The sequence below is a fragment of the Phycicoccus mangrovi genome (assembly GCF_018729305.1).
In the GTDB taxonomy this organism is placed as follows: Bacteria; Actinomycetota; Actinomycetes; order Actinomycetales; family Dermatophilaceae; genus Phycicoccus; species Phycicoccus jejuensis.
In genome coordinates, this window is the sequence record NZ_JAHHWP010000021.1 from 1 (window position 1) to 55,164 (window position 55,164).

A 55,164-nucleotide genomic window follows, 5' to 3' on the forward strand; every position below is an offset into this window, starting at 1 on the left:
AACCCCCGCCGACGGCACTCCACCCTCGGCTACCTGTCCCCGCACGAGTACGAAGCCCTTCACACCGCCGCCATCACCGCGGCATGATCACCACACCGAAACTGTCCGGGAAACCGGGTCAGGCTCCACACCGCCGCCATCACCGCGGCATGATCACCACACCGAAACTGTCCGGGAAACCGGGTCAGGCTCCGACCCACAGTGGGCGGAGTGGGGCCGGCCCACAGTGGGCGGAGTGGGGCCGACCCACAGTGGGCGGAGTGGGGCCGCCCCACAGTGGGCGGTGTGCAGCGGGTTGGCTCACCAGGCACCGACGAATCCCTGACGCAGCAGTTCGCGACCCTGCGCCCCACGGACCGGGACTGTTACGGCAGCTTCACCCAGGTGCCCTCGGAGACGACCTCGACGGCGTCGCCCACGACCGTGATGGCCGTCTGGTCGTCGATGACGTAGGCAGGGCCGTCGATCGCGGCGGCCCACTGCTCGGCGTCGGCCATCGTGTTCGTCGGGAAGACGTCGAGGTGCGGGAAGAGCGAGAAGTCGACGAGCCCCAGCGTCCGGTCGTCGGGGGCGTCCGCCCACGCCACGAACTCTGAGCCGATGCGCGGGGTCAGCACCATGCTGCCGGCGCTCACACCGACCCAGACCGTGTCCGTCAGCGAGGGCAGCAGGTCGGCGAGCCCGGACGTGCGCATCCAGTGGGCCAGGTACGTCGCGTCGCCGCCGTCGACGAGCAGGACGTCCGCCTCCCGCACCCACGGCACCCAGCGGTCCTCCCCGATGCTCGGCAGCGCGGTCAGCTCGAGGACGCCCACCGAGGCCCAGCCCAGCGCGGTGAGACCCACCCCGTGGCGCTCGCCCGCGACGAACCCCCCGACCGAGGCGGGCCCGCACATCGGGTGACCCCACTGCGCCGTGGGGACGGCCAGCGCGGTGCACTCGTCGATCGGCTTGCCCAGCAGCCCGACCAGCGCGTCGCGGATGCTCTGGTTCGTGACGCCTCCGGAGGTGAGGAGCAGCTTCACGGGGTCTCCCGTCGGGTGGTCGGTCGGGGTGGGTCGGTGTGCAGACCGGTACCGGTCGCCGGACTCATCGGCGTCGGCGCGGGCTGCGTCACATGCGCTCCTTGACGCCCCGGCGGACCAGCCACCAGTTCATCGGGTACGCCGTGGCGAAGCCGGCGAGCATCGCCAGCTGCATCGCGCACCAGAAGACCGGCGAGGACGCCTCGGGCCGCGCGCCGAGCAGCGGCTGGAAGACCCCGAACACGAGCAGCGCCATCATCCCGTACATGCCCACCTGCCACGCGGTGAGCGAGAGCGCGTCGGCCTTGAGCGCGGCGAGCAGCCCGCGGCCGGGGGAGAGGTCGCGCATCGGCACGATCGCGAAGTACTGGAACGCGATCCCGATGGCGAAGGCAGCGACGAAGTCGAGCCCCCAGACGGCGAACATCCGGTCGGGGAGGAGGCCGGGGTACCCGAACGGGACGAGCACGGACGGCACGAGGAACGCGGTCGTCTCCGCGACCACGTCGCCCAGGGTGCAGCCGGCGCCGCAGTGCAGCGCCCCCTTGCCGACGGAGACCGCCATCGTCGGGTCGTCGTCGACCCCGGCACGCCCGTGGCGGAGGTAGAACCAGAGCGCGGCGACGCTGCCGAACAGCGCCGTCACCGGCCAGACCACCGCCATCACGCCCATGCGGGGCGGCCGGCGGACGACGTCGACGGCGATCCACACGCCGCAGGCCAGCGCCAGGACGAGGGAGGCGAGGGAGACGGCGGTCAGCCAGGTGGGCACGGGGCTCCTCGAGGTGCGTACGGTGGGACGGCGACCCAACCGTGATACCCCCGCCACCGGGCGTCGGAACGGTTGCGTGACATCCCGAGCGCGTTCGTCACGCAACCGCAAAGAAGCCGTCCGGTCGCTCGCAGCATCCCGCTGCCACTGTGGAGCAGTCAGACCGACCCGCCCACACGGAGCGGGTCCGAGCGAGACAGGGAGTTGACATGACCACCGGTTCCATCGTCCTCGAGACCAGCGACACCATCGACGAGCGCACGTCGCACGCCCTCGCCGCTGCCCAGCTCAAGGGGGAGTCGCGCGCCAAGGGACGTCGGCCGCGCCAGGTGGTCGAGTCCATCGCCCGCGAGATCCGGGGGATCGGGCTGCATCCGAACCTCACCGAGCTCTCGCGGCGCTACCAGGCGGGCGCTCCGCGCCTGCCTGGCTGGATCTCCGACGCGCCGGCCACCCGGGAGGCCTGAGGGAGCGCGCGGGATCCGGGCAGGGGACGGCCCGGGGTCGGACGGTGGAGGCTCAGCCGCTCGGCCCCGGGCCGTCAGCGTGTCGTCGCGGAGGTGACCGAGCGGTAGTCCTCGGCCGTCAGGGGGCGGTCGACGAGCGCGCCGCCGGGGACCGGTGCGGCGAGGGGCTGCCCACCGGAGGTCAGCGTCACCTCGTCCACGCCGGGCACCGAGGTCACCGTCAGCACGAGCTGGCCCACCGCCAGGGTGAGCCGGCCGGCGCCCGGCGGCAGGTCCTGTGCACGGATGTCGACCACCGCCCTGCGCCCGGACAGCGCGACGAGGGAGACGGGCACGTCGGGTCCCAGGGCGGAGGAGCGGCCGGCTGCCCGGTCGTCCTCGGTCGGGCCCGCGGCCAGGTGGGCCAGCGTGTGCCGCACGGTGTCCGCGGTGGACGAACCCGGCGGCACCGGTGCGGTCGGGACCAGGGCGTCGCCCCGCACGAGGAAGGCGCGCCCCCCGCCACGGCCCTCGGACGTGGGCGACGGCTCCGGCGCCTGGGAGGGCGCGAGCAGGTCGTAGGGCACGCTCTCGAGGGTGGTCGCCGGCGAGCTGCGCGGCGCGCCGCACCCGGCCAGCAGGACGGCAGCGGTGAGGAGGAGCGCCGCGCGACGCCGGCCCGTCATGCCCCGGCCCCCGACGACGGCGCGAGCGGGAGGCCGAGCACGAAGGTGGCGCCGCCGCCCGGCGTCTCCTCGCAGCGGACCCAGCCCTCGTGCGCCCGGGCGATCTCCGCGACGAGGCTGAGCCCGAGCCCCGAGCCGGGTGCCGACCCCCGCGACCCGACGCGCGCGAAGCGCTCGAACACCCGCTCGCGCTCCGACGGCGGCACGCCGGGCCCCCTGTCGACGACGCGCACGAGGACCGAGGTGTCCTCGCGGCGCAGCTCCAGCCGCTCGGCGCCGCCGCCGTGCAGGTCGGCGTTGTCGAGGAGGTTGACGACGGCGCGGTGGAGCTGGGCCTTGCTGCCGAGGACCGTGCCGAGCCCTGCGGCGGCGTCCACCGGCACGTCGGCCCGGGCGGTCTCCGCGAGGGTGTGGCGCACCAGCTCCTCGAGGTCGACCGGCTCGGGTTGCCGCTCGAGCACCCCCGCGTCGAGCCGTCCCAGCTCTAGCAGGTGCTCGAGGGAGCGGTGCAGCCGGCGCACCTCGCGGCGGACGAGCTGCGTGGCGGCCCGCCGGCGCTCGGCGTCCCCCTCGGGCGCGGCGTCGAGGACGTCGATGCTCGTCACGAGCGTCGTGACCGGAGAACGGAGCTCGTGCGCGACGTCGGCGGCGAACCGGGCGTCGCGCTGCATGCGCTCGTCGAGCGCCTCGACCATCGTGTTGAACGACCCGACGATGACGGCGAGGTCCGGGTCCGACGTGCGGGGCAGGCGCGTCGTCATCCGACCGGCGGCGATGGCGGCCGCGGCGGACGCCACGTCGCGCAGCGGGGCGACCACACGGCGGGACGCGGCGCCACCGAGCAGCGCCCCGACCGCCGCCGTCAAGAGGGCGAAGGACCCGAGGACGACGGCGAGCGTGCGCAGGGTCGACTCGAGCTCGGTCGTGGGGGAGAGCTCGTAGAACTGCACGCCGACGGCCGGGACGGGGACCCCGACCGCCACGGCGGGCTCTCCGCGCACCACGGTCCAGGCGCGGGCGGCCGTGCCGTCGGCGACGAGCCCGCGCACGCGGTCCGGCACGTCGTCGGCGCCGCTGTCGAGCGAGGAGGTGAACCACTGCCCGCCGCGGTTGACGACGACGACGGCCCCCGGGGGTGGCGAGGTCTCGTCGAGCACGTCGCTCACCGAGGCCCCCGCGGTCAGCAGGCCCTCGCGCACGAGCGAGGCGTCGACGAAGGCCTGCCGGGCGGCCGTCGCCTCCCGCTGGCCGACGAGGTAGTGCCGGGCCGTCAGGTAGGTGCCGGCGGCGAGCAGCGCGGACACCGTGAGGGCGAGCAGGGCGAAGGACGCCGCGGAGGTGGCGCGGATGCCGAGGACGGGCAGCGCCGGCCTCACCGAGGGTCCAGCCGGTACCCCAGCCCGCGCACCGTGACGAGGAGGGTCGGCTCCGAGGGGTCGGCCTCGATCTTCGTGCGCAGGCGCCGGACGTGGACGTCGACGATCCGCTCGTCGCCGAAGTAGCCGCGGTCCCAGACCCGGTCGAGGAGGACCTGCCGGCTGAGGACGCGCCCGGCGGACTCGGCGAGCTCGCGCAGCAGGTGGTACTCCGTCACCGTCACGTGGACCTCGTCGTCACCGCGACGGACGCGGCCCGCGAGGGTGTCGAGGACGAGCGGTCCGTGGGCGGCGTCGAGGACCACGACACCGCCGGACGGGGAGGCGGGGGCCGGCGTCGCCATCGGGGGCCGTCGCCGCAGGGCCCGCAGCCGCGCCCCGACCTCCTTGATCTCGAAGGGCTTGGTCACGTAGTCGTCGGCGCCGGCCTCGAGGGCCGCGACGATGTCGTGCGTGTCGGCCTTGGCACTGATGACGATGATCGGCACGTCCGAGCGCCGGCGGATCTCGCGGACGAAGCCGAAGCCGTCCATCCCGCCGAGCATGAGGTCGACGAGGAAGACGTCGACGTCGGCGAGCGAGGGCTCCTGGAGGGCGTCCTCGGCGCTGGCGTGGGCGACGACGGTGTAGCCCTCGTCCTCGAGGGCCATCGACAGCGACGTGCGGATGCCGTCGTCGTCGTCGAGCACCAGGAGCCTCACGGACATCCCGGCAGTCTGCCAGCCCGCGGCGCCCGGACCGCCTCGTGCGCGCGCTCGGCGGCCGGTCGTCACACGACTGCAAAGAAGCGGGCCGCTCCGTCGTCATCCCGCGCTGGGAGCCTCGCGGGATGACCACGACGAGCGCCGAGACGCTGACCGTCCACCTCGACGGATCGCCGGCGGGGGGTGACCTGCGGCGGGTGCGCGCCGCGCTCGCCCGGGGGCTGCGGACGGGCAGGCCGGTCCGGGTCGACCTCTCGGGCGTCGGGCGGCTCACCTCCGAGACGGTCGCGACCATCCTCTGGGCGCGCCGCAGCTGCGCCGGGCGCAACGTCACCTTCTCGGTCGTCGGGGACCACGGGCCGACCCGCCGCGTGCTGCGCGGTTGCGGGGTCGTCGAGGACGCGGACGCGTGCTGAGCCACGTCGTCGGACCGGCGCTCGTGCACCGGCACGCGGCCTGCGGCTGGACCGTCACGACGGTCGAGTACCCGGGCGGGGTGGCCGAGATCCGGCCCCGCACCCGGCTGACGCAGGTCGTCGTCAGCGACCGGACGGAGGGCGGCGCCGGTCTGGCCGGCGGGTGCTACGCCGCGGCTGCCTGCACGCACGACGGCGAGCTCGTCGTCGCCGTGCGGGCCGCGCCGCCGGCGATCGTCGTCACGCCCGGCGGCTGCCGCACGACGCCGGCGGACGGGCGGCCCCAGGACAGCCGGTTCCCCGGCGCCGGGGAGCGCCTCATCCTCCTGTCGGCCGACGCGCTCGAGGCCGCTCCGGACCTGCTGGCCGAGGGCGTGCGGTCCGGTGGCGGTGGGCTCGCGTCGGAGGACCCCGAGGCGCTGCTCCTCGCGCTCGTCGGGGCCGGAGGGCGCGGCGCCGGGGCCGTCATCGACACGACGGCCGATGCCCTCGACCGCTGACCCGCCTGCGGCTCAGAGGAGCTCGACGCGGTCGGCCTGCGGCCCGCGGTCGCTCTGCCGCACCTGGAAGCGCACGCGGTCGCCCTGGTACAGAGCCTCGGCACCGCGGATGACGGAGACGTGGACGAAGAGGTCGGGGCCTCCCGCGTCCGGGGCGATGAAGCCGAAGCCGCGCTCGTCGTCGTACCGGGCGACGACGCCCGTGCCGCCGCGCGCCGGCGGGGCCGAGGACTCCCTGCGGTCGGACCGTCCGCGGTCGGACCCTCCGCGGTCGTAGCGCCCCCGAGCGGACGGTGCGGGCGCGCTCCGGCGAGCCGGGCGGCCGGCGAGGCGCACGTCGCGGGCCTGCGGCCCCTTCTCGCCCATGACGACGTCGTAGGTGACGCGGTCGCCCTCCTCGAGCTCCTGGAGGCCGTCGGCCAGCTCACGGACGTGGACGAACGCGTCCGGCCCACCGTCCTCCGGCGTGATGAACCCGAACCCCTTGTCCCAGTCGTACCAGGACACCGTGCCGTCGGCCCCGTCCGACGCCGGGCCGGACCCGGCGGCCTGCGCGGCGAGGGGGAGGAGGTGGTCGGCCTGCGGACCCTTCGGCCCGTCGACGACGAGGAAGGCCACGCGCTGCCCCTCGGAGACGACGCCGCCGCCGACGACGGCGGAGGCATGGAGAAAGACCTCGGCGTCGCCCTCGTCCGGGGTGACGAAGCCGTAGCCCTTGGTGGGCTCGTACCACGCGACCGTGCCGAGCACGCCGAGCGTCGACTCGTCGCGCTCGGCGACGACGCGCACGCGCCGGGCGATCGGGCCTCGGTCGCCCTCCCCGACCTCGAGCTCGACCACCTGGCCCTCCCGCAGCACCCGCGTCCCGTCACCCCCGACGACGTCGGACGCGTGGACGTAGAGGTCCTCGGCGTCCTCGCCCAGGGCGATGAAGCCGAAGCCCCGGTCGGCGTCGAACCAGCGGACGGTTCCTTCGGTCACGATGACTCCTCGGCGAAGCGTGGTCGGTGCGCACCCATTGTCGCCGACGCGCGGGGTGCGCACGTCCGCCGGCCCCGCCGGACCCGGCCGGTCAGCCGACCGCAGCGCCCCCGTCCGCCGCGGGGGCGTCCGGCACGGCGAGGGTGCCGCGCTCCTCACGGGCCCGGGCCGCGGCCATGACGGTCGCGGGGTCGGCGCCGAAGGTGTCCACGCCGGCGGCGTAGGTCAGCAGGAGGCGGTCGAGGTCGGCCATCGGGGCGGTGAGCTTGAGCTCGAGGGAGTCGGGGAGCGTGCCGGCGAGGCGGGCCAGCACCCGGGTGTCCGGCCGCGTCCCTCCCGCCTCGAGGGAGTCCAGCCCGACGTGCGAGACGACGGCGACGACGTCGTCGACCCGGTCCTCCGTGAGCCCGACGAGGTGGAGCCGCAGGTCCGCCGTGGCGGCACGGGTGAGGTCACGCAGCGTCTCGAGCCGGGACACGACGGTCCGCAGGTGCCGACGGTCGAGGTCGTCGAGCGAGGCGGTCACCCGCACCTGGTCGGCGCCGTCGGCGACGGCGTCCTCGGCCTGCGCGAGGAGCAGCTGGAAAGAGCACCAGTCGCGCAGCGGCTCCGTGGACTCCAGGTGGGCGGTGACCCGCTGGGCCTCCGGGAGGAAGGACCGTACCGCCGCGACCCGCTCGGGCACGCAGGTTACGCCGCGCAGGCCGTACGCGGCGGCCCTGCGCGAGCTGCGCTCCACGTCGAGGAGCGAGCACCAGTCGGGTGAGGTGTCCTCCTCGAGCAGCGCCGCCACCGCGCCCGCCGTGAGCGGGCGTCCGTGGCGGTCGTGTCGGGTCGCCGGGAGGGTGTGACCGGGCATCATGACGCTCCTCAGGCCGGGACGACGGCGCGACGGGCACGGACCTCGCGCAGCGTGTCGATGGTGTGGGCGACCGCCTCGGCGGCCTCGGCGTCGGAGGCGCCGAGGACCTCGGCCGCGGTGTCCTCGGCGGTCGGCAGGACGACGAGGACGGGGACGCCCGCCAGGCGGGGCGCCGCGAGGCAGGAGCGGAGCAGCCCGCTGCGGTCGTGGGCGGCCAGCGGCGCGTCCACGACGACGAGGTGGAAGTCGTGGTGGTCGACGACGGCCGACACCCTCGCGGCCCGGGTGACGGTGCGACACAGCAGGCCCCGGTCGGTGTAGCGCTGGCGCAGCTCCTCGGCGCGGTCGGCGGTGTCGGCGAGGACGAGGGCCCGGCGCGACCCGGCGAGGAGGTCGGCCACCGAGGGCTCCTCCGGCTCGGTCGCGCGGCCGGGCCCCTCGGGGGAGCGGACACCGTCCGGGCCGGCGACGAGCACGAGGGGGACGTCCGCCAGGTGGCGGTCGGCCTGCATCCGCTCGACGAGGTCCCAGCGGGGCTCGCCCGGGACGCGGTCGCCGGCCACGACGGCGGTGGGACGGCGGGCGGCCGCCGCGGCGGCGACGGTCGCGGGGCCGGAGCGGCTCACGACGTCCGCGGGAGCGGCGCCGAGCAGGCCCGCGACCCGGTCGGCGGCGGCGCCGTCGGTGTCGACGACGACGACGCCGGCCGTCGACGGCGGTGCGTCGTCGGAGGCCGGCACGGGCAGCGGCAGCTCGAGCGTGAGGGTGGTCCCGGCGTCCGGCCGCGAGGTGGCCGCGACCCGGCCCCCGTGGGCCTCGACGATCGCCCGGCTGATGCTCAGGCCGAGGTTGGCCCCGTCGCCGCCGCGGCCGGATGCCGGGCCCGACGTGCCCGTCGAGCGGTCGAAGAGGGTCGCGAGCGCGGCGGTGGACACGAGCGGCCCGAGGTCGGTGACGGCGACGACCACCGTCGCGTCCCGCACCTCGGCGGTCACGCGCACGGAGCCGTCGACCGGGCTGTGCCGCACGGCGCTCCCGAGGACGTTGACGAGCGCCTGGACGAGCCGGTCGGCGTCGGCCATGAGGTGCGTGGGTCCGGCCGAGGTCACCCGGACCCGGACGTTGCGGCTGTCGGCCTGTGGCTCGACCTCGTCGACGGCGGCGCGGACCACCTCGTCGAGGTCGACGGGGACGAGGTCGAGGGTGAGGCCGTCGGAGCCGGTGCGGGCGCGCTCGAGGTCGAGGACGCCGTTGACGGTCCGGACGAGGCGCTCGGTGCCGCTGAGGGCGACGCTGGCCATCCGGTGGACCGCCGGGCTCGCCGGTCCGGCGGCGCCCCCGGTGATGAGCCCGAGCGCGCCACGGATGGAGGTGAGCGGCGTCCGCATCTCGTGGCTGACGACCGAGAGGAACTGGGCCCGCAGCAGCTCGGCGTGCCGCTCCTCGGTCACGTCCTGGAGCGTGCCGCGCAGGACCCCGCCCGGCGCGTCGACGCGTGCGCGCACGCGCACCTCGAGGAGGTCGCCGCGCGGCGCGGAGACCCGGCAGGTGAAGTCGACCGGTTCACCGGTCTCGGTGCTGCGGCGCAGCTCGGGCACGGCGAGGCGGTCGCGGTCGTCCGGGTGCACCGCCTTCATCACCTGCTGCGTCGTGAGAGGGCCTGTGGTGGAACGGATCCCGAGGATCCGTCGGAACTCGGCGCTGACGGTGACGTCACCGGACGTCGGGTCCCAGGACCACGAACCGACGTGCGAGAGCGACTGCGCGGCCTCCATCTCGACGGCGGCGGCGCGGGCGGCGACGGCGGCGGACCGGAGGCGTCCCGCCTCACGGTCGACGTCGCGCAGCAGCGACCGGCAGGCCAGGAGCGCGACCACGGCCCCGGCGGCCGAGGCGACGACGGCGACGAGGGCGAGCACGACCCACCCGCCCGAGCCGGTGTCGACGGCCCCGAGCAGGGCGAGGACGGCCCCGAGGGAGAGGACGGACGCCGCGAGGGCGACGCCGAGCGAGCGGGTCAGGCGTCGACGGCCCCGGGCCGCCCACGCCTGCGGTGGGTGCCCGAGCTCGTCCGGCGACGTCGTGGAGGGTGCGGTGCTCATGCGCGGACCAGCACCTCGCGGAGGCGGTCGGGCAGCGTCATCGGGTCGAAGGGCTTCTCGAGGACCGCGAGGACGGAGGTGCCGTCGATGCCGTCCCGCACGGCCTCGCCCTTGGCCGTGAGCACGACGACGGGGAGCGCCGAGGCACCGGGCAGGCCGTTGATGGCCCGCGCCGTCTCGGCGCCGTCCATCCCCGGCATCATCATGTCGAGCAGCACCAGGTCGGGCAGCCGGTGGCGGCAGGCCTCGACGGCGTGGGTCCCGTCGACGGCCGTCTCGACGGTGAACCCTCCGACGGCGCGCAGGCTCAGCGACGCGACCTCGAGGACCAGCTCGTCGTCGTCGACGACCAGCACGTGCCAGGGGGAGTCCGTTCCCTCTGAGATGTTCATGGCGGCAGTGTGAAGGACCGGTCAAGGCCGTGTCTGCGGAAACTCTGGGGGACAGCCGTTCGGCCAGTGTCTGCGTACGCGAGGCATCAGGAGGCGGGGGCGCGACCTACGCTGCCGCCTGACCGGCGAGGTGGTCGTCCGGTGTCAGGAGGGGCCTCGATGCCAACGGAGACGGCGGTCCGCGCGCCGGCGGTCGACCGCGTCCCCGCGCGGCGGGTCATGACCTACCGGTCGGTCCCGGGCGCCCGTGGGCAGTTCGTGTCGGTGGGCGGTGGCGTCCGCGAGATGTTCGGGCTCGACCGCGACGAGCTGCTCGCCGACGTCGACTTCTGGGAGTCGCGCCTTCACCCGGCGGACCGCGACGCGGCGCTGCTGCGGGAGGAGTCGGGGCTCGAGCTCGGGGTCCTCGTCTCGGAGTACCGCTTCGTGCGCCACGACGGCCGGCTCGTGTGGGTCCTCGACGAGGCGACCGTCGTCGAGGACCCCGTCCACGGCCCCGTGTTCGACGGCGTCTTCGTCGACGTGACCTCGTTGCGGCGCTCTGAGCTCAAGGTGGCGGCGCACGGCCGGCTGGTCGATCTCACCAGCGCCGGGAGCACCCTGGGGGAGGCCCTCGAGCCGCTCGTGCACACCGCGATGGAGCTGTGCGCGGCCGAGCGCTGCGAGGTCTCCTTCCCCGACGGGCTGCACGTCTCGGTCACGGCGGCGGCCTTCGACGCGGGGGCGGCGGCGCCGGAGGACGTGCACCGGACCGGGTCGCGCGGAGAGTCGGTGCGGCTCGTGGCGATGCCCTCGCCCGAGACCGACGACACGCTGGAGTGGCTCGAGCTGATGACCCTGCGGGCCCAGCGGATGCTCGAGGACCGCGCCCGGTCGCTCGAGTCCGCGGCCCTGCTCAGCGCCACGCTCGAGTCGACGGTCGACGGCATCCTCGTCGTCGACCGGCACGGCCGGCTCGCGGGGTGGAACGAGAAGTGGGCCACGATGTGGCGGGTCCCGCCGGCGCTGCTCGCGGCCGGCGACGACAAGGCGGTCCTCGAGGCGGTCGTGGCCCAGGTCGCCGACCCGGTGGCGTTCATGGCACGCATCGAGTACCTCTACTCCGCGACCGAGGAGACCAGCTTCGACGAGATCCTCTTCGAGGACGGCCGTGTCTTCCAGCGCTACTCGCGGCCCCAGTCCGTCGACGGGGAGGTCGTCGGGCGGGTCTGGAGCTTCCGGGACATCACCGACGGGCGCGCACTGCAGGAGGCGCTCTCGTCGCAGCAGCAGCGCTTCCGGATGCTCGTCGAGCAGGTCAAGGACCACGCGATCGTCCACCTCGACGAGGACGGCGTCGTCACGTCGTGGAACGCGGGGGCCACGGAGGTGTTCGGCTACGAGGCGGACGAGGTGGTGGGCCGGCACGTGGGCGTCCTGCACCCGGGGGAGGGGGCGGCGACCTCCGAGGAGCTCCTGCGCCGTGCCCGGGTCGAGGGGGTCTCGCGCGACGAGGGCTGGCGCGTGCGCCAGGGTGGCGACCTCGTGTGGATGAGCTCGACCGTCACCGCCCTGCGCGACGCACGGGGCGAGCTGCAGGGCTACGCCAAGGTCGCCCAGGACCTGACGGACCGGCGCGCCGCGGCCGAGGCCCTGCGCGCGCAGCGACAGGTCCTCGAGCTGCTCGGCACGGTCGCCTCGGCGGCGAACTCCGCACCCGACGTCGGGTCCGCCGTGCACCAGACCCTCCGGGCCCTGCTCGACCTCGGCGGCTGGGACCTCGCGCACGCCTGCCTCGCACCGGACGGCACACCGTCCGGCGACGCCCCGACGGACGGACGTCCCTGCGGCGCGGACCCGACGCACCTGTGGCTTGCCGTCGACGGGCTGTGCACCGAGGGCCTGCGGCGCGAGGTCGAGGCCGCCGGGGTCGTCTCGCTCCCGGTCGTCGCCGAGGCGATGCGGCGCAGCGGACCCGCCTGGGACGCCGTCGACGCCTCGGACGGCTCGGCGTCCGCGCAGGCCGTCCGTGCCCTCGGGCTGCGCACGGCCATGGCGCTGCCGATCACGGTCAGGGACCGGACCGTCGGTGTGGTGCAGGTGTTCTCGCGCGAGGAGACCGAGGTCGACGACGGCCTGCTCGACGTGATGGCGCAGGTCGGCGTGCAGCTGGGGCGGAGCGTCGAGAGGCACCACGCCGAGGCCGAGCTCGCGGCGCGGGCGGCGGACCTGCGCGACCTCAGCGACCGCCTGTCGACGGTTCTCGACTCGGTCGAGGAGGGCATCTTCGGCGTGGACGACCGGGGCGTCGTCACCTTCGTCAACCGCGCCGGTGCGGACCTGCTGGGGCTCCCGCGGGAGGCGGTGCTCGGCAGCCGCGACACCGACGTGCTGCAGCGTCCGACGGTTCCCGACGGGGCCACGTCCGACCCGCGGCTGCCGACGCGCTCCCGCCACGTCCGGCCCGACGGCACCTCCTTCGCGGCCGAGTGGATCGTCTCACCCATGCAGACCGGCCCCGGCGCGGTCGTCATCCTGCGCGACGTCGAGGCCGCCCGCGCGGTCGAGCGGATGAAGGACCAGTTCATGGCGATGGCCAGCCACGAGCTGCGCACGCCGCTCACGTCGTTGCGCGGGGCGCTCGGCCTGCTCGGTGGCGGCGCGGTCGGTGAGCTGCCGGCGCCCGCCTCCCGGCTCGTCGACGTCGCGACCGCCAGCACGGACCGCCTGGTCCGGCTCGTCGGGGACATCCTCGACACCGAGCGCCTGCGCACCGGGCGGGTCGTGCTGCGCCATCGGGACGCGGTCGTCGAGGACCTCGTCGCGTCGGCGGTCGACGACTCCTCGGCCGCGCGCGGGGCGACCGAGGTGGTCGTGCACGGCGGTGCCGAGCCGACCCCGGTGCACGTCGACCCCGACCGCGTCGTGCAGGTCGTCACCAACCTGCTCGTCAACGCCGCGAAGTTCTCCCCGGCCGGGGCACCGGTCACGGTGCGGGTCTCGCACGACGAGCGGTGGGTGCGGGTCGAGGTGCAGGACGAGGGCCCGGGCATCCCGGCGGGCATGGAGGAGCGGATCTTCGAGCCGTTCGTCCAGGCCGACGCCAGCGACACCCGCGCGCACAACGGGTCGGGCCTCGGGCTGGCCATCGCCCGCGACATCGCCCGCCTCCACGGCGGCGACCTGACGGGCCGCACGCGCGCCGAGGGCGGTGCCTGCTTCACCTTCACGCTGCCCCTGCCGGGGACGGGTCGCGCCGCCGGCTGAGGGCGACGACGAGGGTCCGCGGGGCCTTGAGCGCATCTTGAGCCGATCTTTCTGCGGACGGCGCCGACGCGGCCGATGGGAGTGCTGACGTCCACCGGCGCCCGCCGGTGGTGACCGTCCGAGGGATGGATCCCGGGGGCGGTGCTCCCGCGACGTCGGGTGCTCCGCCGTGCTCGTCGGTGACGAGGTGTGGGGTCCTGCCGCGCGCGGTCGACCGAGCACCCGACACCGACCGCCGGTGTCACCGAGCCACCAGGCACCGACGGAAGGCCCCCCATGTCCCACAGCGCTCCCGAGCCCGAGCCCCGACACCGGAGGCGTCGCGCCCTGCACCCCCTCGTCCTGCCCGCCGCCGCCGGCCTCGTCGCGGCGAGCGTCCTCTCGCTCTCGACGACCGACGCGCTCTCGGCGTTCACCGCCCAGATCACCGACAGCGTGTCGACCGCCGGGGCCGGCACGCTGCAGATGACCGAGACGCAGTCGGTCGGTGGCACGACCACCACGTGCACGAGCACGGACGGCGGCTCCGTCGCGACGAACTCGGCGACGTGCTCCACGATCAACTCCTACGGCGGTACGACCACCCTCGTCCCGGGTGAGAGCTCGACGAGCTCGGTCACGCTGTCCAACACCGGGACCCACGCCGCCACGAGCTTCACCCTCGAGCCGGGGGCCTGCAGCCAGTCCGGCGCCGTCACCGGGAGCGCGACGGACCTGTGCAACAAGCTCCTGCTGTCGGTCGACAAGACCGTCGGCGGCACGACGACCAACCTCGTCAACCAGGTCAGCCTCGACGCCTTCCGGACGGCGTACCGCACCGGTGGCACGTCCGGGCCGCTCTCCCTCGGGTCGGTCGCGGCCGGCGACTCGCGCACCTTCACCTTCACCGTGACCCTGCCCGCCGGGACCGGCAACACCTACCAGGGCCTCACCGCCACCCAGGGCCTGACATGGCTCTTCACCGCCGGGTCCTGACGAGCCACCGCCGTGCCGCTGGGCTGGTGACGGGCGCGGCGGCGGCGCTCGCGCTCGTCCTCGTCGTCGCCGTCCCCCTCCTCGGCGGGGTCCGCCTCTTCGTCGTCTCCTCGCCGTCGATGGGCACCGCCGCCCCCGTGGGGACGCTCGTCGTCACCCGTCCGGCGAGCACGACGACGGTGCAGCGGGGGGAGGTCGTGGCCTACTCACCGCTCGACGGGTCCGGCCTCACCGTCGTCCACCGGGTGGTCGCGACCGAGCCGTCCTCGACGGGCCCGACCCTCGTCACCCGGGGGGACCTCAACGGCAGCGACGACCCCCACCCGGTCACGGACGAGCGGCTCGTCGGGCGTGCCGTCGCCCTCCTGCCCGGGTGGGGCTACGCCGTCCGCGCGGTCCCGCTGCTCGGCCTGGGCGGTGTCCTCGTCGTCCTCCTCACCCGGCTCTGGCTGCGGCCCGAGGTCCGTGGCCCCGTGCGACTGGTCGCCTGGTCGCTGCTCTACGCGGTGACCGTCCTCCGCCTGCGTCCTTTCGTGGGGGTCACCGAGGTCGCGGTCAGCACCTCGCCCGACGGGTCGCGGGTCTCCTTCGTCTCGACCGGGATGCTGCCCGTCACCGTCACCGAGCAGCTGGGCCACGCGGTGTCCGGGCCGAGCCACCTCTCCTACGGCGAGCGGGGCGAGCTGGCCGTCCACGTCGCCGCCGCCGGCGACCGGCTGCGGCTGCACGTGCGCCCCGACCTGTCCTTGACCGCATGGCTCGTCCTCTGGGGGCTCTGTCTGCTCCCCGTCGTGTGGACGCTCGTCCTCGAGCACCGTCGGACCCGGCGTCCTCGGCCGTCCCGGACGCCCGGCGTGCTCGTCGCGCGGCCGGTGGCCGGATGAGCGCGCGGTGGACCCGGCGTCGGGGGGCCGTCAGCGCCGGGGCGACCGCTGTCGCTGCGGTCCTCGGCGCGCTCGCCTGGGTCGCCGTACCGCCGGCCTCGGGAGCCTTCACCTCGACCGTGGCGCACACCGCGACGGTGGCGACGAACCCGAGCTTCACCTGCCAGGCGGCGGCGACGTCCGGGCGCTCCGGTGCGGGGGCGCTCATCACGTATCCCCTGTCGGAGGCGTCCGGGATGACGGTGAACGACACCTCGGGCTCCGTCGGGTCTCCTCGCAACGGCGCCTACTCGGCCTTCGGTGTCACGTACCGCTCGGCGGGTCCCTGCGCCCGGGACGGAGGGTTCGCGATCCGGCTCGACGGGAGCAGCGGATCGCTCACCGGACCCTGGACCCTCCTCGCCTCCTCGTCCCGCTGGTCGCAGGAGGTCTGGTTCCAGGGGACGCGCCCCGGTGGCGACCTGCTCGGCTTCGCCTCGATGCTCATGGGCGACAGCGGCACCATGGTCGACCGTCGGCTGTACCTCAGCACCTCGGGGAACCTCGTCGCGGGGGTCCTCGCCGGCGGCACCACCGTGAGGACCGTCACCAGCCCGCGGACGTACACCGACGGGGTGTGGCACCACGTCGTCGTCACGCAGGCCACGGCCGCCGACGCCCAACCGGGGTTGCGGCTGTACGTCGACGGTGTGCTCGTCGCCTCGGACTCGTCCGTCACGACGAGCTCGGACCTGTGGCAGTACTGGCGGATCGGCAACGGGGGGCACGGGGTCATGGCTGCCCGCTGGCCGGGCGAGGCGTCGAGCACGGCCCTCGCGGGCAGTCTGGCCTTCGCGTCCTACTACACGTCCGCCCTCGCACCCACGGACGTGCTGCGGCACTACGCCGCCGGTCGGACCGGACCGCCGACGAGCGGCCGCTGGTCGTTCTCGAGGTCGACGGTCGGCGACAGCACCTCGTACCTGCGGCACTGGGCCTTCCGCCTCTACGTCGACCCCATCTCCATGAGCGACCCCGTCGGCACCTACGACTCGACCTGGACCCTCGAACCGGGGCTCGCGGACCCGCGGTGCGTCTCGTTCCGGTCGACGAACTACCCGGACCGCCTGATCCGGCACACGAGCGAGATGCGGATGGTCATCGAGGTGCCGGACGGGACCGCGGCCTGGAAGCAGTCGGCGACGTTCTGCCCGCACCTCGGCAACAACGGTCAAGGCACCTCGTGGTCGGCCTACGACGCCCCGACCCGGTACTGGCGCTCCTACGGCGACGAGGTGTGGCTGGCCTCGGACGGCGGCCCGAACTGGTTCGACGAGCACACGAACTGGGCCGACGAGACGAGCTGGAACACCCGCCCGCCCGTCGTGCCCTGAGACCTCGGTGCCGCCCCGCGGCGGGGCGGCACCGAGACGTCAGCGGGCGCTGCTGCTCGTGGCCTCAGCGGTAGGCACCGTGTCCGAGGGCACCGCAGCCGAGCGCGGCGTGCCGGCCGAGCGACCGCGCCGGCCGAGCCAGCGCTCCACGCGGCCCGCCAGGACGGTCAGCGCGTAGTTGACGAGCACGAACACCGCCGCCGCGACGATGTAGGCCTGCAGCGTGTTGGCGTACGCGGACCCCAGCGTCTTCGCGGCGGTGAGGAGCTCCGGGTAGAGCACGACGGTGCCGAGCGCGGTGTCCTTGAGGACGACGACGAGCTGACCGACGAGCGCGGGCAGCATCGCGCGCAGCGCCTGCGGCAGCTGGATGCTGCGCAGGGTCTGGCCGGGGGAGAGGCCGATCGAGAGGCCGGCCTCGGCCTGCCCGGCGGGCAGCGAGTGCACGCCCGAGCGCACGAGCTCGGCGATGACCGAGCCGTTGTAGAGCGTCAGCCCGACGACGACCGCCGCCATCGGCGCGTACTGGTTGGGCAGCCACGAGGCGGTCGCGAAGTAGCCGAAGAAGAGGAAGACCATCATGAGGAGGACCGGCACCGACCGGAAGAACTCCACGACGACACCGCTGACCCAGCGCACCGCGCGCACGTGCGAGAGGCGGCCCATCCCGAAGACCAGGCCGTAGACGCCCGCCAGGACGACCGACGCGGCTGCGGCCTTGATGGTCTCCCAGAACCCGGGGAGCAGGTACTCGGTCCAGACGGCGGGGTCCGTGACGAAGGGGGTCCACAGGGCCGGGTCGAGCTGGCCGGCCTCCGACATCTTGCGGTAGACGATCCACGCACCGGCGACGACGAGGAGGACCCCGACGACCGTGAGGACGCTGTGCCGCAACCGGGCCCGCGGGCCGGGGGCGTCGAAGAGGACGCTGTCGCTGCTCATCGCTTGACCGCCAGACGTCGGGAGAGGGAGGTGACCGCGAGGCCGATCGGCAGCGTGAGGATGACGAAGCCGAGGGCGAAGAGGAAGAACGTCGGCAGGCTCGCGCCCTCGTTCTCGGTGATCTGCGCGAGGAGGCCGGCGGCCTCGGCGGTGCCGAGGATGACCGCGGCCACCGTCGTGTTCTTGATGAGCGCGATGAGGGTCGAGCCGAGCGGCGCGATGGCGCCACGGAACGCCTGCGGCAGCAGCACCTCGCGCATCGACTGGCCGAAGGTCAGCCCGATGGAGCGGGCGGCCTCGGCCTGCCCGGCGGGGATGGTGTTGACGCCGCTGCGGATCGCCTCGCAGACGAAGGCCGCGTGGTAGACCGACAGCATGATGACCGCCCACCAGTAGGAGTCGCGGGCCTGGTCCTGGCTCAGCTGCAGCCCGAGGATGATGCTCATCCCGAGGATGCTGAAGACCATGAGCAGCGTCAGCGGCGTGTTGCGCAGGACGTTGACGTAGAACGCCCCGAGGGCCCGCAGGACGCGGACGGGGGAGACGCGGAAGACCGCGAGCACGGTGCCGATGACGAGCGCGCCCAGTGCGGAGAGCACGGAGAGCTGGATCGTCACCCAGAAGGCGCCGAGGATGTCGTAGTTGCCGATGATGTCGCCCATCACCTCACCTTTCGGCCGGGGCGGTGGCCCTCGGGCCCGGCACCGCCCGCCCCGAGGGGCGGGCGGTGCGCGGGTCCGGACGGGCTGCGGTCAGGAGCAGGCGTCCGGGGTGGGCGGGTTGCCCGCCGGCGGCTTGTAGCCCGCCGGGCCCAGGTTCGCGTCGACGATCTTCTGCCAGTCGCCGTCGGTGATCATCTTGGTGATGGCGTCGGTCACCTTCTGGCAGGTGGCGGTGTCGCCCTTCTTGAGGCCGATGCCGTAGTTCTCCTGCGAGAACGGCTGGCCGACGACCTTGAGCTTGCCCTTGTACTGGTCCTGCGCGGCGTAGCCGGCGAGGATCGTGTCGTCGGTGGTCAGCGCGTCGACGCCGCCGGAGACGAGCGCGGTGACGCACTCGGAGTAGGTGCCGAACTCACGGAGGTTGACACCCGCGACCTCGTCCTTGACCTTCTGCGCCGAGGTCGAGCCGGTGACGGAGCACAGCTTCTTGCCGTCGAGGCTGTCGGGGCCGGTGATCGAGGAGTCGTCGGCGCGGACGAGGAGGTCCTGGCCGGCGACGAAGTACGGCCCGGCGAACCCGACCTTCTGCTTGCGCTCGTCGGTGATCGAGTAGGTCGCGACGATCATGTCGACCTGGCCGGTGCTCAGCAGGTTCTCGCGCTGCGCGCTCGGGGCCTGCACCCACTGGATGTCGTCCTCCTCGTGGCCGAGCTGCTTGGCCACGTACTTCGCGACGTCGACGTCCATGCCGGCGTAGTCGCTGCCCTTCTTCAGGCCGAGACCGGGCTGGTCGAACTTGATGCCGATCTTGATGCCGTCGCCGCCGGAGCCCTCCCCGCCGTCGTCGGAGCCACAGGCGCTCGCCGTGAGCGCGAGGACCGCCGCTGCGGCGACGAGTCCGATCCGGGTGCTCTTCATGTCGGTGTTCCTCCTGGTGTTGGTCGACTCGTGGTCGTCGGGTGGCCCGGTCGGCCGCCCCGGTCAGTGGGTCAGGATCTTCCCGAGGAAGTCCTTGGCGCGCTCGCTGCGGGGGTTGGTGAAGAACTCCTCCGGCGTGTTCTCCTCGACAACCTGGCCGTCGGAGAGGAACACGACGCGGTTGGCGGCCTTGCGGGCGAAGCCCATCTCGTGGGTGACGACGATCATCGTCATGCCGCTCTTCGCGAGCTCGACCATGACGTCGAGGACCTCGGTGATCATCTCGGGGTCGAGCGCGGAGGTCGGCTCGTCGAAGAGCATGACCTTCGGGTCCATCGCGAGGGAGCGGGCGATCGCCACGCGCTGCTGCTGGCCACCGGACAGCTGTGCGGGGTACTTCTGCGCCTGGTGCGCGACGCCGACGCGCTCGAGCAGCTCGGTGGCGCGCTTCTCGGCGTCGGCCTTCTTCATCCCGCGGACCTTGATCGGCCCGAGCGTGACGTTCTCGAGGATCGTCTTGTGGGCGAAGAGGTTGAAGGACTGGAAGACCATCCCGACGTCGGCCCGCAACGCGGCGAGCTCCTTGCCCTCCTCGGGCAGGGCCTTGCCGTCGATGGTGATCGAGCCGGACTCGAAGGTCTCGAGGCGGTTGATCGTCCGGCAGAGGGTGGACTTCCCCGACCCGGACGGCCCGATGAGGATGACGACCTCGCCGCGGCCGACCTCGAGGGTGATGTCCTTGAGCACGTGGAGGTCACCGAAGTGCTTGTTGACGTCCTTGAGGACGACCAGGGCTTCGCTCATGCACAGGAAACCTACTGATGCCGGTGCCGTTCGTGGCAAGCCGGGGTCGTCCGATGGGGCGGATGGGGCGCATTGTGACCGTTCCGAGACCTCCCCGCACCTCCAGCGCCCGCCCGAGCCCTCAGGCGACCCACACCTTCCGGAGCGGCTCCTCGACCGTCCACACGGTGCGCTCGCCGGCGTGCAAGCGGACGGCCGTGCCGGGAGCCAGCCGGATGCGCTCGCCGTCCTCGAACTCGACTGTGCCCGAACCGGACAGGACGACGAACACCTCGTCCGTCTCGGTGTCACGAGTGGTGCCGGCGGACATCTCCCAGACCCCGACCTCGACCCCGCCGACGGCGCCGAGCGTCTGCACGGCGGCCGTCGGGTCGCCGTCGACGACCTCCTCGGCCGGAAGGGGCTCGTGGTCGAGAGGGAGCCGGGTCACGTCGTCGGCGAGGAGGCGCTGGGGCATCCCCGGATGCTGCCACGCGACGGATCGAGAAGCCAGAGCGGCATGCGACCGTCCCGATCCGGAGTCGTGGCCGCCTCGTGGCGATGGATCCCGTGGACTTCCTCTCGCCCCCGACAGCAGGGCTCGGGCATGATGCGGGGCATGGCCGTCTCCCCGGGTGCCGTGCACGCCTCCCTCGCCGACGCCGTCCCCGACGTGTTCTGGACCGACCGCCCGGCGGTGCGCCCGCCGGCCCGCGCGCCGCTGACCGGGCACGGCCACCGCGCCGACCTCGTCGTCGTCGGCGGCGGGTTCACCGGGCTGTGGGCGGCGGTCCAGGCCAAGGAGGACGACCCGTCGTGCGACGTCGTGCTGGTCGAGCGCGGGCGCTTCGGCGTCGCCGCCTCCGGGCGCAACGGCGGCTTCGTCTCGCCCTCGCTGACGCACGGCCTCGGGCAGGGGGTGGCCTGCTGGCCGGACGAGGTGCCCGCGCTCGAGCGGCTCGGGGCCGAGAACTTCGCCGGGCTCGCCGCCGCCGTCGAGAGGTACGGCATCGACTGCGACCTGCACGTCCCCGGTGAGCTGACCCTCGCCCTCGACGAGCGCCAGGTCGAGACCGTCCGCGAGGCGCACGCGCTGCACCGGGCCCACGGCGTCCCGACCGAGCTGCTCACCGCCGAGGAGGCCCGGGCCCGGGTCGACTCGCCGCGCTACCTCGCCGGGATGCACGACCCCACCGTCGGCCTCGTCGACCCGGCGCGGCTGGTGTGGGGCCTCGCCGAGGCCGCCGAGCGGCTCGGGGTCCGCCTGCACGAGGACACCGCGGTCACCGGCCTGGACGAGGACGGCGACGGCGTGCGCGTCGACACCGAGTGGGGGAGCGTGCACGGGCGCCGGGTCGTGCTCGGCACGGGTGCGTTCCGCGGCGTGCTCAAGCGGCTCGCCCTCTACACGCTGCCCGTCTACGACCACGTACTCATGACCGAGCCCCTGACGCCGGCGCAGCTCGCGTCGGTCGGCTGGGAGGGGCGCGAGGGGCTGACCGACGCCGGCAACCAGTTCCACTACTACCGGCGCACCCTCGACGACCGCGTCCTGTTCGGCGGCTACGACGCCAACTACCACTTCCCGGGGCGCATCGACCCGCGGCTGGAGCAGTCGGCGTCCCACGACCTGCTCGCGCGCCACTTCCTCGGGATCTTCCCCCAGCTCGAGGGCATCCGGTTCACGCACCGGTGGGCGGGCGTCATCGACACGACGTCACGCTTCACCCCCGTCTTCGGCACGGCGATGGGCGGCCGGCTCGCCTACGCCGTCGGGTACACCGGGCTCGGCGTGGCCTCGACGCGCTTCGGCGCGCGCGTGGCGCTCGACCTCGTCCACGGGCGCGACACCGAGGTCACCCGGCTCGGGATGGTGCGCCGCAAGCCGCTGCCGTTCCCGCCGGAGCCGGTCCGCGGTCTCGGGGTGCGCCTGACCCGCGCGAGCCTCGCCGCCGAGGACCGCACCGGGCGCCGCAACCTCTGGCTGCGGGCGATGGACGCCGTCGGCATCGGCTTCGACAGCTAGCCGGTCGGCGGGCGGTCGGCCGCGCGCTCGGCGCGCAGCTCGTCGACGGTCCGCTGCAGGCGGGTGATCTGCTCCGACAGCGTCTCGACGTCCTGGGCCGTCGCCGCGCGCGAGGCCTCCTCGATGTCCTGCACCTGCTCGATGAGCCAGCTCGCGAAGGTCGCCGTCACGACACCGATGAGCGCGATGCCGGCGAGCATCAGGCCGACCGCGACCCACCGGCCCTGCGTCGTCACCGGGTGGAGGTCGCCGTACCCGACGGTCGTCACCGTGGTCGCCGCCCACCAGAGCGCGTCGCCGAAGGTCCGGATGAGGGCCCCCGGCGCGCCGCGCTCGGCCTGGAGCTCGGCGAGGCTCGCGACGAGGATGACCATCACGGCGGCGCCCGCGACGTACACGGACACCCGGCCCCGCAGCGACCCGCCGGCCTTGCGGTTGAGGACGGCCAGCAGGGTGACGAGCCGCAGCAGCCGCAGCGGCCGGAGCAGCGGCAGCACGACGACCGCGAGGTCGAGGAGGTTGTGCCGGACGAACTCGACCTTGTGCGAGGCCAGCCGGAGCCGCACGAGGTAGTCCACGAGGAAGGCCGCCCAGGCCGTCCACGACAGGACCTCGAGGGCGGTGAGCCATCCGCCGGAGAGCGTCGGGTCGAGGATCGGCCAGGCGTAGGCCACGAGGAAGAAGAGGGCGGCCGCGGTCAGCGGCCACTCCGTCGCGCTCTCCCAGCGGGCGCGGCGCACGTCGTCGCTCATGCCGTCATGCTGGCACGCGGTCGTCGGTGGGGGCGGACGGCCGGGTCAGGCGCCGTTGGCCTGCACCGCGATGACGACGACCCAGACGACGACCGCGACCAGGATCACGCCCGCGATGACGCGCGGCCGGCGGGACGACTCACCCCCGCGGCGGGCGCGCACGACCAGAAAGCCGGCGACGACGAGCAGCAGGGCGATCTCGAGCAGGATCACGGGACCTCCGGGGACGGGTGCCGGGTCGGCCGGCGAGCGGGTGGTCGGTGCGGGGACCCGCGCACGCCGTGCCCGGCCCCCGGGGAGATGCTCTCGTGCCGCCCGGGGTCGGCGCACGTCGAGGGCCCCGGGGCCTCGTGCTGTGGGGCCTGCGGGTCACCGCGGTCCGGCCGCCACGCCGACCGCGGCCCCGACGAGCGCCACGGCCCCGGTGGTCGTGGCGACGGTGCGGCGGGACGGTGACGCGAGGGCCAACCCGAGCATCGTCGCGGCGTGGACCGCGTCGACGCCGACCGCGACGCGGCGGGTGGCGCGGGGGGCGAGGACCTGGACGGCCCCCTGGACGAGGTGGCGGACACCGAGTGCCCGGATGGCGAGCTCCTCGACGGGGTCGGGGGAGCGGCCCTCGAGCCGGCGCCACACGTCGTCACCACGCGCGAGGAGCACCCCACCCCACGCGGTGCCCGCCGCGCCGGCGAGACGCATCAGGGCGGCGCCGCCGTTCACCGCCGCCTCCCGGCGACCGCGGCGCCGGTCGCCACGAGGGCGGCGGCGGCGCCGGCCAGCAGCGGGTAGTGATGGGCGACCCACTGCTGGGGGCTGTGCGCGTGGGCGCGGTCGTCGAACGCGCCGTGGGCGCCGAAGTCGCGGCCGCCCGGGCCGTCGGCGGGCTCCCAGAGGTTGCTCGGCTGGTCGTCGGGCTTGCGCTTCCCGGTCTGCTGCGAGCCGAAGCCGGTGCGCCCGAGGTAGCGGTCGAGCAGTCCCGGGACGACCGCGTTGGCCGCCAGCGTGCCGACGGTGCTCGCGCCGACCCAGTACTCGCGGCGCCGGGGGTGGTCGGCCGCGAACACGACCGCCCGGGCGGCCACCTCCGGCTGGTAGATCGGGGGCACGGGCTGTGCCTGCTGGGGGAGGCGCGAGAGCACCCAGGAGAACTGCGGCGTGTTGACCGCCGGCATCTGCACCATGGTCACCCGCACGGCGCTGCGTTCGTGCAGCAGCTCGGTCCGCACGGACTCGTGGAACCCCTGGATGGCGTGCTTCGCGCCGCAGTACGCGCTCTGGAGGGGGATGCCCCGGTAGGCCAGGGCCGACCCCACGTGGACGATCGTGCCGCGGTCGCGCTCCTTCATCCGGCGCAGGATGCTCATCGTCGCGTAGACGTAGCCGAGGTAGCTGACCTCGGTGACCCGCCGGAACTCCTCGGGGCGTATGTCGTCGACGCGGGCGAAGACCGAGGTGAACGCGACGTTGACCCACACGTCGACCGGGCCGAGCTCGCTCTCGATGCGCTCGACGGCGGCCTCGACGGCGTCGGCGTCCGCGACGTCGGTCGGGACGACGAGCGCTCGCGCCCCGAGCGCGCGCACCTCCTCGGCGGCGGCCTCCAGCCCGCGCTCCCCACGGGCGACCAGGGCGAGCGTGTCGCCCCGTCTGGCGAACTCCCGGGCGGTGGCCCGCCCGATCCCCCCACTGGCTCCGGTGACGACGACGACTCTGGACACGTCGGTTCCTCTCGCTCGGGTGCGGCGCGGATGCGTCATCCGGGTGCTACCCCGGCCGGGCCGGGTTGACGCGTGCGGGGGCCGGCACCAGACTCGCCGGACCTGAGGCTCCGGGGGGACCACGGTCCGCGCCGAGGCATCCCGGCGCCGCCGGTGGTGGCGGCCGTGGCGTCGGACGTGGGGTGATCGCCCCACGTCTGGCGCCACCGGGAGCACCTCGACCCCGTCAGGGCAGCGCGACCGGTGCATCCGCGGGGGGTGGTGGGGCGTGTCGGGCTTGAACCGACGACCGACGGATTATGAGTCCGCTGCTCTGACCGACTGAGCTAACGCCCCGGGCCGTGGCGCGTCGGCCACGGGTGCGCCGAGCCTAGCGGCGGCCCGACGCCTCGCGGAGGCCGGTCGGCGGCCGGCCGCGAGTGCACAGGGCAGCGACGCGGCGGCGACAGGCGCGGCACAGCCCGGCCCGTGACCGTGGGAGCAGATGGTCCCCACGACGAAGGAGCACCCCATGGACCGACAGACCAGGACCCTCGCGATCGGCGGGGTCGGCATCGCCGCCGCCGTCGCGCTCGGCCTCACCGGCGCCTCGCTCGCCGGGGCGGCCGACACGTCGCCGAGCACCGCCGCGCCGTCGGCCTCCGCGTCCGCCTCGCCCGGCACCGGCACCGACGCGAACGGCGGGGGCTCGGCGAGCGGCACCCTGCCCGGCGGTGGGCAGGCCGGCGCCGACGGGATGCCCGGCGGTGGGCAGGCCGGCGCCGACGGGATGCCCGGCGGTGGGCAGGCCGGCGCCGACGGGATGCCCGGCGGTGGGCGCGGCGGGATGATGGACGAGGGCGGCACGCTGACCGCCGAGGCCGCGAGCAAGGCGGTGGCGGCGGCGCAGGGAGCCGTCGACGAAGGGACGGTCAGCGGCGTCCGGGCCCTGTCCGACGGCAGCTACGAGGTGACCGTCACCTCCGACGCCGGCCGGGTCGACGTGCTCGTCTCGGCGCAGTTCGCGGTCACCGGCACCGAGGAGCACGGCGGCCCGGGCGGGATGCCGGGCGCCGAGGGTCAGCAGCCGGGCGGCGTCGGGGGCACCGGCTCGAGCGACCCGAGCGACGCCAACGGCACGAGCAGCACGACCACCTCGGGCGCGACGACGGTCTGACGCCCAGCCTCGCCCGGCGCACCCGCACCACGAATCCGTGTGATCTCTGGTGCGGGTGCGTCGCGTGGGGCAGACTGTCCGCAGACAACCGGCACGCGTGGCGTGCCCGCAGACGCACGACACGGCACGAACCGGCCCACGGCTCGGGCGGCGACGTTGGGGAAGACGTCCACCGCACGACAAGGAGACCGGGATGTCCGCGATGCAGCGCGCCACCACGCGTGGAGTGGTCTACGTCCACTCCACGCCCAAGGCGCTGTGCCCGCACGTGATCTGGGCGATCGAGGGAGTCCTCGGCGTCCGCGTCAGCCTGGACTGGACCGCGCAGCCGGCGGCCCCCGGGATGGTCCGCGGCGAGCTCAGCTGGGCCGGCGAGGCCGGCAGCGGCGCCCGCATCGCGTCGGCGCTGCGCGGCTGGGAGCACCTGCGCTACGAGGTCACCGAGGAGCCGAGCCCCGGCTCCGACGGCTCGCGCTGGTCGCACACGCCCCGCCTCGGCATCCACCACACGTGGACCTCGGCCAACGGCGACGCGGTCGTCAACGAGGACCGGCTGCGCGAGGTCGTCGTCCTCGCCCAGGGCAGCCCGGAGGCGATGCAGGAGATGATCGAGGAGCTGCTCGGGCTCGAGTGGGACGAGGAGCTCGAGCCGTTCCGCTACGCCGGCGAGGGCGCGCCGGTCCGCTGGCTGCACAAGGTCGGCTGACCCTCATCGCGGGCTACACCGCAGTAACCGTCGTTCCAGCGACACCTACTGCGGTGTAGCACGCAACCAGAACACGGCGAACGCCCCCGGACCTGGTCGGTCCGGGGGCGTTTCGGCGGCGCCTCAGACGCTCTTGACGACGAGCGCGACGTTGTGGCCGCCGAACCCGAAGGAGTTGTTGAGCGCCGCGATGTCGCCGTCGGGCAGCGTGCGGTGCTCGCCGCGGATGACGTCGAGGTCGATCTGCGGGTCGAGGTCCTCGATGTTGATGGCCGCCGGTGCCGTGCGGTGGTGCACCGCGAGAACCGTGAGCAGCCCCTCGAGGGCTCCGGCCGCGCCGAGCAGGTGCCCGGTCATCGACTTCGTCGCGCTGACCGGCATCGCGTCGGCCGCGGACCCGAAGGCGCGGCGGATGGCGTTGGCCTCGGCCACGTCACCGACCGGGGTCGAGGTCGCGTGCGCGTTGATGTGCACGATGTCGCTGTCGGTCAGCCCGGCCCGCTCGACGGCGGCGCGCATCGCGCGGGAGGCGCCGGCGCCCTCGGGCTCCGGGGCGGTGATGTGGTGGGCGTCGGCGGACATCCCGATCGAGGCGAACTCGGCGTAGATGCGCGCGCCGCGGGCCTTCGCGTGCTCGTACTCCTCGAGCACCATGACGGCCGCGCCCTCGCCCATGACGAAGCCGTCGCGGCCGGTGTCGTAGGGGCGCGAGGCGCCGGCGGGGTCGTCGTTGCGGGTCGAAAGGGCCTGCATCTGGGCGAAGCCCGCGAAGCAGATGGGGTGCGTCGCGGCCTCGGTGCCACCGGCGACGACCACGTCGGCGCGGCCGTCGCGGATCATGTCGTAGGCGGTGCCCATCGACTCCGCACCCGACGCACAGGCCGACACGGTCGTGTGGGCACCGGCGCGCGCGCCGAGCAGCAGCGACACGTTGCCGGAGGAGGTGTTGGGCATGAGCATCGGCACGGCGAGCGGGAAGACGCGGCGGACGCCCTTCTCGCGCAGGTTGTCCCACTGGTCGAGCAGCGTCCACACGCCACCGATGCCGGTGCCGATCGCGACGCCGAGGCGCTCCGGGTCGACCTCCGGCGAGCCGGCGTCCTCCATCGCGGCCTGCGAGGCGATGACCGCGTACTGCGCGCTCGGGTCCATCCGGCGGACCTGCACCTTCGTGAGGACCTCGAGCGGGTCCTGCGCGATGGTGCACGCGAAGTGGACCGGCATCTCGTACCGGTCGAGCATCTCCTGGGGCAGGGGCTTGGCCCCGGACCGTCCGGCGAGGATGCCCTCCCACGTCTCGGCGATCGTGCCGCCGAGGGGCGTGGTGGCACCGAGTCCGGTGACGACGACGCGACGCTCGCTCATGGGTGCTGCAGCTCCTTGTGGGTGCGGGTGGGAACCGGCGCGGCCTCCCGGTCGGGGAGGCCGCGCCCGGTGGGTCAGCCCTGGTTGGACTGGATGAAGGTGACCGCGTCGCCGACCGTCGTGAGGTTCTTGACCTCGTCGTCGGGGATGCGGACGCCGAACTTCTCCTCGGCGTTGACGACGATCGTCATCATCGACAGCGAGTCGATGTCGAGGTCGTCGGTGAAGGACTTGTCCATCTGGACCTCGGCCGGGTCGAGGCCGGTCTCCTCGTTGACGATCTCGGCGAGGCCGCTGAGGATCTCCTGCTGGTCAGCCATGTGCTGTCTCCTTCGGTGTGGGTGGGGTGGTGCTTCGGCCCGGGTGACCCGTGGGCCCACGGGAGTCAGGGGATGACGACGACCTGCGCCGCGTAGGACAGGCCAGCGCCGAACCCGATCTGCAGCGCGAGGCCGCCGCTCGGGATCTCGCCGTGGCGGACCATCCGCTCCATCGCCAGCGGCACCGAGGCCGCGGAGGTGTTGCCGGTGTAGGCGATGTCGCGGGCGATCGGGAGGTCCGCGGGGAGGCCGAGCTTCTTGGCCATCGCGTCGATGATGCGGACGTTGGCCTGGTGGGGGATGAACGCGTCGAGCTGGTCGGCGGTGATGCCCGCGGCGTCGAGCGCCTGCTGGGCGACGGGCGCCATGCCCCAGACCGCCCAGCGGAAGACGGTCTGGCCGGCCATCCCGATGTGCGGCCAGCCGAGCTGCTTCTCGTGGACGTCGATCCAGGACTCGGTCTGCGAGATGGCCTCCCACTGCGCGCCGTCCGAGCCCCACACGGTCGGGCCGATGCCGACGGTGTCGGATCGGCTGACGACGGCCGCGCCGGCGCCGTCCGCGAAGATGAAGGCGGTGCCGCGGTCGTCGAGCGAGGTGAAGTCCGAGAGGCGCTCGACGCCGACGACGAGCACGTGCTCGGCCTGGCCGGTGCGGACCATGTCGGAGGCGAGCGAGATGCCGTGGCAGTAGCCGGCGCACGCGGCCGAGATGTCGAACGCCGCGGCCGTGGACCCGAGGCGCTCGGCGACCAGCGGTGCGGCGGCGGGGGTCTGGTAGGGCCAGCTGACCGTCGCGACGATGACCGCGCCGAGGTCGGCGCCGGTGATGCCGGCCATCTCGAGCGCGGGGGTGGCGGCGAACACGGACATGTCGATGACCGACTCGCCCTCGCCGGCGAAGCGGCGCTCGATGATGCCCGAGCGCTCGCGGATCCACTCGTCGGAGGAGTCGATGCGCTCGACGAGCTCGCTGTTGGGGACGACCCGGCGCGGCCGGTACCCGCCGATGCCGGCGATCCGGGAGTGCGTGACCGGGCCGGCGGTGAGGTGGCCGGTGCCCTTCGGGGTGGGGCTCATGCGGAGTGCTCCTCGATGAGGGTGCGAGCGGCGTCGAGGTCCTCGGGTCCCTTGACCGCGAGCAGCTCGACCCCCTTGAGGGCGCGCTTGGCGAGCCCGACGAGCGTGCCCGCCGGGGGCAGCTCGATGATCGCGGTCACCCCGAGCGCGGCGAACCGGTCGGAGCAGAGGTCCCAGCGGACCGGGTTGGACACCTGGGCGACGATCCGGTCGAGGACCTCGCGGCCGTCGGTGACGACCTCGCCGTCGCGGTTGGACACCAGGGGCACCGTGGCGTCGGCGGGGGAGAGCTCGCCGGCCGCCGCGGCGAGGGCGTCGACCGCGGGCTGCATGAACGAGGTGTGGAAGGCGCCGGCCACCTTGAGCGGGATGACCCGGGCGCGCGTGGGCGGCTCGGCGGCGAGGGCCGCCAGCGCGTCGAGCTCGCCGGCGGCGACGACCTGGCCGGCGGCGTTGACGTTGGCCGGCGTGAGGCCGTGCGACTCGATCGCGGCGAGGACCTCGGTCGGGTCGCCGCCGACGACGGCGCTCATCCCCGTGGGCGTCGCGGCGCTGGCCTTCGCCATCTCGCGACCGCGCAGGGCGACGAGGCGCATCGCGTCGTCCTCGGCGAGGACCCCGGCTGCGGCGGCCGCGGTGATCTCGCCGACGGAGTGGCCGGCGAGGGCGCCGACGCCGCTGGTGCCACCGAGCGCGCGCACGGCGAGCAGACCGGCGCCGACGAGGAGGGGCTGGGCGACCGCGGTGTCCTTGATCGTGTCCTCGTCCGAGGTCGTGCCGTGGGCGACGAGGTCGACACCGGCGGCATCCGACAGGGCGGTGAGGTGCTCGCGGGCGCCGGGCAGCTCGAGCCACGGCGCAAGGAAGCCCGGGGTCTGGGAGCCCTGACCGGGGCAGACGATGATGATCACGTGCCCCAGCCTGCTATCCGGCGGGGTCGTGGCCCGGGACGGGCGGGGACGAACCTGCCGGGCGGCTTTTGTGGGATCCCCACAATCGCTGTCAGCGGGGCCTCAGGGACGCGGGGCCGTGCGGGCGGCCGGGCCGAGGCGGTGGAAGGCCAGGGCGAGCCGCACCGTCTGGGCGTCGTGGGCGTCGGTGAGGTCGTAGCCGGTGGCCTTCGCGATGCCCTGGAGCCGGTAGCGCACGGTGTTCGGGTGGACGATGAGCGCCCGTGCGGTGCCCTCCACCCCGAGGCCGCCGTCGAGCCACGCCTGCGCGGTCTCGAGCAGCGACCCGCCGCTCGCCTCGAGCAGTGGACGCACGATCCGGGCGGTGAGGGCGTTGCGCGCCGGGAGGTCGCCGAGGAGGGCGCGCTCGCCGAGGAGGTCGTCGGCGAGGACCGGGCGGGGCGCGGCCGGCCACGCGGGGGCGGCGGTGTGGCCGGAGATCGCCGCCCGGGCCGAGCGCCCGGCGGCGAAGAGGTGCGGGACCGTCGGCCCGACGACGAGGGGTCCGTCCCCGAGGTGCGGGTCGAGGGTCTGCGCGAGGGCGACGGGGTCCTCGACGCCGCCACCGATGCAGACCACCCGCGGGCCGTGGATGGCGACGAGGAGCTCGACGCCGCGACGGCGCGCCGTGCGGTGCAGCTCGCCGAGCACCGGTCCGGTGGCGCCCGACGGGGTCGAGCCGACGACGACCGCCACGCCGCTCACCGCACCCCAGCCGAGCGCCGCGGCCCGCGACTGCATCGACTCGTCCGCCTCGCCGCGGATGACCGCGTCGACGACGAGGGACTCCAGCCGGGCGTCCCACGCGCCGCGCGCCTCGGCGGCCTCGGCGTAGACCTCGGCGGCGGCGAAGGCGACCTCGCGGCTGTACCGCAGGACGGCCTCGCGGGCGAGGTCGCCCTCACCGGGGGCGGCGATGCCGGCGATCTCGCGCTCGACGACACCGATGCTCGTCCGGAGGAGGTCGAGGGTCTGCGCGAGGCTGATCGAGCGGGTCAGCTCGCGCGGGGCGGTGCCGAAGACGTCGGCGGTGGCCGGGGGGCGCTCCTGGTCGCCACCGAACCAGTCGATGAAGCTCGTGATGCCCGCCTGCGCCACGAGCCCGACCCACGAACGGTTCTCGGCCGAGAGGGCGCGGAACCACTCGTGGTCGGTCTCCATCTGCCGGACCGCGGCCGCCCCGAGGTCACCGGCGGCCCGGGTGACCCGGGCGCGGGTGTCCTGCGAGGCGGTGGGCGGCACGTGGCGAGTCTATTTGTGCGGCCCGGACAACGAGCTTCAGTCGGTGCCGGACTCCATCGCCGCGTGGTCGAGCGCCTGCTCGGCCTCGCCCGAGGCCTGGGGGTTGTCGGTGATCCGGTCGTAGCCGCCGGCCGGCAGCTCGCCGAACAGGGTGCCGTTCTCGACGAGCAGCTGGCCCTGGTCGTTCGGCTGCTCGGCGTAGAGCTCGAGCTTGGCCCGGCTGTCGGCGATGTCGAGGTTGCGCATCGTCAGCTGCCCGATGCGGTCCTGCGGGCCGAAGGCGGCGTTCTCGACGCGCTCCATCGACAGCTTGTCCGGGTGGTAGCTGAAGTTCTCGCCGCGGGTGTCGACGATGGAGTAGTCCTCGCCGCGCCGCAGCCGCAGGGTGACCTGGCCGGTGACGACGGAGGCGATCCAGCGCTGGATGGCCTCGCGGAGCATGAGGCTCTGCGGGTCGAGCCAGCGGCCCTCGTACAGCAGCCGGCCGAGGCGACGACCCTCGTTGTGGTAGTTCGCGATCGTGTCCTCGTTGTGCACGGCGTTGAGCAGCCGCTCGTAGGCGATGTGGAGCAGCGCCATGCCGGGGGCCTCGTAGATGCCGCGCGACTTCGCCTCGATGATGCGGTTCTCGATCTGGTCCGACATCCCGATGCCGTGCCGGCCGCCGATGGTGTTCGCCTCGTGCACGAGCGCGACGGGGTCGAGCGCCTTGCCGTTGATCGCGACCGGGCGGCCCTCGACGAACGCGATCGTCACGTCCTCCGGCTCGATGGCGACGGCGGGGTCCCAGAAGCGGACCCCCATGATCGGCTCGACGACCTCCATCGACTCCTCGAGGTGCTCCAGCGTCTTCGCCTCGTGGGTCGCGCCCCAGATGTTGGCGTCCGTCGAGTACGCCTTCTCCTGGCTCTGCCGGTAGGGCAGGTCGCGCTCGGTCAGCCAGGCGCTCATCTCGTGGCGGCCGCCGAGCTCGTGGACGAAGTCGGCGTCGAGCCACGGCTTGTAGACGCGCAGGTTGGGGTTGGCGAGCAGCCCGTAGCGGTAGAAGCGCTCGATGTCGTTGCCCTTGAAGGTCGACCCGTCGCCCCAGATCTCGACGTCGTCGGCCTGCATCGCGCGCACGAGCAGGGTGCCGGTGACGGCCCGGCCGAGCGGCGTCGTGTTGAAGTACGTGCGCCCGCCGGTGCGGATGTGGAACGCGCCGCACGCGATGGCCGACAGGCCCTCCTCGACCAGCGCGGCCCGGCAGTCGACGAGGCGCGCGACCTCGGCGCCGTACTGGCCGGCGCGGTCGGGGACGGTGTCGATCTCGGGCTCGTCGTACTGGCCGAGGTCGGCGGTGTAGGTGCAGGGCACCGCCCCCTTCTCGCGCATCCACGCGACCGCGACGGAGGTGTCGAGACCCCCGGAGAAGGCGATGCCGACGCGCTCGCCGACGGGGAGGGACGTGAGGACCTTGGACATGGTGCAAGGATATACAGGGTCCTGCATACATACAAACTCGTATCACCGGGCCCGGTGCGGTGCTCCTCCCGTCGTGGCCACCCCTCACCGACCCCCCGCGGTCCACGTCAACGGCGTCCCCGTCACGGTGCCCGACGGCGCCCGGCGGCGCGGGAGCGGCCCGCGCGTCGTGGCCCGCTTCAGCGGTCCGGTGCTCGGCCACTGGCTCCCGGCGCTGCGGCGGGCCGGTGCCGAGGTCGCCTTCTGGTGCCCGCCGCGGGGGGCCTGCCTCACGGTCCGGCGTGACCGGACGGCCGAGGCCGTCGGCCGCCTGCCGTTCGTCGTCGGCTTCGTCCCGTACGACGAGGCGATGTGCCGCAGGCCGCTCACCCCTCCGGGCGACGGGCCCGGGCGGACCTGGCTCGACGTCGTGTGCTTCTCGCACGCCGTGCGCCCCCTCGTCGTGGCGCGGCTGCGCGAGCTGGGGGCGACGGTGCTCGACCAGGGACGCAGCAAGGTGCGCATCGAGTGGCCGGACGACCCCGCGCCGGTGCGGGCCCTCGTCGGCGTCAAGCTCGTCGAGCGGCCGCGCCTGCCGCGCACCGCGACCGCCGGTCTCGCGCCCGACCTCGGGTGGGCCGCGGCCGGCGGATGGCGCGACGACCTCGACGGTGACGGCGAGGTGGTGGCCGTGTGCGACACCGGGTTCGACACCGGCGACCCCCGCACGGCGGTCGCCGACCTGCGAGGCCGGCTGCGTCACCTGCGGTCCTGGCCCCTCGGCCCGTCGTGGACGCCGTACGTCACCAACCCCGGCGCGGACGACGGCCCCGCCGACGTCGCGAGCGGCCACGGCACGTTCGTCACGGGCGTCGTCGCCGGGGACGGCGCGCAGAGCGGCGGCCGCAACCGCGGCGTCGCCCCCGGGGTCGAGGTCGTCGTCGAGGCGATCGAGCAGTTCGTCGCGGTCGCGCCGGGGCATCCCGAGGTCGGCCCGTCGCGGCACGCCCTCGCCGGGCGCCCGACCGACCTGCGGGAGCTCTTCGAGGACGGCCGCAAGCGGGGCGCGCGCATCCAGGTCGCCGCCTGGGGGACACCCGCCGCGGGCGCCTACGACAACGACGCCTACGAGGCCGACCTCTTCCTGCACGAGCACCCCGACACCGTCCTCCTCGTCGCGGCGGGCAACGGCGGGTCCGACCGCGGCGGCGACAGGGTCGCGGACCCGGGCTCGGTCGAGTCGCCCGCCTGCGCCAAGAACGTCCTCGCCGTCGGGGCCACCGAGGGGTCGGCACCCAACGGGTTCCCCGGCACGTGGGACCGGCTGCAGACCGAGGGCCGCCGCTTCGCCGACCCCCGAGACCGCGCCGACGCCACGAGCGGGCAGCCCGACCGGATGGCGCCGCTGTCGGCCGCGGGGCCGACGCGGGACGGCCGGCGCAAGCCCGACCTCTGCGCGCCCGGCACCAACCTCGTCGGCCCCCGCTCCACCGTCGCCACCGGCCGCGGCTGGGGGCTGGCCTCTCCGGCACCGCACTACGTCGTCGACGGTGGGACGAGCGCCGCCGTGGCCGCCGCCGCGGGCGCCGTCGCGCTCCTGCGTCAGGGCTGGCGCCGGGAGCGGGGCGGCCACGCGCCGGCGGGAGCGACGCTCAAGGCGCTGCTCGTCGTCGGGGCGACGACCGTCCGCAGCCGCGACGGCTCCCGACCCGAGGACCCGCGCTGGTGCGGCTTCGGCCGCGTCGACGTCGACGGGTCGCTGCCCCGGCCGGCCGACGGCAGCGAGGTCCGCATCCTCGAGAACGCCACCGCCTCCAAGGCCCTGCGGACCGGCGGGACGCGTGGCTTCCGGGTGCGGGTGCCCGACGGGGGCCGGCTGCGGGCCGCCCTGTGCTGGTACGACCTCCCGGGGGAGCGCCTCGTCTGCGACCTCGACCTCTCGCTCACCGGACCCCTCCCTGCGTCGCCGCCGGTCCACGGCAACCACGAGCCCGGCCGACCCGACCGGCCCGGCGTCCCCGACCGCGTGAACACGGTCGAGGTCGTCGACGTCGACGGGCTGGCCGGCGGCACCTGGGTGCTCGCCGTCCACGGCGCGAACATCCCCCAGGGGCCGCAGCCCTACGCCCTCGTCGTCAGGACGTGGCCCGCGGGCTGACCTCACCCCACCCACCGCAAGGAGAGCCACCATGGCCAGCACCACCCGCCGCCGTCCGGCGAAGACGGCCGCCCGGGCCCGCACGCCCGAGCGCGAACCCACGACCACCGTCCCGGTGACCCCGGCGCCGCGCAACGCGGCTCCCGTCGTCCCGGCCCCCGCCGCGGCCCTCGCCGGCCTCGGAGCGCCCGCCGGCCTCGGGGCCGGGGTCGCCGCCGCCGACGTCAGCGGCCAGCTCCGGGCCGTCGCGCCCACCTTCGGCGACGTCCTCAAGTCCATCGGCATCGGCGTCGCCGACTCGCAGGCCGCGCTCGACCAGGGCGTCATCGACACCGTCAACGAGCTCGCCGACACGAACATCACCGTCGTCACCGACGTCATCCAGCACCTCGACGACGACGGTCTTCCCGTCGCCGCCGACACCGAGCTCGTGAGCACCGACCTCTCGGTCCTCAACTTCTTCATGCCGACCGTCCACGAGTGGAAGCGCGTCGCCCTCTCGATGGACCTCTCGTGCGGGGCGTTCAACGAGAGCGACGGGCTGACCTTCAGCGCCAAGCAGTCCGGCGGCGGGGTCGGGGGAGCGGGCCTGTTCTGGGGCTTCCTCGGGGTGAACTACGAGTACGGGTACGAGAACACCCAGGACGTGCGGACCTCGCACGAGCAGGAGGCCAGCTGGTCCTCCGGCGAGGTGCGGCTGGATGCCATCCTCGGCCCGCGGACGACCGGCAAGCTGCCGGTGCCCAGCCAGGTCGCCATCGGCCCGCAGATCGTCTTCTCGCAGGGACCGGTCAAGGAGACCGCCGTCGCCGGCGCGGGCGTCAACCGCTCGGTCGACGTCGTCGTCACGGTGCGCAAGGCCGGTGGCGACGTCAACCCCGGTGTGCCGCTGCGGGTCGAGGCCGGGGGGCTGCGCACCAGCTTCTCGACCACCGCGCCGTTCACCGGCAACAGCACGAACGCGGAGGGCCAGGTGCTCGTCACCGTCACCCGCAACGTCCCGAACGCCGGCGCCGCCGGCGCCCGCGTCACCCTCGTCGCCCGGCTCGGCGCGATGAGCCAGAGCTACGCGCTCACGATCTGAGAGAGGAGAGTCCCATGGCAGACACCGACGTGAGCGGTCAGCTCAACACCGCCGGCATGGCCTTCGGCGACCTCGTCCGGCTCACCGGGCAGGCCGTCGCCAGCACGCAGCAGGAGCTCAACAAGACCGCGGCGGACACCACGTCCGCGCTGTCGCAGACGCTCGTCGACGTCATCGCGGTCCAGGAGGTCGAGTACGACGACGCCGGCACCGTGACGGGCGCGCAGACCTTCACCCAGAAGCTGCCGCTCATCGACGTCGTCGACCCCGTCCTGTACGAGTGGAAGCAGGTCCGCCTCCAGGGCCGCTTCTCGGCGTCGCAGTTCGCGACGACGCAGTCGAGCGACAGCTACGTGCACAGCAACACCGACTCCCACGGACAGGCGGGCATCGGCCTGATCTTCGGGGGTGGCTACAACAACTTCCAGTACGACTCCTCGCAGGCGCACGTCGACACGGCGTACCGCTCCGAGAGCTCGGTCGGCCTGCTGCGGATGAACGCCATCCTCGAGCCGCGCCACGACATCGGGGTGCCGCGCCCGCGCCAGGCGGTCGTCGGACCGTCGATCAGCATCGACGCCGGCCCGATCACCGACGTGGGCGGCCCGCCGGCGGAGTCGCGGACGATGGAGGTGGTCATCACCTACGAGAACGCCGACGGCGACCCCATCCCGGGCAAGACGCTCGCGGTCGACTCGGCCGGTGTCGCCTGGGAGTACGTCGGCGGCGTCGACCAGACCGACGGTGACGGGCAGCTGACGATCCTCCTGACCCGGACCTTCGTCGACGAGACCGCCGACCGCACCCCGGTCGACGTCGTCGTGGGCGTCCGCAAGGGCATCGTCTCCGAGTCCACGACCGTCACGTTCTGACCGTGGCCACCGGCGACCCCTCGCCGACCGCGGGGAGCGGCACCCGGCAGACCGAGCTGGGTGCCCTCCTCGCGGGGACGGTCACCGCCGTCGTCGAGGCGCAGGACCTGCTCGACGAGCACGCCCGCGCCCGGGCCGCGGAGTACGCGGCCGCCGCACCGGGCAGCCTCGCCCTCCCGCCGCTCTGGTACGCGTTCGACGAGGCGTCGGTCGACCTGGAGCTGTCGACCGAGGCCGTCCGCGTCGCATCCGACGACGGCGGCCCGGCCCGGACGCGCCTGCTGTGCCGGACGGTCAACCCGGTCACCGTCGGCGTCTACGGCTACCGCTCCGCCGCCGGCACCCGCGTCCGGCTCACCCTGACCCCCCAGCGCGTCGCCCCGACCCCGCTCCCGGCGACCGAGGAAGGACCCCCGTCGCCATGACCCCACCCCAGGTCCGCACGACGCTCGACCCCGGCCGGCTCGCCGCCCTCGAGCGCATCGGCGTCGACCGCCTCGTCACGGTCGACGGCATCACCGGCGTCTTCACGCCGGTCACGGGCGCCAACCCCGCCGCGTCCGGGGAGAATCTCGAGAAGATCGTCGACGCCCTCCGCGGCGAGCTGGCCTCGGCGCGCGCCGAGAACGCCGCGCTCGAGGCCAAGCTCGCCGCGCTCGCCGACCCGCCCCGCTCGTCCGACGACCTCGCCGACGGGTTGCAGCACGCGCTCGACGGCATCGCCGAGCGCCTCGGGACGATGGGCAACGGCACGTCGAACTTCGCCGTGCGCGAGTTCACCCTCGAGTCCAAGGTGCACGTCGACGTCACCGCCGTCGGGACCATCGGCTTCCAGTTCGTCCGCCCCGGCGACCAGGTCAACGCCGCCGCGCTCTCGACCGTCTCGATGACCGTCGTCCCGGTCCCCAAGCCACCGCCGGACGAGGTCGTCGAGGCCCCGGTCGTCGACCGGCCGGTCGAGGACATCGACGGGCTGACCGACACCCAGGTGGCGACGCTGCGCGGGGCGCACGTGACGACGACGAGCGGGTTCGCCCGGCTCGCGACCCGCGCGACGGCCTCGGCGAGCCTCGTCAGCCTGCTCGGCGTCGACCGCGAGGAGCTCGGCCGGTTCACCGTGCTCGCCGGGCTGCTCGGCGTCCCCGGGGTCGACCGGACGAACGCCGCGGTGCTGCACGACGCCGGCGTCACCGACGTCGCGGCGCTCGCGGCCGCCGACCCGGCCGACCTCGTCGAGCGCTACCGGGTGGCCGCGAGGCCCCGGCGGGCGCTCGGCACGACGCCGAGCCTCGCCGAGGCCACCCGCTGGGTCGAGGCGGCCTCGGCGCTGACCGCCGCGCCCGGAGGTCCCGGCGCCCCGGGCGCCTAGGGCAGCGCCCAGCGGATGGTGGTGCTCGCCCCGGACCGTGTCGGGATGCGCGTGGCGTCCGCGCGGCTCGTCGCGTTCTCGAACCAGACCTCGCGCGACGCGCCCGTGGACTCGTCGACGACGTCGGCCCGGATGACCAGCCGACCGGCGGGCAGCAGGCGCGCATCGATGCGGTAGTCGTTGAACGGGCCGGCGTCGAAGTCACCGATGTAGTCGCCCGTCCCGGTGAAGACCTGGCCGACGACGTAGGGGGAGCCGGCCGAGGACTCGGGTCCGAGGACCACCCGGCCGGTGATCGTCGCCGCGGGCACGAGGCGGAAGTCCAGCCGGACCGTGCGCTGCGTGCGGACGGTGACCGGCGTGGCGGTGGCGCTGGTGCGGGCGCCACCGGACCACTGGGGCGCGAGGTCGGCGTCACCGGGCGGCATGACCAGCGGGGTCGTGGTGCCGGCCGGGGCCGTCACGGTGTAGCGGCCGCGGGCGTCGGTCCGGGCGTTGAAGCGGCCCTCGCCGGGCCCGGCCCGTCCGGGGTTGCGTCCGCTCGCGTAGACCCAGGCCCCGGCGACCGGCCGGCCCGCGGTGTCGGTGACGACGCCGGTCACCTGCCCGCCCTCGACGAACCGCTGGGTGCGCAGGGTGGTCGTGCGGCCGAGCGTGACGGGGACGAGCGCGGCGGAGCGCTGGTCGGAGGCGTCGCGGTACCACTGCTGGACGAACGACGAGGACCACTCGGGGTCGAAGCGCACGGTGAAGGAGCCGGGCGGCAGCGCGGTGATCCGGTAGGTGCCGTCCTTGGTGCTGCAGCGCGAGCCGTAGCCGTAGAACTGCTTCGCCGACCGGTCGCGCCACACCGCGGGGCAGACGCCCTTGATGCTGGCGTTCCCGGCCCGGGTGGCGACCCGGCCGGTGATGACCCCGCCCTTGGCGAGCTGTGCGTCGACCACCTGGTCGGTGCCGGTCGGGACGGTGGCCGCACGCTCGACCCGGTAGGCCCCGCCGGCGAACTCCGGTGCGTAGACGGGACGGTCGGTGGTGTCGCGGAAGTAGACGGTGAGGCCGTCGGAGGTGGCACCCCACGGGGTGATCTCGTACCGGCCGTCGGCGTCGGTGCACCCGCTGCCGTAGTCGTTGCCGGCCTCGTAGGCGGCGGCGTCGAGCAGGCTGGCGCACATGCCGGCCAGCGGCCGGCCGGCCGTGTCGGTGACGCGGCCGGTGATCTTCGGGACGCGGATGAGGCTGTCGTCGACGGTCGTCGTGTCGCCGGCCACCGCCTCGACGACGTCGGCGTCCTCGAGGGCCGTCTTCTGGTGCGCCCACTGCTCGACCGGCCAGCTGGAGAAGTGCACGACGACCGGCCCCGGCCGGACGAGCGTGCTCCACGTGCCGTCCTCGCCCGTGGACGTCGAGCCACCCGGGAGCAGCGCGCCCTGCGGGTCGGTGACCTGGACGTCGACGAAGGGGGCCGCCGCGCCCTCGGCGTCGGTGAACGTGCCGCCCACCCGGGCGCCGGTCGCCAGCACGGAGTCGGCGACCCCGGGGGCGGACACCGGGGTGGCCGAGTCGAGGTCCGTGGCGTCGTCGAACCACTCGCCGACGAGGGTGTCGGTGCCGGACACCTCGAGCCGGTACTCACCGACGGCCAGCCCGGGCAGGGCCCAGTGGCCGACCTCGTCGGTGCAGGCGCTGTCGACCCACGACGCGTCGGCGTCGTAGACGGACACGCAGGTGGACACGGGGGTCCCGGTGTCGTCGACGACGGTGCCCTCCAGCCCCGTCGCGGCCGCGGAGGCAGGGGCCGCGGTGAGGAGCCCGAGGGACACGGTGGCCGCGGCGACGGCGGCGAGGGTGGAGCGGACGTGCACGAGGGCCCCTCGGGAGTCGGTCGGTGCCGGCCCGGTCGGGCTCGGCGACCGGAAACTAGCACCGGCCGACGACACCCGGGAGGGGCGTTGCGAGAACTCGCAGCCGGTGGGGCTCAGCCCTCGCCGAGCACCTCGTCGATGCGCTGCACCTTGGAGGTGAGCATCCCCGTGTGCCCGGGCCGGATGTCGGCCTTGACGACGAGCGAGACGCGCGGGTGGCGCGCGGTCATCGCCTCGGTGCACTGCTTGAGGACGCCGAACACCTCGTCCCACTCGCCCTCGAGGTTGGTGAACATCGCGTTCGTCTCGTGGGGGAGGCCGGAGGCGCGGACGATGCCGACCGCCTCCGCGACGGCCTCGGCGTAGGAGCCGGTGTCGTCCGGGCTCGCGGGGGCGATGCTGAAGGCGACGATCATCGGGCTGCTCCTGGAGTGCTCACCCGTCGAGAGTAGAGAACACGCCGCCCGCGGCAGTGCGCGGGCGGCGTGTCCTGTTCACTCGACGGGTGGGGCGGTCAGCTGTCGCCGCCCTCGTTGCCGGACGCGCCGGCGGTCACGTCGTGCAGCCGGTAGCGCTTGGCCGCCTCGGCCGGCACCGACGCCTCGACCTCGCCGCGCTCGGCGAGCACCTGGAGGGCGCGCACCGCCATCGACGGGCCGTCGATGTGGAAGTAGCGACGCGCCGCGGGGCGGGTGTCGGAGAAGCCGAAGCCGTCGGCGCCGAGCGACGAGAAGTCGCCGGGCACCCACTGCGCGATCTGGTCCTGGACGGCCCGCATGTAGTCGGACACCGCGAGGACCGGGCCCTGTCGGCCGGACAGCTGCGAGGTGACCCACGGGGTGGGCGCCTCCTGCTCCGGGTGCAGGAACTTCGCCTCGTCGCACCGCAGCCCGTCACGCCGCAGCTCGTTCCACGACGTCACCGACCACACGTCGGCCGCGACGTGCCAGTCGTTGCGGAGCAGCTCCTGGGCCTCGAGGGCCCACGGCATCCCGACCCCCGACGCGAGCAGCTGCACGCGCGGGGCGTCGTCGCCGATGCCCTCGGTCGAGCCCTCGGCGTAGAGGTACATGCCCTTGAGCAGGCCCTCGCGGTCGAGGTTCTCGGGCTCGGCCGGCTGCGCCATCGGCTCGTTGTAGACCGTCAGGTAGTAGATGACGTTGCGCTGGTCGTCGGTCAGCGACTCGTCCGTGCCGTACATCCGGTGCAGACCGTCCTGGACGATGTGCGCGATCTCGTACGCGAACGCCGGGTCGTAGTGGACGACAGCGGGGTTCGTCGCCGCGAGCAGCGGGCTGTGGCCGTCGGCGTGCTGCAGGCCCTCGCCGGTCAGCGTCGTGCGGCCGGCGGTGGCCCCGATGAGGAAGCCGCGCGTCATCTGGTCGGCCGCGGCCCACACCGAGTCGCCGGTGCGCTGGAAGCCGAACATCGAGTAGAAGACGTAGATCGGGATCATCGGCTCGCCGTGCGTCGCGTACGACGTGCCGGAGGCCGTGAACGCCGCCATCGACCCGCCCTCGTTGATGCCGAGGTGGAGGATCTGGCCGTCCTTGGCCTCGCGGTAGGCGAGCATCAGCTCCGCATCGACCGGCGTGTAGCGCTGGCCGTGCGGGTTGTAGATCTTGATCGTCGAGAAGAAGCTGTCCATCCCGAAGGTGCGCGCCTCGTCGGGGATGATCGGCACGATCCGCTTGCCGAACTCCTTGTCGCGCATCAGGTCCTTGAGCAGCCGGACGAACGCCATCGTCGTCGCGACCTGCTGCTTGCCGGAGCCCTTCTTGACCTGGCCGTAGGCGGAGTCGTCGGGCAGGTGGATCGGGACGTGCGTCGAACGACGCTCCGGCACACCGCCGCCCAGCTTGGCGCGGCGCTCCATCGCGTACTGGATGACCTCGTCGTCGGCGCCCGGGTGGAAGTACGGCGCGTTGTACGGGTCCTTCTCGAGCTGCTCGTCGCTGACCGGGATGTTCAGCGAGTCACGCAGCTTCTTGAGGTCGTCGAGCGTGAACTTCTTCATCTGGTGCGTCGCGTTGCGGCCGGCGAACGAGGTGCCGAGGCCGTAGCCCTTGATCGTCTTCGCGAGGATGACGGTCGGCTGGCCGGTGTGCTCGACCGCGGCCTTGTAGGCGGCGTACACCTTGCGGTAGTCGTGGCCGCCGCGCTTGAGCTTCCACCAGATGTCCTCGTCGGACCAGTCGGCGACCATCTTGCGGGTGCGCGGGTCGCGCGCGAAGAAGTGGTCGCGGACGTACTTGCCGTCGTTCGCGCGGAAGGTCTGGTAGTCGCCGTCCGACGTCGAGTTCATGAGGTGGACGAGGGCGCCGTCGCCGTCGGCGGCGAGCAGCGGGTCCCACCCGCGGCCCCACACGACCTTGATGACGTTCCAGCCGGCGCCGCGGAAGAACGCCTCGAGCTCCTGGACGATCTTGCCGTTGCCGCGCACCGGGCCGTCGAGCCGCTGCAGGTTGCAGTTGACGACGAAGGTGAGGTTGTCGAGCTCCTCCTGCGCCGCGATCTGCAGGGCGCCGCGCGACTCGGGCTCGTCCATCTCGCCGTCGCCGAGGAAGGCCCACGTGTGCTGCTGGCTCGTGTCCTTGATGCCCCGGTTGTGCAGGTACTTGTCGAACTGCGCCTGGTAGATGGCGTTCATCGGGCCCAGGCCCATCGACACCGTCGGGAACTCCCAGAAGTCCGACATGAGGCGCGGGTGCGGGTAGCTGGGCAGGGCGAGCGGCGAGCCGTCGACGACGTGGCTGTGCTCCTGGCGGAACCCGTCGAGGCGGTCGGCGCTGATCCGGCCCTCGAGGAAGGCGCGGGCGTACATGCCGGGGGAGGCGTGGCCCTGGAAGAAGACGTGGTCGCCGCCGCCCGGGTGGTCCTTGCCGCGGAAGAAGTGGTTCATGCCCACCTCGTAGAGCGTCGCGGCCGACGCGTACGTCGAGATGTGGCCACCGACGCCGATGCCCGGCTTCTGCGCACGGTGCACGACCATCGCGGCGTTCCAGCGCAGGAGGGCGCGGAAGCGGCGCTCGGTGTCCTCGTCGCCGGGGAACCACGGCTCCTGCTCCGGGCCGATCGTGTTGACGTAGTCGGTCGTCGTCAGCGACGGGACACCGACCTGCATCGACCGGGCCCGCTCCAGGAGGCGGAGCATGAGGTAGCGGGCGCGCATCCGGCCCGGGCCGTCGATGACGGCGTCGAGGCTGGCGAGCCACTCGTCGGTCTCGCTCGGGTCGATGTCCGGCAGGTGCGTCGGGATGCCGTTGAGGATGGGGCCGACGTCTTCGTGGAGGGCCACGCGCACGTCCTTTCAGCGGTCGCGGTCCGTGCCCCGGTCGGGGGCCGGACCACCCATCCTTCACCCTCGCGCGGCCCGCGTCACAATCCGGGTCCGTGCTACTGGACGGTACGTCGAGCCGCAGGTCACGCCGGGGGGTCGGGCACCCGGTCCGGTCGGGAGTACAGCGAGATGCGCCCCTCGCGGGCGAAGGCGGCGAGCGTGATGCCCGCGTCGGCCGCGAGCTCGACCGCCAGCGAGGTGGCCGCGCCGACCGCGACGACGACGGGGATGCCCGCGACCGCCGCCTTCTGGACGATCTCGAAGCTCGCCCGGGCGCTGACGACGAGGACGGTGCCGGACAGGGGGAGCTCGCGCTCGCGAGCGAGCCCGCCGATCACCTTGTCGACGGCGTTGTGCCGGCCGACGTCCTCGCGGACGGCGAGCAGCGTGCCGTCGGCGTCCGCGACGCCCGCCGCGTGCACGCCGCCGGTCCGCTCGAAGGTCGCCTGGTGGGTGCGCAGCACGTCGGGCAGGCCGGCGAGGACGGAGGCCTCGACCCGCACCGCATCGGCGGCGACGTCGTAGCGGCTCGCGGTGCGCACGGCGTCGAGGGACGCCGACCCGCACACGCCGCAGGCGCTCGTCATCGACTCGGTGCGCTCGCGGGCCGGGCGCAGGAGGGAGACGCCGGGGGAGAGGGCGGCCTCGACGACGTTGAATGTCGGCGAGCCGTCGGGCCCCACGTCGGTGCAGTGCATCATCGTCGCGACGTCGTGGGCCGAGGCGACCATCCCCTCGGTGAGCAGGTGGCCGAGGGCGAGGTCGAAGTCGTCGCCGGGGGTGCGCATCGTCGTCGTCACGGAGCTGCCGTCGACCCGGACCTCGAGGGGCTCCTCGACGGCCACGGTGTCGGGGCGCCGGTCGACGACCGCGCGGCCGAGGTCCATCCGCGTCCGCGGCACCCGTGTCGTCACCCGTCCCACGGCCCCATTCGAGCACACCGGGCCGCCGGTGTTGCGCGGAGCGGAACGGCGGGTGCCGGCGCGGCGGCGGCGTCCTGGCGTCGGGCGGGTGAGCGCGACGGAGACCACGACCCCGCCGGAGGTCGGCCTCCGGGTCGACGTCGACGGCATCGGCACAAACGACCACCGGGCGGTCACCGACTTCCTCTCCGCGCCCTGACGGCCCGGGCACCCCACCGCCGTCGGGGCGCTGGGGCAGACTGGGCGCGTGCCCGAGACCCCGCCTCCCGCCGTGACCGCCGACCCCGGTGCGCCCTCCGGGCCCGTCACCCTCCGCGGCGGCGACCTGCCCTGGCGCTCCGTCGCCCCGCAGCTCGCGACGGTGCGCCTCATCACCCTCGCGGTCGTCCTCGCGGTGCCGCTGCTCGCGACGGTCGTCGTCGCGCTGCTCGTCACGCCGTGGGTGTGGCTGGGCACCCTCGGGCTCGTCCTGCTCGGGGCCTGGGCGGCCTGGCTGATCTCGCGCCAGGTGAGCGCCATCTCGTGGGTCGAGCTCGACGAGGAGCTCGTCATCCGCAAGGGACGCCTCTTCCGCAGCCTCGTCAGCGTCCCCTACGGGCGGCTGCAGTACGTCGACATCCAGTCCGGGCCGCTGGCCCGCGCCTTCGGCATCGCCTCGTGCGAGATCCACACCGCCTCCCCCGAGAGCGGCGGCTCGCTGCCCGGGCTGCCCACCGAGGAGGCCGAGGCCCTGCGCGCGCGGCTCGCGGCCCGCGGCGAGACGCAGCGGGCGGGTCTGTGACCACACCGGGGGGAGCGCCCGACGAGGTCGGGACCGCGCGGGAGGCAGAGGACGCGGACGGCTGGCAGCGGCTGCACCCGCTCTCGCCGCTGCTGCGCGGCGGCGTCGTGCTCATCGCGGTGCTCGGCTACGCCGTCAGCCGCCTCGTCGACTCCGTGCTGTCCTCGCTCGACCCCACCGCCGAGCCCGACCCCGGCGCGGACTACGAGCTCGCGTGGACGAGCCACCCGCTCCTCGCCCTCGGCGCGCTCGTCCTCGTCATCGCCGCCGTCGCGGCCGTCGGCTGGGTCAGCTGGCGGTTCTCGCGCTTCCGCGTGGCCGCGGGGCAGGTCGAGCTGCGCACCGGCGTCCTCTTCCGCCAGCACCGCCAGGTGCGGCTCGAGCGCGTCCAGGCCGTCGAGACGACCCGCCCGCTGCTCGCGCGCCTCGTCGGGCTGAGCCAGGTCGTCGTCCAGTCCGCCGGCGGCGCCGACTCGCACCTGACCCTCGCGTTCCTCGGCGCCGACCGCGCGGAGGAGGTGCGCGTGCACCTGCTCGAGCTGGCCGGTCGCTCCGACGAGGTCGTCCGGCCGGGGGCGCTCCCTCCCGCCGAGCACCACCCCGGGATTCCGGCCGGTGACGCGCCCCGGGCTCCGGCGGCCGAGCCGCCTGCGCTCGTCGTCGTGCCCAACGGGCGCCTGTTCGTCGCGACGATCCTCCACGGCTCGACGATCGTCCTCGGGGCGATCCTGCTCGGCGCCGCCGTCACGGTGGGGGTCGCCGAGGCCGGGCTCGCCGTCCTGGCCGGGGCCCCGGCCCTGCTGCCCGTCGTCTTCGGCCTCGGCGTCAGCCGGGTCAAGGAGCTCCTCGTCCACGGCAACTTCTCGATCGCCCGCACCGGGACGGCCCTGCGCGTCCGGCACGGCCTGACCGACCTGCGCGTCTCGACCGTGCCGGTGCACCGCGTCCAGGCGGTCGAGGTGCTCCAGCCCCTCTGGTGGCGCCCGTGGGGGTGGTGGCGCGTGCGCGTCAACGTCGCCGGCGTGCACGGCGGCGACAACGACGACGACGAGACCGTGATGCTGCCGGTCGGCACCGCCGACGAGGCGCTCTCCGTCCTCGCCGCGCTCGGCGCCCACCCCGAGGACCCGGTGCTCCTCGAGGGGCTGCACGGCGAAGGCGGCGAGCGCGGCTGGGTCGGGCCGCCGCGTGTCGCGCGCTGGCTCGACCCGTGGAGCTGGCGGCGGACCGGCTACGCCCTCGCCGAGCACGCCGTCTACCTGCGCACCGGGCGGTTCACCCGGCGCACCGTCGTCGTGCCGCACGCGCGCATCCAGTCGCTCGGCCTGGCCCAGGGGCCGCTCCAGCAGCGGCTCGGCCTCGCGAGCGCCCGCCTCGTCTCCACGCCCGGCCCGGTCGGCCCGGACGTCCCGCACCTCGCGCAGGCGGACGCCGAGGAGCTGCTCGAGCTCGTCGGTCGCCGCGCCCGCGAGGCGCGACGACTCGCCGACCACCCCCTTGCACCCGGCCACGCGCCGTTGGTGGACTTTCCCCAGAACGATCCCCGAACGTGAGAGGTTGACACCGTGAACACCCCGACGCCGCCCCCGGTCGACCCCGGGTCCAGCGCCCCCGGAGCCGTCGAGCGACTCGGCTTCGCCCCCGAGCAGGTCGTCCAGGAGTTCGGCTGGGACTCCGACGTCGACGAGGCGCTGCGCGTCGCCGTCGAGCAGGCCTGCGGCGGTGAGCTCGAGGACGACGAGTACACCGGTGCCGCCGACGCCGTGCTCCTGTGGTTCCGCGAGGAGGACGGGGACCTCGGCGACGCGCTCGTCGACATGGTCGGCGTCCTCGAGGAGGGCGGGTTCGTCGTGCTCCTCACGCCGCGCGAGGGGGGCGAGGTCGACCCGACCGAGATCGACGAGGCCGCGGTGACCGCCGGGCTGCACCTCGCCGGGACGTACAACGCGTCGGGGGAGTGGCGGGCGCACAAGCTCGTGGCCCCGAAGGGCAACGGCCGCCGCTGACCGGGGTTGCACACCGTGGGGGGTACTCGTCACCGGTCGGCCGCGACCACTCCCCAACTGGCAGGATGGACGCATGACCCCCGCTCCGAGCCCCCTCGCCGTCGGCGACGTCGCCCCGGACTTCACGCTGCGCGACCAGAACGGCGCCGACGTGACCCTCTCGGAGCTCACGGCCGAGAAGAACGTGGTGGTCGTCTTCTACCCGTGGGCGTTCTCGGGCATCTGCACCGGGGAGCTCGACGAGATCCGCGACCACCTCGAGCGGTACGTCACCGACGACCTCCAGGTGCTCTGCGTCTCGTGCGACGCCGTCTTCAGCAACCGCGCGTGGGCCGACATCCAGGGCTACTTCTTCCCGTTGCTGTCCGACGCCTGGCCGCACGGCGAGGTCGCCCGCGCCTACGGCGTGCTCAACGAGGCCAACGGGGCGTCGCTGCGGGGCACCTTCCTCGTCGGCCGCGACGGCCGGGTCGCGTGGACGCTCGTCAACGGCCCGGGGGAGCCGCGCGACTTCTCGGCCATCCCCTCGGCCGTGGCCGCGCTGGCGGTCTGAGCCCGGGCGGACCGACCGGTCCGTACGCGGACCTGCCATGATGTCGGCGGTCGGTGGCGCCGCTCACGGCGGGCCACCGCCCGGGGCCTGTAGCTCAGCTGGTAGAGCGCCGCGTTTACACCGCGTCGGTCGTCGGTTCGATCCCGGCCGGGCCCACATGAGCGACGACGCCCTGACCCTCCGCGAGGTGCTCGAGGTGCTCGAGCGCCTCTACCCGCCGGCCGCCGCGCAGTCGTGGGACCGGGTCGGTCTGGTGACCGGCGACCCCGACCAGCCCGTGCGCCGCGTCCTCCTCGCGGTCGACCCGACGCTCGAGGTTGTCGAGGAGGCCCGCTCGCTCGGGGCCGACCTGCTGCTCACCCACCACCCCCTGCTCCTGCGCGGCGTCCACTCCGTCGCGACGACGTCGGCCAAGGGCGCGACGGTGACCGGCCTCGTCGTCGGTGACGTCGCGCTGTACGTCGCCCACACCAACGCCGACGTCGCCGACGAGGGGGTCTGCGAGGCGCTCGCCGACGCGTGCGGGCTGGCGGAGACCGAGGCGCTGGCCGTCGTCGAAGGCCAGGCCCTCGGCCGCGTCGGCGACCTGCCGTCGGCGCTGCCGCTGCGCGCGTTCGTCGAGGGGCTGGCGCGGCACCTGCCGCCGACCGCCGGCGGGGTCCGGGTCTCCGGTCCGCCGGACGCCCCGGTGCGCCGCGTGGCGCTGCTCGGTGGGGCGGGGGACGACCTGTTCGACGAGGTCCGGGCCAGCGGGGCCGACGTCTACGTGACGGCCGACCTGCGCCACCACCCGGCGCTCGAGGCCCGCGAGGAGGCGCGCGGCGGGACGCCGTACCTCGTCGACGCCGGGCACTGGGCGAGCGAGTGGCTGTGGCTGGCCCGTGCGCAGCGGGCGCTGGGTGCGGCCCTCGGCGACGACGTGACTAGGGTGGAGACCCACATCAGCACAGTGCGCACCGACCCGTGGACCTTCCTCGTCGGTGCCGACCTTGGAGGTACCCCGTGAGAGCCGACTCGTCCCGTCAGCAGCGGCTGCTCGACCTCCAGGCCATCGACACGCGGCTGGACCAGCTGGCGCACGCCCGCCGGACCCTGCCGCAGCTCGCGGAGCTCGAGGACCTCGGGGGCAAGGCGCGCCTGCTCGAGGACCAGCTCGTCCGGTCGCGCACCGAGCTCGGCGACGTCCAGCGCGAGGTCGCCAAGGCCGAGGCCGACGTCCAGCTCGTCCGCGACCGCGCGGCGCGTGACCAGGCCCGGCTCGACTCGGGCACCGGCACGGCGAAGGACCTCCAGGCCCTTCAGCACGAGATCGTCTCGCTCGCGCGTCGCCAGGGCGAGCTCGAGGAGGTCGAGCTCGAGGTGATGGAGCGCGCCGAGGCCGCCGAGCACGACGTTGCCGAGCTCGAGCGCGGGATGGGCGAGCTGACGGCCCGCATCACCGCGCTGGAGACCGCTCGGGACCGTGAGACGGCGCGCCTGGACGACGAGGCGCGCCACGTGGCCGCGCCGCGCGACACCGTCGCCGCCGAGGTCGGGGAGGACCTCGTCACCCTCTACGAGAAGATCCGCAAGAGCTCCGGCGGGACCGGCGCGGCCGCGCTGCACCAGCGCCGTTGCGGCGGTTGCCGACTCGAGCTCAACCCCGTCGAGATCCAGCGCCTGCGCGCAGCGGACGAGGACGAGGTGCTGCGCTGCGAGGAGTGCAACCGCATCCTCGTGCGCACTCCCGAGTCCGGCCTGTGAGCCGCCGGCTCACCGTCGAGGCCGACGGCGGGTCGCGCGGCAACCCCGGGGTCGCCGGGTACGGGGCGCTGGTGCGCGACACCGAGACGGGTGCGCTGCTCGCCGAGCGCGCGGAGCCGCTGGGCAAGGCGTCGAACAACGTCGCCGAGTACCGCGGCCTCATCGCGGGCCTCACCGCGGCGCACGCGATCGACCCCGGGGCGGTCGTGCTCGTCCGGATGGACTCCAAGCTCGTCGTCGAGCAGATGGCCGGGCGCTGGAAGATCAAGCACGAGGACATGCGCCGGCTGGCGCTCGAGGCCCGCGACGTCGTCGAGGCCATCAAGGCCGCGGGCGGGGCCGTGCGCTACGAGTGGATCCCGCGCGCCGAGAACAAGGACGCCGACGCCCTCTCGAACGACGGCATGGACGGGCTGACCGTCCACCGCGACCACGAGGGCGGAGCATCGTCGGGTGGGGTCGCCGCGGCCGGCTCGACCGACGCCGACGACGAGGCGCCGAACGGGGCGGCGTGCGCGCCGGTCCCGCGCCGCGACGGCACGCCCGTGCGGGTCGTCCTCGTGACCGAGGCGGAGGGCAGCGCGGCGCAGCAGGCCGCGCGGTCCGTCGAGCGCCTGCTGGGCGGCGCGCCCCGGTGCCTGCTCGAGGCGGGCACCGAGGCCTCGACCGAGACGGCCGCCGAGGTCGGCGACGCCCTCGGCGTCGACGCCGTCGTCGACGCGGCCTGGGCATCGGCCTCCGGTGCTCCGCAGGCCTGGGAGCGGGTCGTCTCCCGTGGCGGCACGACCGTCGTCGTCTGCCCGGCCGCCGTCGTGCAGGCGGCCCTGGGGCACGTCCTCGGGATGCCGGCCGAGCGCCACGACCGGCTCGCGGCGGCCCCCGGGTCGCTCACCGGGGTCGAGGTCTGGACCGACGGCGACGTCTCGGTGGCCTTCACCAACCGCACCTGAGGAGTCGCCGCCGGTGCGGCCGATGACGACCTGCCGGGTGGGGCCTCAGGCCAGCGCCTCGGGGTCCCAGGGCACGGCGGCGCGGGGGAGCGCCTCGGCCGTGCGGCGGGCCAGGTCGAGGGCGGCCGGGGGCGGGGTGGCACCGAGGTCGAGGTCGACGAGGTGGACGACGTCGACGAGCCGGGCGACGGCGGCCGCGGGCCGGCGGTGGGCGTCGGTCCACCGGCGCTGGTCCATGAGCACGAGCACGGGGTCGTGGCCCGACCCTGCCTCGGCGTAGGCCGCCCAGTAGCTCGCGGCATCGACGGTGGCGGGGCCCGCCGTCCGCTGGGCGAAGCCGCCGAGCAGCTCCTCCCATCCGGCGAGCACGTGGGCCACGACGTCGAACCGGGTCCATCCCGCGCAGCGCGAGGGCTCGAAGAGCGCGACCTCCGGGAGGTCGCGGACGGCGTCGGCGAAGGCGGCGACCGACGCACGGAACGCGTCCAGGGCCTCGGCGTGGGGGACGGTGAGCGCGGGCACCCGACCACCCTCGCACCGCCCCGGCCGGCTCGGGCGGGTACGGTCGCGCCGATGCCGCTGACCCGACCGCTGACCCCGGACGACCTCGACGCCCTGCTGCCGCTCCAGGAGGACGGGGCGGTCGCGGCGCTCGGGCACATCTTCCCGCAGCAGACCCACCCGTTCCCGGCGGCCGAGGTGCGCTCGCGCTGGGTGCACGAGCTGGCGGACCCGGGCATTCGGTCGTTCGCGGCGGTCGAGGACGGCGAGCTCGTGGGCTTCGCGGCGGTGCGCGGGGCGGAGCTGTTCCATCTCGGGACGGCGCGCCCGACGTGGGGGAGCGGGCTCGCGGCCCGGCTGCACGACGAGGTCGTCGCGGCGATCGCCGCCGACGGGCACACCGTGGCGTGGCTGCGGGTGTTCGAGGAGAACCGTCGGGCCATCCGGTTCTACGAGCGACGGGGGTGGGTGGCGACCGACGAGGTGTCGTGGTCGCTCTTCCCGCCGCACCCCGTGCTGCGGCGGTTCGAGCTGCCGCTGCGGTGAAGCCTGCTCGGGCGGGGGACGCCTCAGTCGCCGAGGATCGCCATGAAGTGGACGTCGACCCACCCGTCGTCGAAGCGCAGGGCGTCGCGGCCGGTCCCCTCGTGGACGAAGCCGACCTTCTCGTAGACGTGGCGGGCCCGGGGGTTGAAGGCGTACACCTCCAGCGTGATTCGGTGCAGACCCATCCTGCGCAGGCCGTGTTGGACGACGAGCCGCGTGGCCTCGGTGCCGAGGCCGCGCCCGCGTCCGGCGCGACCGACGAAGGTCCGGAAACCGCACGAGCGGTTGGCGGGGTCCCAGTCGTTGAGGACGACCTCACCGACGACGGCCTCCGAGGTGTGGTCGACGACGGCGAGGACGAGCCGGTCGTCGGCGACCGCCCAGGACTCGTAGATCGCGCGGAGACGGGCGGGGTCGATCGGCGGCGGCGAGTCGCCCGTACGGTGGACCGAGCCGGTGAGCTCGGCGACCTCCGGGTCGTCGCGGACGACGGCGTCGAGGAGAAGGGCGTCATCCCCCGTGACCGGCCGGAGCGTCACGAGCTCGCCGCGGAGGGTGGGCTTCTCGCTGAACGGCGTCGCAGGGGTCATGCCCGTCAGCCTCCCCGCCGGACGGTCGGTCGATCAACCGGGTTCTCGGCGCCGTCCGACGCCCGGGCCCGCCGCCGCGCCCGACCCACGACGCAGGGGTGCTCGACCCGCTGTTGTTCGCGTCACCCCCTGACGCAGTCATGATGAGCGGTCGGACCGCTCGTCCCGGTTGCTCCGAGGGGTGGAGCAACCGACAGCGGGCGCACGACCCTGGGGCCGCCCCGGGGAGCCCGTCAAGTCGAGGTGATGTTCGACCCTGTGGTGGTCGGGTTTCACCTCGACCCGCCAAGGAGGCGGCGGGTGGAGGTGATGTTCGACCCTGTGGTGGTCGGATATCACCTCGAACGCACGTCGGGGCTGAGACGTCGAGCGGCCCCGGCGGCGGCCGTCCTACCCTCGTGGGCATGACGTACGCAGGAGACGTGACCCCGCCCGAGGCCTACGCCGCCGTGACCGGCCCCGACGACGCCGTGCTCGTCGACGTCCGCACCAGCGCCGAGTGGTCGTTCGTCGGTGTCCCGGACCTCGCCGGCGCCGGCAAGGACGTCGTCTTCGTCGAGTGGAGCCGCTTCCCGGGAGGCGCCCTCAACGACTCCTTCGTGGACGACCTGCGCGCCGCCGGCGTCACGCCCGGTCGCCCCGTCTACTTCCTCTGCCGCTCGGGCGTCCGCTCGGTCGCCGCGGCGAACGCCGCCACCGCCGCCGGCCTCGGCCCCGCGTACAACGTCCTCGAGGGCTTCGAGGGTCCGGTCGACCACGCCGGCCACCGCCACGTCTCGGGCTGGAAGGTCGACGGCCTGCCGTGGAGCCAGCAGTGACGGCTCCCGACCCGCACACCGACCCCCACTCCGACCCCCACTCCGAGCCGACGCTGCGCCCGCGGACCCTTGCGGTGCGGGGTGGCTTGCAGCGCAGCGGTTTCGACGAGACCGCCGAGGCGCTGTACCTCACCTCCGGCTTCGTCTACGAGTCCGCGGCGCAGGCCGAGGCGGCGTTCAAGGACGAGGTCGAGCACTACATCTACAGCCGCTACGGCAACCCGACCGTCTCGACCTTCGAGGAGCGGATGCGCCTCCTCGAGGGCGCCGAGGCCTGCTTCGCCACCGCCTCGGGGATGTCTGCCGTCTTCACGGCGATGGCCGCCCTCTGCGGGGCCGGTGACCGCGTCGTCGCCTCGCGCGCACTCTTCGGGTCCTGCTTCGTCATCGTCGACGAGATCCTCCCGCGCTGGGGGGTCGAGACCGTCTTCGTCGACGGCACCGACCTCGACCAGTGGCGCGAGGCGCTCGCCGTCCCGACCACCGCCGTCTTCTTCGAGACCCCGAGCAACCCGATGCAGGAGCTCGTCGACATCGCCGCCGTCTCGGAGCTGGCCCACGCCGCCGGGGCCACCGTCGTCGTCGACAACGTCTTCGGCACACCGGTGTTCAGCCACCCGCTGGCCCACGGCGCCGACGTCGTCGTGTACTCGGCCACCAAGCACATCGACGGGCAGGGCCGCGCGCTCGGCGGAGCGATCCTCGGGCCGAAGGACTTCATCGAGGGTCCGGTCAAGAACCTCATGCGGCACACCGGCCCGTCGATGTCCCCGTTCAACGCCTGGGTGATGACCAAGGGCCTCGAGACCCTCGACCTGCGGGTCCGGGCGATGGCGGCCACGGCGCTGCGCGTCGCGGAGACCCTCGAGCGGTGGCGCGCGGACGGTCGTGGCCTGGTCCGGGTCGTCTACCCGCACCTGCCGAGCCACCCCCAGCACGAGCTCGCGCTGCGCCAGCTCGAGGGCGGCGCCGGCACCGTCGTCACGTTCGAGGTCGAGGGCGGCAAGGACGCGGCGTTCGCGCTGCTCGACGCGCTGCGGCTGGTCGACATCAGCAACAACCTCGGCGACGCCAAGTCCCTGACGACACACCCCGCGACGACGACCCACCGCCGCCTCTCGCCCGAGGACCGCGCCGCCGTCGGCATCACCGACGGCACCGTCCGCGTCTCCCTCGGGCTGGAGGACCCGGACGACCTCGTCGAGGACCTCGACCGGGCCCTCGTCGCGGCGGAGGCCACCCACCGCCGGTGACCCACAGGCTGTTAGCGTCGCGCGCATGACCTCCCGCGACGTCGTCTCCGTGCAGCGCCTCATCCCGTCCGACCCCGAGCCGATCTTCGCCCTGCTCGACGACCCGTCCGGCCACGCGCGCATCGACGGCGGCGGCTCGGTGCAGGGCGCGCGCAGCGGTGGTCGCCGGCTCGGCCTGGGCGACCGCTTCGGGATGGACATGAAGATCGGCCTCGCGTACTCGACCCTCAACACGGTCATCGAGCTCGAGGAGAACCGGCGCATCGCGTGGCAGACGACCGCCTCCGGTCCCGTCGGCAAGGTCGTCGGCGGCCGGATCTGGCGCTACGACCTCGAGCCGGTCGAGGGCGGCACGCTCGTCACCGAGTCCTGGGACATCTCCGAGGAGGCGGCCGTGAGCAAGCCGTTCGTGCGCCGGATGGAGGGCATGACCCGTAAGAACATGGCGGCGACCCTCGAGCGCATCGAGGCGCTCGTCACGACGACGGACTGAGCCCCTCGACCCGGCGCTCCTCGGCGACGCCGGCCATCGCCCACCGCACGGCCTTGGTGCCGACGAGCCCGAGCACCCCGGCGGCCCCGCGGACCGGACCGTGGACCGGCAGCCGCAGCTCGCGCCGCGCCCAGTCCGGGAGGATGGCGACCCCGCCCGAGGCCAGCAGCCCGTAGCCGGCGCGCTGCGTCCAGGGCAGCGGGGGGTCGAGGAGCAGGAACCGGGCGGCGTCGCGCGCGGCGTCCGTGGCGCGCAGCACCGGCCGGTACGACTCGAGTGCGGCGTGCAGCCCCGCGACGTCCGTCGGCACGGCGTCGGCCCCCAGCAGGCGTGCGACGACGGCCGACTGCTCGACGTAGGCGTCGGCCTCGTCGGGGTCGAGAGGCGTCGACGCGTACCGCTGGTGGGCGGTGAGGAAGCTCCACGCCTCGGCGACGTGCACCCACGACAGCAGGTCCGGGTCGGAGGCGCGGTAGGGCACGCCGTCCTCGTCCTTGCCGCGCACCCGCTCGTGGATGGA

At 74.3% G+C, this 55,164-nt stretch carries 57 protein-coding genes and 2 tRNA genes (1 of these 59 only partly in view); 27 read left to right on the top strand and 32 right to left on the bottom strand.

What is annotated here, in order from left to right; translation table 11 throughout:
* Positions 1–365: 365 nt before the first annotated feature.
* Positions 366–1,025, bottom strand: a complete 660-nt coding sequence (locus KMZ30_RS18080) for a Type 1 glutamine amidotransferase-like domain-containing protein (protein WP_215514048.1) — start codon at positions 1,023–1,025, stop codon at positions 366–368.
* A gap of 88 nt (positions 1,026–1,113) precedes the next feature.
* Positions 1,114–1,797, bottom strand: a complete 684-nt coding sequence (locus KMZ30_RS18085; RefSeq protein ID WP_215514047.1) for a DUF4396 domain-containing protein — start codon at positions 1,795–1,797, stop codon at positions 1,114–1,116.
* 209 nt (positions 1,798–2,006) lie between these two features.
* Between KMZ30_RS18085 and KMZ30_RS18090 the strand changes: the two genes are divergently transcribed.
* On the top strand, positions 2,007–2,264 hold the full coding sequence (locus KMZ30_RS18090; protein WP_215514046.1) for a hypothetical protein: 258 nt from the start codon (positions 2,007–2,009) through the stop codon (positions 2,262–2,264).
* Positions 2,265–2,338: 74 nt separating this feature from the next.
* On the opposite strand, the gene KMZ30_RS18095 is transcribed toward KMZ30_RS18090, so the two are convergent.
* Genes KMZ30_RS18095 through KMZ30_RS18105 form a run of 3 tightly spaced genes read right to left on the bottom strand, consistent with a single transcriptional unit; the run spans position 2,339 to position 5,012 of the window.
* Positions 2,339–2,929, bottom strand: a complete 591-nt coding sequence (locus tag KMZ30_RS18095) for a GerMN domain-containing protein (RefSeq protein WP_215514045.1) — start codon at positions 2,927–2,929, stop codon at positions 2,339–2,341.
* Positions 2,926–4,305: a HAMP domain-containing sensor histidine kinase gene (locus KMZ30_RS22485; RefSeq protein WP_215514044.1), complete on the bottom strand. Its 1,380-nt coding sequence runs from the start codon at positions 4,303–4,305 to the stop codon at positions 2,926–2,928. The genes KMZ30_RS18095 and KMZ30_RS22485 overlap by 4 nt, the downstream gene beginning before the upstream one ends.
* Positions 4,302–5,012, bottom strand: coding sequence for a response regulator (locus KMZ30_RS18105; RefSeq protein ID WP_215514043.1), 711 nt, complete (start codon positions 5,010–5,012; stop codon positions 4,302–4,304). Before KMZ30_RS18105 ends, KMZ30_RS22485 begins: the two co-directional genes overlap by 4 nt.
* A gap of 122 nt (positions 5,013–5,134) precedes the next feature.
* Between KMZ30_RS18105 and KMZ30_RS18110 the strand changes: the two genes are divergently transcribed.
* Positions 5,135–5,425: an STAS domain-containing protein gene (locus tag KMZ30_RS18110; RefSeq protein WP_215514042.1), complete on the top strand. Its 291-nt coding sequence runs from the start codon at positions 5,135–5,137 to the stop codon at positions 5,423–5,425.
* Positions 5,419–5,925: a hypothetical protein gene (locus KMZ30_RS18115; protein ID WP_215514041.1), complete on the top strand. Its 507-nt coding sequence runs from the start codon at positions 5,419–5,421 to the stop codon at positions 5,923–5,925. Before KMZ30_RS18110 ends, KMZ30_RS18115 begins: the two co-directional genes overlap by 7 nt.
* A 12-nt stretch (positions 5,926–5,937) precedes the next feature.
* Here the strand turns inward: KMZ30_RS18115 and KMZ30_RS22490 are convergent, their stop codons facing one another.
* The 4 genes from KMZ30_RS22490 to KMZ30_RS18135 all read right to left on the bottom strand — a co-directional run bounded on the left by KMZ30_RS22490 (position 5,938) and on the right by KMZ30_RS18135 (position 10,262).
* Entirely contained in the window at positions 5,938–6,906 is a 969-nt protein-coding gene (locus KMZ30_RS22490) for a cold-shock protein (RefSeq protein ID WP_215514040.1), read from the bottom strand.
* Between the two features lie 91 nt (positions 6,907–6,997).
* Positions 6,998–7,765, bottom strand: a complete 768-nt coding sequence (locus KMZ30_RS18125) for a hypothetical protein (RefSeq protein WP_215514039.1) — start codon at positions 7,763–7,765, stop codon at positions 6,998–7,000.
* Positions 7,766–7,776: 11 nt separating this feature from the next.
* Entirely contained in the window at positions 7,777–9,870 is a 2,094-nt protein-coding gene (locus KMZ30_RS18130; protein WP_215514038.1) for a sensor histidine kinase, read from the bottom strand.
* A complete protein-coding gene (locus KMZ30_RS18135; RefSeq protein WP_215514037.1) occupies positions 9,867–10,262 on the bottom strand; it encodes a response regulator in 396 nt (131 codons plus the stop codon). Before KMZ30_RS18135 ends, KMZ30_RS18130 begins: the two co-directional genes overlap by 4 nt.
* Positions 10,263–10,421: 159 nt before the next feature.
* Here KMZ30_RS18135 and KMZ30_RS18140 point away from each other — a divergent pair, with 159 nt between their 5' ends.
* The 4 genes from KMZ30_RS18140 (at position 10,422) to KMZ30_RS18155 (ending at position 16,740) form a co-directional block, all read left to right on the top strand.
* Positions 10,422–13,508: a PAS domain S-box protein gene (locus tag KMZ30_RS18140; protein WP_215514036.1), complete on the top strand. Its 3,087-nt coding sequence runs from the start codon at positions 10,422–10,424 to the stop codon at positions 13,506–13,508.
* 276 nt (positions 13,509–13,784) lie between these two features.
* Positions 13,785–14,483 (top strand): hypothetical protein, encoded by a 699-nt coding sequence (locus KMZ30_RS18145; protein ID WP_215514035.1) that lies wholly within the window; start codon positions 13,785–13,787, stop codon positions 14,481–14,483.
* A complete protein-coding gene (locus KMZ30_RS18150) occupies positions 14,459–15,367 on the top strand; it encodes a S26 family signal peptidase (protein ID WP_215514034.1) in 909 nt (302 codons plus the stop codon). The genes KMZ30_RS18145 and KMZ30_RS18150 overlap by 25 nt, the downstream gene beginning before the upstream one ends.
* On the top strand, positions 15,364–16,740 hold the full coding sequence (locus KMZ30_RS18155) for an AbfB domain-containing protein (RefSeq protein ID WP_215514033.1): 1,377 nt from the start codon (positions 15,364–15,366) through the stop codon (positions 16,738–16,740). The genes KMZ30_RS18150 and KMZ30_RS18155 overlap by 4 nt, the downstream gene beginning before the upstream one ends.
* Positions 16,741–16,779: 39 nt before the next feature.
* Here KMZ30_RS18155 and KMZ30_RS18160 read toward each other — a convergent pair whose 3' ends face one another.
* The 5 genes from KMZ30_RS18160 to KMZ30_RS18180 form a co-directional block, all read right to left on the bottom strand.
* Positions 16,780–17,682, bottom strand: a complete 903-nt coding sequence (locus KMZ30_RS18160; protein ID WP_215514032.1) for an amino acid ABC transporter permease — start codon at positions 17,680–17,682, stop codon at positions 16,780–16,782.
* Positions 17,679–18,344: an amino acid ABC transporter permease gene (locus KMZ30_RS18165; RefSeq protein ID WP_215514031.1), complete on the bottom strand. Its 666-nt coding sequence runs from the start codon at positions 18,342–18,344 to the stop codon at positions 17,679–17,681. Before KMZ30_RS18165 ends, KMZ30_RS18160 begins: the two co-directional genes overlap by 4 nt.
* A gap of 90 nt (positions 18,345–18,434) precedes the next feature.
* Positions 18,435–19,262 (bottom strand): glutamate ABC transporter substrate-binding protein, encoded by an 828-nt coding sequence (locus KMZ30_RS18170; protein WP_215514030.1) that lies wholly within the window; start codon positions 19,260–19,262, stop codon positions 18,435–18,437.
* A gap of 63 nt (positions 19,263–19,325) precedes the next feature.
* Positions 19,326–20,066 carry an amino acid ABC transporter ATP-binding protein gene (locus tag KMZ30_RS18175; protein ID WP_308279858.1) on the bottom strand — a complete coding sequence of 247 codons (741 nt, stop codon included), beginning with the start codon at positions 20,064–20,066 and terminating at the stop codon, positions 19,326–19,328.
* A 121-nt stretch (positions 20,067–20,187) separates the two neighbouring features.
* On the bottom strand, positions 20,188–20,523 hold the full coding sequence (locus KMZ30_RS18180; protein WP_215514029.1) for a cupin domain-containing protein: 336 nt from the start codon (positions 20,521–20,523) through the stop codon (positions 20,188–20,190).
* Between the two features lie 141 nt (positions 20,524–20,664).
* Between KMZ30_RS18180 and KMZ30_RS18185 the strand changes: the two genes are divergently transcribed.
* The gene (locus KMZ30_RS18185) at positions 20,665–22,071 is read left to right on the top strand and encodes an NAD(P)/FAD-dependent oxidoreductase (protein WP_215514028.1); all 1,407 of its coding nucleotides are present in this window, start codon (positions 20,665–20,667) and stop codon (positions 22,069–22,071) included.
* On the opposite strand, the gene KMZ30_RS18190 is transcribed toward KMZ30_RS18185, so the two are convergent.
* The 5 genes from KMZ30_RS18190 to KMZ30_RS18210 form a co-directional block, all read right to left on the bottom strand.
* Complete coding sequence (locus KMZ30_RS18190; RefSeq protein ID WP_215514027.1) at positions 22,068–22,823, bottom strand: potassium channel family protein; 756 nt, start codon at positions 22,821–22,823, stop codon at positions 22,068–22,070. The two genes, KMZ30_RS18185 and KMZ30_RS18190, sit on opposite strands and share 4 nt — an antisense overlap.
* A 45-nt stretch (positions 22,824–22,868) precedes the next feature.
* Positions 22,869–23,036, bottom strand: a complete 168-nt coding sequence (locus KMZ30_RS18195; protein WP_215514026.1) for a hypothetical protein — start codon at positions 23,034–23,036, stop codon at positions 22,869–22,871.
* Between the two features lie 156 nt (positions 23,037–23,192).
* Complete coding sequence (locus tag KMZ30_RS18200) at positions 23,193–23,543, bottom strand: hypothetical protein (RefSeq protein ID WP_215514025.1); 351 nt, start codon at positions 23,541–23,543, stop codon at positions 23,193–23,195.
* Entirely contained in the window at positions 23,540–24,541 is a 1,002-nt protein-coding gene (locus KMZ30_RS18205) for an SDR family oxidoreductase (protein ID WP_215514024.1), read from the bottom strand. The genes KMZ30_RS18200 and KMZ30_RS18205 overlap by 4 nt, the downstream gene beginning before the upstream one ends.
* Positions 24,542–24,800: 259 nt before the next feature.
* A tRNA-Ile gene (locus tag KMZ30_RS18210) sits at positions 24,801–24,877 on the bottom strand.
* A gap of 175 nt (positions 24,878–25,052) precedes the next feature.
* On the opposite strand from KMZ30_RS18210, the gene KMZ30_RS18215 reads away from it, so the two are divergent.
* Positions 25,053–25,697 (top strand): TrbL/VirB6 family protein, encoded by a 645-nt coding sequence (locus KMZ30_RS18215; protein ID WP_215514023.1) that lies wholly within the window; start codon positions 25,053–25,055, stop codon positions 25,695–25,697.
* Between the two features lie 202 nt (positions 25,698–25,899).
* Positions 25,900–26,403, top strand: a complete 504-nt coding sequence (locus KMZ30_RS18220; RefSeq protein ID WP_372447530.1) for a DUF3145 domain-containing protein — start codon at positions 25,900–25,902, stop codon at positions 26,401–26,403.
* A 123-nt stretch (positions 26,404–26,526) separates the two neighbouring features.
* Here KMZ30_RS18220 and fabF read toward each other — a convergent pair whose 3' ends face one another.
* The 6 genes from fabF to argG all read right to left on the bottom strand — a co-directional run bounded on the left by fabF (position 26,527) and on the right by argG (position 32,823).
* The gene (gene fabF / locus KMZ30_RS18225; protein ID WP_215514021.1) at positions 26,527–27,768 is read right to left on the bottom strand and encodes a beta-ketoacyl-ACP synthase II; all 1,242 of its coding nucleotides are present in this window, start codon (positions 27,766–27,768) and stop codon (positions 26,527–26,529) included.
* Between the two features lie 74 nt (positions 27,769–27,842).
* Positions 27,843–28,088 (bottom strand): acyl carrier protein, encoded by a 246-nt coding sequence (locus tag KMZ30_RS18230; protein ID WP_030529436.1) that lies wholly within the window; start codon positions 28,086–28,088, stop codon positions 27,843–27,845.
* A gap of 65 nt (positions 28,089–28,153) precedes the next feature.
* Positions 28,154–29,167: a beta-ketoacyl-ACP synthase III gene (locus KMZ30_RS18235; protein ID WP_207024853.1), complete on the bottom strand. Its 1,014-nt coding sequence runs from the start codon at positions 29,165–29,167 to the stop codon at positions 28,154–28,156.
* A complete protein-coding gene (locus KMZ30_RS18240; RefSeq protein WP_215514020.1) occupies positions 29,164–30,078 on the bottom strand; it encodes an ACP S-malonyltransferase in 915 nt (304 codons plus the stop codon). The genes KMZ30_RS18235 and KMZ30_RS18240 overlap by 4 nt, the downstream gene beginning before the upstream one ends.
* A 102-nt stretch (positions 30,079–30,180) precedes the next feature.
* Positions 30,181–31,359, bottom strand: coding sequence for a PucR family transcriptional regulator (locus tag KMZ30_RS18245; RefSeq protein WP_308279856.1), 1,179 nt, complete (start codon positions 31,357–31,359; stop codon positions 30,181–30,183).
* Between the two features lie 36 nt (positions 31,360–31,395).
* The gene (gene argG / locus KMZ30_RS18250; protein WP_215514019.1) at positions 31,396–32,823 is read right to left on the bottom strand and encodes an argininosuccinate synthase; all 1,428 of its coding nucleotides are present in this window, start codon (positions 32,821–32,823) and stop codon (positions 31,396–31,398) included.
* Between the two features lie 73 nt (positions 32,824–32,896).
* Here argG and KMZ30_RS18255 point away from each other — a divergent pair, with 73 nt between their 5' ends.
* The 5 genes from KMZ30_RS18255 to KMZ30_RS18275 are packed head-to-tail and all read left to right on the top strand — an operon-like array spanning position 32,897 to position 38,285.
* Positions 32,897–34,960, top strand: a complete 2,064-nt coding sequence (locus KMZ30_RS18255) for a S8 family serine peptidase (protein WP_215514018.1) — start codon at positions 32,897–32,899, stop codon at positions 34,958–34,960.
* Positions 34,961–34,991: 31 nt separating this feature from the next.
* Positions 34,992–36,044 carry a hypothetical protein gene (locus KMZ30_RS18260; RefSeq protein WP_215514017.1) on the top strand — a complete coding sequence of 351 codons (1,053 nt, stop codon included), beginning with the start codon at positions 34,992–34,994 and terminating at the stop codon, positions 36,042–36,044.
* Positions 36,045–36,058: 14 nt separating this feature from the next.
* Positions 36,059–36,916 (top strand): hypothetical protein, encoded by an 858-nt coding sequence (locus tag KMZ30_RS18265; protein ID WP_215514016.1) that lies wholly within the window; start codon positions 36,059–36,061, stop codon positions 36,914–36,916.
* Positions 36,917–36,918: 2 nt separating this feature from the next.
* Complete coding sequence (locus KMZ30_RS18270; protein WP_173029047.1) at positions 36,919–37,341, top strand: hypothetical protein; 423 nt, start codon at positions 36,919–36,921, stop codon at positions 37,339–37,341.
* On the top strand, positions 37,338–38,285 hold the full coding sequence (locus KMZ30_RS18275) for a DUF4332 domain-containing protein (protein WP_215514015.1): 948 nt from the start codon (positions 37,338–37,340) through the stop codon (positions 38,283–38,285). The genes KMZ30_RS18270 and KMZ30_RS18275 overlap by 4 nt, the downstream gene beginning before the upstream one ends.
* Here the strand turns inward: KMZ30_RS18275 and KMZ30_RS22495 are convergent.
* From KMZ30_RS22495 to fdhD, 4 genes are all read right to left on the bottom strand, one after another.
* Positions 38,282–40,147, bottom strand: a complete 1,866-nt coding sequence (locus tag KMZ30_RS22495; RefSeq protein WP_215514014.1) for a carboxypeptidase-like regulatory domain-containing protein — start codon at positions 40,145–40,147, stop codon at positions 38,282–38,284. The two genes, KMZ30_RS18275 and KMZ30_RS22495, sit on opposite strands and share 4 nt — an antisense overlap.
* 113 nt (positions 40,148–40,260) lie before the next feature.
* The gene (locus KMZ30_RS18285) at positions 40,261–40,563 is read right to left on the bottom strand and encodes a thiamine-binding protein (RefSeq protein WP_215514013.1); all 303 of its coding nucleotides are present in this window, start codon (positions 40,561–40,563) and stop codon (positions 40,261–40,263) included.
* 98 nt (positions 40,564–40,661) lie between these two features.
* A complete protein-coding gene (gene aceE / locus KMZ30_RS18290) occupies positions 40,662–43,445 on the bottom strand; it encodes a pyruvate dehydrogenase (acetyl-transferring), homodimeric type (protein WP_207024862.1) in 2,784 nt (927 codons plus the stop codon).
* A gap of 125 nt (positions 43,446–43,570) precedes the next feature.
* Complete coding sequence (gene fdhD, locus KMZ30_RS18295; RefSeq protein ID WP_215514012.1) at positions 43,571–44,410, bottom strand: formate dehydrogenase accessory sulfurtransferase FdhD; 840 nt, start codon at positions 44,408–44,410, stop codon at positions 43,571–43,573.
* A gap of 247 nt (positions 44,411–44,657) precedes the next feature.
* Here fdhD and KMZ30_RS18300 point away from each other — a divergent pair, with 247 nt between their 5' ends.
* The 8 genes from KMZ30_RS18300 to KMZ30_RS18335 all read left to right on the top strand — a co-directional run bounded on the left by KMZ30_RS18300 (position 44,658) and on the right by KMZ30_RS18335 (position 50,443).
* On the top strand, positions 44,658–45,191 hold the full coding sequence (locus KMZ30_RS18300) for a PH domain-containing protein (RefSeq protein WP_308279855.1): 534 nt from the start codon (positions 44,658–44,660) through the stop codon (positions 45,189–45,191).
* Positions 45,188–46,744: a PH domain-containing protein gene (locus KMZ30_RS18305; RefSeq protein WP_215520090.1), complete on the top strand. Its 1,557-nt coding sequence runs from the start codon at positions 45,188–45,190 to the stop codon at positions 46,742–46,744. The genes KMZ30_RS18300 and KMZ30_RS18305 overlap by 4 nt, the downstream gene beginning before the upstream one ends.
* Before the next feature lie 12 nt (positions 46,745–46,756).
* Entirely contained in the window at positions 46,757–47,197 is a 441-nt protein-coding gene (locus KMZ30_RS18310) for a DUF3052 domain-containing protein (protein WP_215514010.1), read from the top strand.
* A gap of 73 nt (positions 47,198–47,270) precedes the next feature.
* On the top strand, positions 47,271–47,750 hold the full coding sequence (locus KMZ30_RS18315) for a peroxiredoxin (protein ID WP_030529420.1): 480 nt from the start codon (positions 47,271–47,273) through the stop codon (positions 47,748–47,750).
* Positions 47,751–47,833: 83 nt separating this feature from the next.
* A tRNA-Val gene (locus KMZ30_RS18320) sits at positions 47,834–47,906 on the top strand.
* A gap of 1 nt (position 47,907) precedes the next feature.
* Positions 47,908–48,756 carry a Nif3-like dinuclear metal center hexameric protein gene (locus KMZ30_RS18325; RefSeq protein ID WP_215514009.1) on the top strand — a complete coding sequence of 283 codons (849 nt, stop codon included), beginning with the start codon at positions 47,908–47,910 and terminating at the stop codon, positions 48,754–48,756.
* Complete coding sequence (locus tag KMZ30_RS18330) at positions 48,753–49,493, top strand: zinc ribbon domain-containing protein (RefSeq protein WP_215514008.1); 741 nt, start codon at positions 48,753–48,755, stop codon at positions 49,491–49,493. The genes KMZ30_RS18325 and KMZ30_RS18330 overlap by 4 nt, the downstream gene beginning before the upstream one ends.
* Complete coding sequence (locus KMZ30_RS18335) at positions 49,490–50,443, top strand: reverse transcriptase-like protein (protein WP_215514007.1); 954 nt, start codon at positions 49,490–49,492, stop codon at positions 50,441–50,443. Before KMZ30_RS18330 ends, KMZ30_RS18335 begins: the two co-directional genes overlap by 4 nt.
* Before the next feature lie 45 nt (positions 50,444–50,488).
* Here the strand turns inward: KMZ30_RS18335 and KMZ30_RS18340 are convergent, their stop codons facing one another.
* Positions 50,489–50,965, bottom strand: a complete 477-nt coding sequence (locus tag KMZ30_RS18340; RefSeq protein ID WP_215520091.1) for a maleylpyruvate isomerase N-terminal domain-containing protein — start codon at positions 50,963–50,965, stop codon at positions 50,489–50,491.
* A gap of 51 nt (positions 50,966–51,016) precedes the next feature.
* Between KMZ30_RS18340 and KMZ30_RS18345 the strand changes: the two genes are divergently transcribed.
* Positions 51,017–51,490 (top strand): GNAT family N-acetyltransferase, encoded by a 474-nt coding sequence (locus KMZ30_RS18345; RefSeq protein ID WP_215514005.1) that lies wholly within the window; start codon positions 51,017–51,019, stop codon positions 51,488–51,490.
* Positions 51,491–51,513: 23 nt separating this feature from the next.
* On the opposite strand, the gene KMZ30_RS18350 is transcribed toward KMZ30_RS18345, so the two are convergent.
* Positions 51,514–52,080, bottom strand: a complete 567-nt coding sequence (locus KMZ30_RS18350; protein WP_215514004.1) for a GNAT family N-acetyltransferase — start codon at positions 52,078–52,080, stop codon at positions 51,514–51,516.
* Between the two features lie 404 nt (positions 52,081–52,484).
* On the opposite strand from KMZ30_RS18350, the gene KMZ30_RS18355 reads away from it, so the two are divergent.
* Genes KMZ30_RS18355 through KMZ30_RS18365 form a run of 3 tightly spaced genes read left to right on the top strand, consistent with a single transcriptional unit; the run spans position 52,485 to position 54,644 of the window.
* A complete protein-coding gene (locus KMZ30_RS18355) occupies positions 52,485–52,898 on the top strand; it encodes a rhodanese-like domain-containing protein (RefSeq protein WP_215514003.1) in 414 nt (137 codons plus the stop codon).
* Positions 52,899–52,951: 53 nt separating this feature from the next.
* Positions 52,952–54,151, top strand: coding sequence for an O-succinylhomoserine sulfhydrylase (locus tag KMZ30_RS18360; protein WP_215514056.1), 1,200 nt, complete (start codon positions 52,952–52,954; stop codon positions 54,149–54,151).
* Positions 54,152–54,176: 25 nt separating this feature from the next.
* Complete coding sequence (locus KMZ30_RS18365) at positions 54,177–54,644, top strand: SRPBCC family protein (protein ID WP_215514002.1); 468 nt, start codon at positions 54,177–54,179, stop codon at positions 54,642–54,644.
* On the opposite strand, the gene KMZ30_RS18370 is transcribed toward KMZ30_RS18365, so the two are convergent.
* On the bottom strand, positions 54,628–55,164 hold the 3' portion of the coding sequence (locus KMZ30_RS18370; protein WP_215514001.1) for an oxygenase MpaB family protein. It continues 360 nt past the right edge of the window; the window shows 537 of its 897 coding nt (coding positions 361–897); its start codon lies off the right edge, out of view — the gene reads right to left on this strand; the stop codon is at positions 54,628–54,630. The two genes, KMZ30_RS18365 and KMZ30_RS18370, sit on opposite strands and share 17 nt — an antisense overlap.

Coding starts and splice junctions, on each gene's coding strand:
- KMZ30_RS18135 (WP_215514037.1), bottom strand. CDS start 10,262: ATGAACATCTCAGAGGGAACGGACTCCCCCTGGCACGTGCTGGTCGTC.
- KMZ30_RS18355 (WP_215514003.1), top strand. CDS start 52,485: ATGACGTACGCAGGAGACGTGACCCCGCCCGAGGCCTACGCCGCCGTG.
- KMZ30_RS18105 (WP_215514043.1), bottom strand. CDS start 5,012: ATGTCCGTGAGGCTCCTGGTGCTCGACGACGACGACGGCATCCGCACG.
- KMZ30_RS18145 (WP_215514035.1), top strand. CDS start 13,785: ATGTCCCACAGCGCTCCCGAGCCCGAGCCCCGACACCGGAGGCGTCGC.
- KMZ30_RS18165 (WP_215514031.1), bottom strand. CDS start 18,344: ATGGGCGACATCATCGGCAACTACGACATCCTCGGCGCCTTCTGGGTG.
- KMZ30_RS18285 (WP_215514013.1), bottom strand. CDS start 40,563: ATGATCGTCGCCTTCAGCATCGCCCCCGCGAGCCCGGACGACACCGGC.
- KMZ30_RS18215 (WP_215514023.1), top strand. CDS start 25,053: ATGGACCGACAGACCAGGACCCTCGCGATCGGCGGGGTCGGCATCGCC.
- KMZ30_RS18090 (WP_215514046.1), top strand. CDS start 2,007: ATGACCACCGGTTCCATCGTCCTCGAGACCAGCGACACCATCGACGAG.
- KMZ30_RS18260 (WP_215514017.1), top strand. CDS start 34,992: ATGGCCAGCACCACCCGCCGCCGTCCGGCGAAGACGGCCGCCCGGGCC.
- KMZ30_RS18170 (WP_215514030.1), bottom strand. CDS start 19,262: ATGAAGAGCACCCGGATCGGACTCGTCGCCGCAGCGGCGGTCCTCGCG.
- KMZ30_RS18315 (WP_030529420.1), top strand. CDS start 47,271: ATGACCCCCGCTCCGAGCCCCCTCGCCGTCGGCGACGTCGCCCCGGAC.
- KMZ30_RS18345 (WP_215514005.1), top strand. CDS start 51,017: ATGCCGCTGACCCGACCGCTGACCCCGGACGACCTCGACGCCCTGCTG.
- KMZ30_RS18095 (WP_215514045.1), bottom strand. CDS start 2,929: ATGACGGGCCGGCGTCGCGCGGCGCTCCTCCTCACCGCTGCCGTCCTG.
- KMZ30_RS18130 (WP_215514038.1), bottom strand. CDS start 9,870: ATGAGCACCGCACCCTCCACGACGTCGCCGGACGAGCTCGGGCACCCA.
- KMZ30_RS18325 (WP_215514009.1), top strand. CDS start 47,908: ATGAGCGACGACGCCCTGACCCTCCGCGAGGTGCTCGAGGTGCTCGAG.
- KMZ30_RS18125 (WP_215514039.1), bottom strand. CDS start 7,765: ATGCCCGGTCACACCCTCCCGGCGACCCGACACGACCGCCACGGACGC.
- KMZ30_RS18190 (WP_215514027.1), bottom strand. CDS start 22,823: ATGAGCGACGACGTGCGCCGCGCCCGCTGGGAGAGCGCGACGGAGTGG.
- KMZ30_RS18180 (WP_215514029.1), bottom strand. CDS start 20,523: ATGCCCCAGCGCCTCCTCGCCGACGACGTGACCCGGCTCCCTCTCGAC.
- KMZ30_RS18350 (WP_215514004.1), bottom strand. CDS start 52,080: ATGACCCCTGCGACGCCGTTCAGCGAGAAGCCCACCCTCCGCGGCGAG.
- argG (WP_215514019.1), bottom strand. CDS start 32,823: ATGTCCAAGGTCCTCACGTCCCTCCCCGTCGGCGAGCGCGTCGGCATC.
- KMZ30_RS18265 (WP_215514016.1), top strand. CDS start 36,059: ATGGCAGACACCGACGTGAGCGGTCAGCTCAACACCGCCGGCATGGCC.
- KMZ30_RS18185 (WP_215514028.1), top strand. CDS start 20,665: ATGGCCGTCTCCCCGGGTGCCGTGCACGCCTCCCTCGCCGACGCCGTC.
- KMZ30_RS18175 (WP_308279858.1), bottom strand. CDS start 20,066: ATGAGCGAAGCCCTGGTCGTCCTCAAGGACGTCAACAAGCACTTCGGT.
- KMZ30_RS18110 (WP_215514042.1), top strand. CDS start 5,135: ATGACCACGACGAGCGCCGAGACGCTGACCGTCCACCTCGACGGATCG.
- KMZ30_RS18275 (WP_215514015.1), top strand. CDS start 37,338: ATGACCCCACCCCAGGTCCGCACGACGCTCGACCCCGGCCGGCTCGCC.
- KMZ30_RS18160 (WP_215514032.1), bottom strand. CDS start 17,682: ATGAGCAGCGACAGCGTCCTCTTCGACGCCCCCGGCCCGCGGGCCCGG.
- KMZ30_RS18365 (WP_215514002.1), top strand. CDS start 54,177: ATGACCTCCCGCGACGTCGTCTCCGTGCAGCGCCTCATCCCGTCCGAC.
- KMZ30_RS18235 (WP_207024853.1), bottom strand. CDS start 29,167: ATGAGCCCCACCCCGAAGGGCACCGGCCACCTCACCGCCGGCCCGGTC.
- fabF (WP_215514021.1), bottom strand. CDS start 27,768: ATGAGCGAGCGTCGCGTCGTCGTCACCGGACTCGGTGCCACCACGCCC.
- KMZ30_RS18220 (WP_372447530.1), top strand. CDS start 25,900: ATGCAGCGCGCCACCACGCGTGGAGTGGTCTACGTCCACTCCACGCCC.
- KMZ30_RS18155 (WP_215514033.1), top strand. CDS start 15,364: ATGAGCGCGCGGTGGACCCGGCGTCGGGGGGCCGTCAGCGCCGGGGCG.
- KMZ30_RS18230 (WP_030529436.1), bottom strand. CDS start 28,088: ATGGCTGACCAGCAGGAGATCCTCAGCGGCCTCGCCGAGATCGTCAAC.
- KMZ30_RS18150 (WP_215514034.1), top strand. CDS start 14,459: ATGGCTCTTCACCGCCGGGTCCTGACGAGCCACCGCCGTGCCGCTGGG.
- KMZ30_RS18140 (WP_215514036.1), top strand. CDS start 10,422: ATGCCAACGGAGACGGCGGTCCGCGCGCCGGCGGTCGACCGCGTCCCC.